The 52,083-nt window shown below is 67.3% G+C and carries 65 protein-coding genes (1 of these 65 only partly in view); 26 read left to right on the top strand and 39 right to left on the bottom strand.

Going from position 1 to position 52,083, the window contains the following annotated elements:
• Positions 1-688: the 3' portion of a tRNA epoxyqueuosine(34) reductase QueG gene (queG, locus tag ACMGDH_RS13220; RefSeq protein ID WP_436828425.1), read on the top strand. 368 nt of this gene lie to the left of the window's left edge; only the last 688 of its 1,056 coding nucleotides appear in the window; its start codon lies beyond the left edge, outside the window; its stop codon occupies positions 686-688.
• Positions 689-844: 156 nt separating this feature from the next.
• On the opposite strand, the gene ACMGDH_RS13215 is transcribed toward queG, so the two are convergent.
• Both ACMGDH_RS13215 and ACMGDH_RS13210 read right to left on the bottom strand, forming a co-directional pair.
• Positions 845-1,216, bottom strand: a complete 372-nt coding sequence (locus ACMGDH_RS13215) for a hypothetical protein (RefSeq protein WP_436828424.1) — start codon at positions 1,214-1,216, stop codon at positions 845-847.
• A complete protein-coding gene (locus ACMGDH_RS13210; protein WP_436828423.1) occupies positions 1,213-1,905 on the bottom strand; it encodes an EI24 domain-containing protein in 693 nt (230 codons plus the stop codon). Before ACMGDH_RS13210 ends, ACMGDH_RS13215 begins: the two co-directional genes overlap by 4 nt.
• Before the next feature lie 57 nt (positions 1,906-1,962).
• On the opposite strand from ACMGDH_RS13210, the gene ACMGDH_RS13205 reads away from it, so the two are divergent.
• A complete protein-coding gene (locus ACMGDH_RS13205; RefSeq protein ID WP_436828635.1) occupies positions 1,963-2,961 on the top strand; it encodes an adenosine kinase in 999 nt (332 codons plus the stop codon).
• Between the two features lie 73 nt (positions 2,962-3,034).
• Here the strand turns inward: ACMGDH_RS13205 and ACMGDH_RS13200 are convergent, their stop codons facing one another.
• The 9 genes from ACMGDH_RS13200 to hisB all read right to left on the bottom strand — a co-directional run bounded on the left by ACMGDH_RS13200 (position 3,035) and on the right by hisB (position 9,723).
• Positions 3,035-4,561, bottom strand: coding sequence for an amino acid permease (locus tag ACMGDH_RS13200; RefSeq protein ID WP_436828422.1), 1,527 nt, complete (start codon positions 4,559-4,561; stop codon positions 3,035-3,037).
• A gap of 280 nt (positions 4,562-4,841) precedes the next feature.
• Complete coding sequence (locus ACMGDH_RS13195; RefSeq protein ID WP_436828421.1) at positions 4,842-5,219, bottom strand: histidine triad nucleotide-binding protein; 378 nt, start codon at positions 5,217-5,219, stop codon at positions 4,842-4,844.
• Positions 5,209-5,529, bottom strand: coding sequence for a phosphoribosyl-ATP diphosphatase (locus ACMGDH_RS13190; RefSeq protein WP_436828420.1), 321 nt, complete (start codon positions 5,527-5,529; stop codon positions 5,209-5,211). The genes ACMGDH_RS13195 and ACMGDH_RS13190 overlap by 11 nt, the downstream gene beginning before the upstream one ends.
• A 62-nt stretch (positions 5,530-5,591) precedes the next feature.
• Positions 5,592-6,563, bottom strand: a complete 972-nt coding sequence (locus ACMGDH_RS13185) for a L,D-transpeptidase (RefSeq protein ID WP_436828634.1) — start codon at positions 6,561-6,563, stop codon at positions 5,592-5,594.
• A gap of 96 nt (positions 6,564-6,659) precedes the next feature.
• Entirely contained in the window at positions 6,660-7,430 is a 771-nt protein-coding gene (hisF, locus tag ACMGDH_RS13180) for an imidazole glycerol phosphate synthase subunit HisF (RefSeq protein ID WP_436828419.1), read from the bottom strand.
• Between the two features lie 118 nt (positions 7,431-7,548).
• Positions 7,549-8,280: a 1-(5-phosphoribosyl)-5-[(5-phosphoribosylamino)methylideneamino]imidazole-4-carboxamide isomerase gene (gene hisA, locus ACMGDH_RS13175; protein ID WP_436828418.1), complete on the bottom strand. Its 732-nt coding sequence runs from the start codon at positions 8,278-8,280 to the stop codon at positions 7,549-7,551.
• Complete coding sequence (gene hisH, locus ACMGDH_RS13170; RefSeq protein WP_436828417.1) at positions 8,268-8,870, bottom strand: imidazole glycerol phosphate synthase subunit HisH; 603 nt, start codon at positions 8,868-8,870, stop codon at positions 8,268-8,270. Before hisH ends, hisA begins: the two co-directional genes overlap by 13 nt.
• Positions 8,867-9,139 carry a YciI family protein gene (locus tag ACMGDH_RS13165; protein WP_436828416.1) on the bottom strand — a complete coding sequence of 91 codons (273 nt, stop codon included), beginning with the start codon at positions 9,137-9,139 and terminating at the stop codon, positions 8,867-8,869. The genes hisH and ACMGDH_RS13165 overlap by 4 nt, the downstream gene beginning before the upstream one ends.
• Positions 9,136-9,723, bottom strand: coding sequence for an imidazoleglycerol-phosphate dehydratase HisB (hisB, locus tag ACMGDH_RS13160; protein WP_436828415.1), 588 nt, complete (start codon positions 9,721-9,723; stop codon positions 9,136-9,138). The genes ACMGDH_RS13165 and hisB overlap by 4 nt, the downstream gene beginning before the upstream one ends.
• A gap of 72 nt (positions 9,724-9,795) precedes the next feature.
• Between hisB and ACMGDH_RS13155 the strand changes: the two genes are divergently transcribed.
• Entirely contained in the window at positions 9,796-10,281 is a 486-nt protein-coding gene (locus ACMGDH_RS13155) for an SspB family protein (protein ID WP_436828414.1), read from the top strand.
• A gap of 21 nt (positions 10,282-10,302) precedes the next feature.
• Here the strand turns inward: ACMGDH_RS13155 and ACMGDH_RS13150 are convergent, their stop codons facing one another.
• From ACMGDH_RS13150 to ACMGDH_RS13140, 3 genes are all read right to left on the bottom strand, one after another.
• On the bottom strand, positions 10,303-10,980 hold the full coding sequence (locus ACMGDH_RS13150) for a PilZ domain-containing protein (protein ID WP_436828413.1): 678 nt from the start codon (positions 10,978-10,980) through the stop codon (positions 10,303-10,305).
• A gap of 82 nt (positions 10,981-11,062) precedes the next feature.
• Complete coding sequence (locus tag ACMGDH_RS13145; protein WP_436828412.1) at positions 11,063-11,794, bottom strand: TorF family putative porin; 732 nt, start codon at positions 11,792-11,794, stop codon at positions 11,063-11,065.
• A gap of 2 nt (positions 11,795-11,796) precedes the next feature.
• On the bottom strand, positions 11,797-12,240 hold the full coding sequence (locus ACMGDH_RS13140) for a hypothetical protein (RefSeq protein ID WP_436828411.1): 444 nt from the start codon (positions 12,238-12,240) through the stop codon (positions 11,797-11,799).
• 191 nt (positions 12,241-12,431) lie between these two features.
• Here ACMGDH_RS13140 and fumC point away from each other — a divergent pair, with 191 nt between their 5' ends.
• From fumC to ACMGDH_RS13120, 4 genes are all read left to right on the top strand, one after another.
• The gene (gene fumC / locus ACMGDH_RS13135; protein ID WP_436828633.1) at positions 12,432-13,826 is read left to right on the top strand and encodes a class II fumarate hydratase; all 1,395 of its coding nucleotides are present in this window, start codon (positions 12,432-12,434) and stop codon (positions 13,824-13,826) included.
• 88 nt (positions 13,827-13,914) lie between these two features.
• Complete coding sequence (locus tag ACMGDH_RS13130) at positions 13,915-14,109, top strand: hypothetical protein (RefSeq protein ID WP_436828410.1); 195 nt, start codon at positions 13,915-13,917, stop codon at positions 14,107-14,109.
• A gap of 63 nt (positions 14,110-14,172) precedes the next feature.
• Positions 14,173-14,823: a guanylate kinase gene (gene gmk, locus ACMGDH_RS13125; protein WP_436828409.1), complete on the top strand. Its 651-nt coding sequence runs from the start codon at positions 14,173-14,175 to the stop codon at positions 14,821-14,823.
• Positions 14,824-14,846: 23 nt separating this feature from the next.
• Positions 14,847-15,407 (top strand): hypothetical protein, encoded by a 561-nt coding sequence (locus tag ACMGDH_RS13120; RefSeq protein ID WP_436828408.1) that lies wholly within the window; start codon positions 14,847-14,849, stop codon positions 15,405-15,407.
• On the opposite strand, the gene ACMGDH_RS13115 is transcribed toward ACMGDH_RS13120, so the two are convergent.
• From ACMGDH_RS13115 to crcB, 5 genes are read right to left on the bottom strand one after another with little or no spacing between them, the layout of a single operon-like run.
• Complete coding sequence (locus ACMGDH_RS13115) at positions 15,404-16,084, bottom strand: ATP12 family chaperone protein (protein WP_436828407.1); 681 nt, start codon at positions 16,082-16,084, stop codon at positions 15,404-15,406. The two genes, ACMGDH_RS13120 and ACMGDH_RS13115, sit on opposite strands and share 4 nt — an antisense overlap.
• Complete coding sequence (locus tag ACMGDH_RS13110) at positions 16,081-16,302, bottom strand: hypothetical protein (protein ID WP_436828406.1); 222 nt, start codon at positions 16,300-16,302, stop codon at positions 16,081-16,083. Before ACMGDH_RS13110 ends, ACMGDH_RS13115 begins: the two co-directional genes overlap by 4 nt.
• A complete protein-coding gene (locus tag ACMGDH_RS13105) occupies positions 16,299-16,961 on the bottom strand; it encodes an HAD-IA family hydrolase (protein ID WP_436828405.1) in 663 nt (220 codons plus the stop codon). The genes ACMGDH_RS13110 and ACMGDH_RS13105 overlap by 4 nt, the downstream gene beginning before the upstream one ends.
• Positions 16,962-16,968: 7 nt before the next feature.
• Positions 16,969-18,216 (bottom strand): RluA family pseudouridine synthase, encoded by a 1,248-nt coding sequence (locus ACMGDH_RS13100; RefSeq protein ID WP_436828404.1) that lies wholly within the window; start codon positions 18,214-18,216, stop codon positions 16,969-16,971.
• On the bottom strand, positions 18,213-18,590 hold the full coding sequence (crcB, locus tag ACMGDH_RS13095) for a fluoride efflux transporter CrcB (protein WP_436828403.1): 378 nt from the start codon (positions 18,588-18,590) through the stop codon (positions 18,213-18,215). The genes ACMGDH_RS13100 and crcB overlap by 4 nt, the downstream gene beginning before the upstream one ends.
• A gap of 385 nt (positions 18,591-18,975) precedes the next feature.
• Between crcB and ACMGDH_RS13090 the strand changes: the two genes are divergently transcribed.
• Positions 18,976-19,203, top strand: a complete 228-nt coding sequence (locus ACMGDH_RS13090; protein ID WP_436828402.1) for a hypothetical protein — start codon at positions 18,976-18,978, stop codon at positions 19,201-19,203.
• 513 nt (positions 19,204-19,716) lie between these two features.
• Here the strand turns inward: ACMGDH_RS13090 and ACMGDH_RS13085 are convergent.
• Together ACMGDH_RS13085 and ACMGDH_RS13080 are read right to left on the bottom strand one after the other, a co-directional pair.
• Positions 19,717-20,187: a glycine zipper 2TM domain-containing protein gene (locus ACMGDH_RS13085; RefSeq protein ID WP_436828401.1), complete on the bottom strand. Its 471-nt coding sequence runs from the start codon at positions 20,185-20,187 to the stop codon at positions 19,717-19,719.
• 142 nt (positions 20,188-20,329) lie between these two features.
• A complete protein-coding gene (locus ACMGDH_RS13080) occupies positions 20,330-21,154 on the bottom strand; it encodes a pirin family protein (protein ID WP_436828400.1) in 825 nt (274 codons plus the stop codon).
• A 122-nt stretch (positions 21,155-21,276) separates the two neighbouring features.
• Here ACMGDH_RS13080 and ACMGDH_RS13075 point away from each other — a divergent pair, with 122 nt between their 5' ends.
• The 3 genes from ACMGDH_RS13075 to ACMGDH_RS13065 all read left to right on the top strand — a co-directional run bounded on the left by ACMGDH_RS13075 (position 21,277) and on the right by ACMGDH_RS13065 (position 24,412).
• The gene (locus ACMGDH_RS13075) at positions 21,277-22,083 is read left to right on the top strand and encodes an outer membrane protein assembly factor BamD (RefSeq protein ID WP_436828399.1); all 807 of its coding nucleotides are present in this window, start codon (positions 21,277-21,279) and stop codon (positions 22,081-22,083) included.
• Between the two features lie 58 nt (positions 22,084-22,141).
• Entirely contained in the window at positions 22,142-23,803 is a 1,662-nt protein-coding gene (gene recN / locus ACMGDH_RS13070) for a DNA repair protein RecN (protein ID WP_436828398.1), read from the top strand.
• Between the two features lie 243 nt (positions 23,804-24,046).
• Positions 24,047-24,412 carry a hypothetical protein gene (locus ACMGDH_RS13065; RefSeq protein ID WP_436828397.1) on the top strand — a complete coding sequence of 122 codons (366 nt, stop codon included), beginning with the start codon at positions 24,047-24,049 and terminating at the stop codon, positions 24,410-24,412.
• A gap of 275 nt (positions 24,413-24,687) precedes the next feature.
• Here ACMGDH_RS13065 and tgt read toward each other — a convergent pair whose 3' ends face one another.
• On the bottom strand, positions 24,688-25,827 hold the full coding sequence (gene tgt, locus ACMGDH_RS13060; RefSeq protein WP_436828396.1) for a tRNA guanosine(34) transglycosylase Tgt: 1,140 nt from the start codon (positions 25,825-25,827) through the stop codon (positions 24,688-24,690).
• A 153-nt stretch (positions 25,828-25,980) separates the two neighbouring features.
• Between tgt and ACMGDH_RS13055 the strand changes: the two genes are divergently transcribed.
• The 6 genes from ACMGDH_RS13055 to ACMGDH_RS13030 all read left to right on the top strand — a co-directional run bounded on the left by ACMGDH_RS13055 (position 25,981) and on the right by ACMGDH_RS13030 (position 28,569).
• On the top strand, positions 25,981-26,607 hold the full coding sequence (locus ACMGDH_RS13055) for a cupin domain-containing protein (protein ID WP_436828395.1): 627 nt from the start codon (positions 25,981-25,983) through the stop codon (positions 26,605-26,607).
• A gap of 76 nt (positions 26,608-26,683) precedes the next feature.
• Positions 26,684-27,007, top strand: coding sequence for an ArsR/SmtB family transcription factor (locus ACMGDH_RS13050; protein WP_436828394.1), 324 nt, complete (start codon positions 26,684-26,686; stop codon positions 27,005-27,007).
• Positions 27,004-27,435 carry an SRPBCC family protein gene (locus ACMGDH_RS13045; RefSeq protein WP_436828393.1) on the top strand — a complete coding sequence of 144 codons (432 nt, stop codon included), beginning with the start codon at positions 27,004-27,006 and terminating at the stop codon, positions 27,433-27,435. The genes ACMGDH_RS13050 and ACMGDH_RS13045 overlap by 4 nt, the downstream gene beginning before the upstream one ends.
• A gap of 30 nt (positions 27,436-27,465) precedes the next feature.
• Positions 27,466-27,873: a DUF1801 domain-containing protein gene (locus ACMGDH_RS13040; RefSeq protein ID WP_436828392.1), complete on the top strand. Its 408-nt coding sequence runs from the start codon at positions 27,466-27,468 to the stop codon at positions 27,871-27,873.
• Positions 27,874-27,898: 25 nt separating this feature from the next.
• The gene (locus tag ACMGDH_RS13035; RefSeq protein ID WP_436828391.1) at positions 27,899-28,120 is read left to right on the top strand and encodes a hypothetical protein; all 222 of its coding nucleotides are present in this window, start codon (positions 27,899-27,901) and stop codon (positions 28,118-28,120) included.
• A 5-nt stretch (positions 28,121-28,125) separates the two neighbouring features.
• Positions 28,126-28,569, top strand: coding sequence for a DUF1801 domain-containing protein (locus ACMGDH_RS13030; RefSeq protein WP_436828390.1), 444 nt, complete (start codon positions 28,126-28,128; stop codon positions 28,567-28,569).
• A 160-nt stretch (positions 28,570-28,729) separates the two neighbouring features.
• Here ACMGDH_RS13030 and ACMGDH_RS13025 read toward each other — a convergent pair whose 3' ends face one another.
• The 9 genes from ACMGDH_RS13025 to ACMGDH_RS12985 form a co-directional block, all read right to left on the bottom strand.
• The gene (locus ACMGDH_RS13025; protein WP_436828389.1) at positions 28,730-29,431 is read right to left on the bottom strand and encodes an HAD hydrolase-like protein; all 702 of its coding nucleotides are present in this window, start codon (positions 29,429-29,431) and stop codon (positions 28,730-28,732) included.
• Positions 29,394-30,338, bottom strand: a complete 945-nt coding sequence (locus ACMGDH_RS13020) for a cation diffusion facilitator family transporter (protein WP_436828388.1) — start codon at positions 30,336-30,338, stop codon at positions 29,394-29,396. The genes ACMGDH_RS13025 and ACMGDH_RS13020 overlap by 38 nt, the downstream gene beginning before the upstream one ends.
• A 246-nt stretch (positions 30,339-30,584) precedes the next feature.
• Positions 30,585-31,088: an EF-hand domain-containing protein gene (locus tag ACMGDH_RS13015; protein WP_436828387.1), complete on the bottom strand. Its 504-nt coding sequence runs from the start codon at positions 31,086-31,088 to the stop codon at positions 30,585-30,587.
• A 13-nt stretch (positions 31,089-31,101) separates the two neighbouring features.
• A complete protein-coding gene (gene queA, locus ACMGDH_RS13010; protein WP_436828386.1) occupies positions 31,102-32,127 on the bottom strand; it encodes a tRNA preQ1(34) S-adenosylmethionine ribosyltransferase-isomerase QueA in 1,026 nt (341 codons plus the stop codon).
• Positions 32,128-32,820 carry a peptidylprolyl isomerase gene (locus tag ACMGDH_RS13005; RefSeq protein WP_436828385.1) on the bottom strand — a complete coding sequence of 231 codons (693 nt, stop codon included), beginning with the start codon at positions 32,818-32,820 and terminating at the stop codon, positions 32,128-32,130. It lies immediately after the preceding gene.
• A 77-nt stretch (positions 32,821-32,897) separates the two neighbouring features.
• Positions 32,898-33,404, bottom strand: a complete 507-nt coding sequence (coaD, locus tag ACMGDH_RS13000; RefSeq protein ID WP_436828384.1) for a pantetheine-phosphate adenylyltransferase — start codon at positions 33,402-33,404, stop codon at positions 32,898-32,900.
• A gap of 128 nt (positions 33,405-33,532) precedes the next feature.
• Positions 33,533-33,820, bottom strand: a complete 288-nt coding sequence (locus ACMGDH_RS12995) for a GIY-YIG nuclease family protein (protein WP_436828383.1) — start codon at positions 33,818-33,820, stop codon at positions 33,533-33,535.
• A 71-nt stretch (positions 33,821-33,891) separates the two neighbouring features.
• A complete protein-coding gene (locus ACMGDH_RS12990) occupies positions 33,892-34,758 on the bottom strand; it encodes a polyprenyl synthetase family protein (protein WP_436828632.1) in 867 nt (288 codons plus the stop codon).
• Positions 34,759-34,801: 43 nt separating this feature from the next.
• Positions 34,802-35,047 carry an exodeoxyribonuclease VII small subunit gene (locus ACMGDH_RS12985; RefSeq protein WP_436828382.1) on the bottom strand — a complete coding sequence of 82 codons (246 nt, stop codon included), beginning with the start codon at positions 35,045-35,047 and terminating at the stop codon, positions 34,802-34,804.
• A gap of 112 nt (positions 35,048-35,159) precedes the next feature.
• On the opposite strand from ACMGDH_RS12985, the gene ACMGDH_RS12980 reads away from it, so the two are divergent.
• Positions 35,160-36,557: an NAD-dependent succinate-semialdehyde dehydrogenase gene (locus ACMGDH_RS12980; protein WP_436828381.1), complete on the top strand. Its 1,398-nt coding sequence runs from the start codon at positions 35,160-35,162 to the stop codon at positions 36,555-36,557.
• 142 nt (positions 36,558-36,699) lie between these two features.
• On the opposite strand, the gene ACMGDH_RS12975 is transcribed toward ACMGDH_RS12980, so the two are convergent.
• The 3 genes from ACMGDH_RS12975 to ACMGDH_RS12965 form a co-directional block, all read right to left on the bottom strand.
• Positions 36,700-37,203, bottom strand: a complete 504-nt coding sequence (locus ACMGDH_RS12975; protein ID WP_436828380.1) for an FKBP-type peptidyl-prolyl cis-trans isomerase — start codon at positions 37,201-37,203, stop codon at positions 36,700-36,702.
• Positions 37,204-37,854: 651 nt separating this feature from the next.
• Positions 37,855-39,555, bottom strand: coding sequence for a long-chain-fatty-acid--CoA ligase (locus tag ACMGDH_RS12970; protein WP_436828379.1), 1,701 nt, complete (start codon positions 39,553-39,555; stop codon positions 37,855-37,857).
• 31 nt (positions 39,556-39,586) lie between these two features.
• Positions 39,587-39,793 carry a hypothetical protein gene (locus tag ACMGDH_RS12965; RefSeq protein WP_436828378.1) on the bottom strand — a complete coding sequence of 69 codons (207 nt, stop codon included), beginning with the start codon at positions 39,791-39,793 and terminating at the stop codon, positions 39,587-39,589.
• 161 nt (positions 39,794-39,954) lie between these two features.
• On the opposite strand from ACMGDH_RS12965, the gene ACMGDH_RS12960 reads away from it, so the two are divergent.
• The gene (locus ACMGDH_RS12960) at positions 39,955-41,172 is read left to right on the top strand and encodes a DUF418 domain-containing protein (protein WP_436828377.1); all 1,218 of its coding nucleotides are present in this window, start codon (positions 39,955-39,957) and stop codon (positions 41,170-41,172) included.
• 91 nt (positions 41,173-41,263) lie between these two features.
• Here ACMGDH_RS12960 and clpA read toward each other — a convergent pair whose 3' ends face one another.
• Positions 41,264-43,588 carry an ATP-dependent Clp protease ATP-binding subunit ClpA gene (clpA, locus tag ACMGDH_RS12955; protein WP_436828376.1) on the bottom strand — a complete coding sequence of 775 codons (2,325 nt, stop codon included), beginning with the start codon at positions 43,586-43,588 and terminating at the stop codon, positions 41,264-41,266.
• 138 nt (positions 43,589-43,726) lie between these two features.
• Positions 43,727-43,924, bottom strand: coding sequence for a DUF1192 domain-containing protein (locus tag ACMGDH_RS12950; RefSeq protein WP_436828375.1), 198 nt, complete (start codon positions 43,922-43,924; stop codon positions 43,727-43,729).
• Positions 43,925-44,001: 77 nt separating this feature from the next.
• On the opposite strand from ACMGDH_RS12950, the gene ACMGDH_RS12945 reads away from it, so the two are divergent.
• Positions 44,002-45,003: an NAD(P)H-quinone oxidoreductase gene (locus tag ACMGDH_RS12945; protein ID WP_436828374.1), complete on the top strand. Its 1,002-nt coding sequence runs from the start codon at positions 44,002-44,004 to the stop codon at positions 45,001-45,003.
• Positions 45,004-45,141: 138 nt separating this feature from the next.
• Here ACMGDH_RS12945 and ACMGDH_RS12940 read toward each other — a convergent pair whose 3' ends face one another.
• Positions 45,142-45,576: a hypothetical protein gene (locus ACMGDH_RS12940; protein WP_436828373.1), complete on the bottom strand. Its 435-nt coding sequence runs from the start codon at positions 45,574-45,576 to the stop codon at positions 45,142-45,144.
• A 146-nt stretch (positions 45,577-45,722) separates the two neighbouring features.
• On the opposite strand from ACMGDH_RS12940, the gene ACMGDH_RS12935 reads away from it, so the two are divergent.
• The 6 genes from ACMGDH_RS12935 (at position 45,723) to ACMGDH_RS12910 (ending at position 51,051) form a co-directional block, all read left to right on the top strand.
• The gene (locus tag ACMGDH_RS12935) at positions 45,723-46,340 is read left to right on the top strand and encodes a glutathione S-transferase family protein (protein WP_436828372.1); all 618 of its coding nucleotides are present in this window, start codon (positions 45,723-45,725) and stop codon (positions 46,338-46,340) included.
• A gap of 263 nt (positions 46,341-46,603) precedes the next feature.
• On the top strand, positions 46,604-47,479 hold the full coding sequence (locus ACMGDH_RS12930; RefSeq protein ID WP_436828371.1) for a UDP-2,3-diacylglucosamine diphosphatase: 876 nt from the start codon (positions 46,604-46,606) through the stop codon (positions 47,477-47,479).
• A gap of 23 nt (positions 47,480-47,502) precedes the next feature.
• Positions 47,503-48,525: a glycosyltransferase family 4 protein gene (locus ACMGDH_RS12925; RefSeq protein ID WP_436828631.1), complete on the top strand. Its 1,023-nt coding sequence runs from the start codon at positions 47,503-47,505 to the stop codon at positions 48,523-48,525.
• Positions 48,526-48,717: 192 nt separating this feature from the next.
• Positions 48,718-49,392, top strand: coding sequence for a DUF1013 domain-containing protein (locus ACMGDH_RS12920; protein ID WP_436828370.1), 675 nt, complete (start codon positions 48,718-48,720; stop codon positions 49,390-49,392).
• A gap of 92 nt (positions 49,393-49,484) precedes the next feature.
• The gene (locus ACMGDH_RS12915) at positions 49,485-50,339 is read left to right on the top strand and encodes a dienelactone hydrolase family protein (protein ID WP_436828369.1); all 855 of its coding nucleotides are present in this window, start codon (positions 49,485-49,487) and stop codon (positions 50,337-50,339) included.
• 85 nt (positions 50,340-50,424) lie between these two features.
• A complete protein-coding gene (locus tag ACMGDH_RS12910; RefSeq protein WP_436828368.1) occupies positions 50,425-51,051 on the top strand; it encodes a glutathione S-transferase family protein in 627 nt (208 codons plus the stop codon).
• 6 nt (positions 51,052-51,057) lie between these two features.
• On the opposite strand, the gene ACMGDH_RS12905 is transcribed toward ACMGDH_RS12910, so the two are convergent.
• Both ACMGDH_RS12905 and ACMGDH_RS12900 read right to left on the bottom strand, forming a co-directional pair.
• Positions 51,058-51,813: an SIMPL domain-containing protein gene (locus ACMGDH_RS12905; RefSeq protein ID WP_436828367.1), complete on the bottom strand. Its 756-nt coding sequence runs from the start codon at positions 51,811-51,813 to the stop codon at positions 51,058-51,060.
• A gap of 68 nt (positions 51,814-51,881) precedes the next feature.
• Positions 51,882-52,073 (bottom strand): DUF1289 domain-containing protein, encoded by a 192-nt coding sequence (locus tag ACMGDH_RS12900; RefSeq protein ID WP_436828366.1) that lies wholly within the window; start codon positions 52,071-52,073, stop codon positions 51,882-51,884.
• Between the last annotated feature and the right edge of the window lie 10 nt (positions 52,074-52,083).

The raw sequence follows: 52,083 nt of genomic DNA, 5'->3' as shown, positions 1-52,083 counted from the left end.
CGAGGCCGCGCCGGACGCTGATGTGAAGGTCTTCGTCGACACTGCGCCGGTGATGGAGAAGCCGCTGTCCGAGGCTGCGGGGCTCGGCTGGCAGGGCAAGCACACCAACCTCGTCAGCCGCACGCACGGGAGCTGGCTGTTCCTGGGCGCGATCTACACCACGCTGGAGCTGTCGCCCGACGTGCCGGGCCGCTCGACCTGCGGAAGCTGCGATGCGTGCCAGACGGCGTGCCCGACCGACGCTTTTCCGGCGCCCTACCGGCTCGATGCGCGGCGCTGCATCTCGTATCTGACGATCGAGCACAAGGGGCCGATCCCCCATGAGTTCCGCGAAGCGATCGGCAACCGCATCTACGGGTGCGACGATTGCCTGGCGGTGTGCCCCTGGAACAAGTTCGCCGCCGCGGCCCAGGCCAACATGGCGTTCGCGCCGCGCGCCGAACTGGCGGCGCCCGAGCTCGCCGATCTGCTCGCGCTCGACGATGCAGGCTTTCGCCAGGTCTTCTCGGGATCGCCGATCAAGCGCATCGGCCGTGACCGGATGGTGCGCAATTGCCTGATCGCTGCCGGCAACAGCGGCAGCGCGGCGCTGGTGAAGCCGGTGCGCGCGCTGCTCGACGATCCCGACGAGACCGTGCGCGAGGCGGCGCAATGGGCACTGGAGCGTCTTCCGGGGCGCGAGTTTTGACTCTTTTTTCGGAAACGCGCGCAATCTCGTAATTTTATTTCGCGCTCTGCGGAGCACGAGCCGGCGATATCAAAGAGCGGGCGGCGCGAGCCCGCCCACGAAGCCAAGCAGGTGAAATCCTATTCTGCAAGCCCTGAGTACGGCGCGACGAACGGTTCAGGGCGCGGGCCGGCGCGCCAGGGCGGCGAGGCAGCTTGCCGGATCGATCGGCGAGCCGTCGCGCTGGCGCGTGTCGATATGGGTGACCACGGGTTCGCCGCGCTCCGGCGGGTAGAGATAGGCGTCGAGAACGCAGATCGGCCCGCCGAACTGGAGCTTGCGCGCGACTCCCTCGGTAACGTCGAACTGGGGCTTGCCGAACTGGCCGATCAGCCGCTGTGCAGTGAGCCCCTTGATCGCAGCGACGGATGCCGGAACGGGCGTTGCCGCCGGCACCGGAACGCGCGCGGCGGGGCGTGCCTCGGGGACCACGCTGCTGGCGCATCCGGCGAGCAACAGCGCCGCCGCGCCTGCAATAGCTGTTCTCATCTCTGTCTCCCGCGGTGGAATGCGTGGGTCGCCATCGCAGCGCCGAGCACCGGTGCGACCAGGTTTACCAGGGGCACCAGGAACAAGCCGGTGCCGATCGCGCCGAGCGCGAAACGATGCATCGCGGTGCGACGGCGCCATGCCGGCAGCTCGGCGGCGGGCATGTGCCGGGCGGCGACCATGTCCCCCAGATCGCGCCCGAGCAGCCAGCTGTTGACCAGGAAGAAGACGAGCGCGGTGCCCACCCCGGTGACGAGCAGCACGAGGTAGAGCGGCACCAGCAGCAGGTTTACGCCCAGCGTGCGCAGGCCCGAGCGGATTCCCATCGCAGCCGACCGTGCGAACGGCACGTCGCGCGCCTGGGCATGCGCTGCGGGATAGTGGCGGGCTTCCACCGCGGCGACCACTTCGTCGGCGAACACGCCCACCACCGCCACTGCGATCGCGCGGAACAGCAGCCACCAGGCGAGCACGAGCAGTACGAGCGTGGCGAGGCTGGCGAAGACGTTTCCTTCGTCGCGGATGCCGAGCCACGACCCCGCGGCTTCGGCGAGGGCGTCCATCGCGAACCACAGCCCTGCGCCCGCCGCGGCGAACAGCAGCACGGTGACGAGCAGCGACTTGAGCAAGACCGTCACGATCGGCCGATCGGTGAGCTGGCCGAGCGAGAGGAGGAATGCCTGGATCATTGCGCTTGTCTCTGCCCCCCACTAGGGCGTCCGCGCAACCCAATTGGAGCCATGACTTTGACCAGCCCGACCTATGACGTGGTCGCGATCGGCAATGCGATCGTCGACATCCTTGCCCAGGCCGAAGACAGCTTCATCGAGGAGATCGGCGTCGCCAAGGGATCGATGCAGCTGATGTTCTCCCCCGAGGAGGCCGATGTGCTCTATGGCCGGATGGGTCCGGGCCGCGAGGTTTCGGGCGGCTCCGCGGCGAACACCGTTGCGGGAATCGCAGCCCTGGGCGGCAAGTGCGCCTTCATCGGCCAGGTCGCCGACGACCAGCTCGGCCAGGTTTTCGGCCACGACATCCGCGCCGCGGGGGTGCATTTCGACACGCCGGTGCGCAGCGGCCAGCCGACCACCGCGCGCTGCCTGATCTTCGTGACGCCGGACGGCCAGCGCACGATGAACACTTTCCTCGGCGCATCGCAGTTCCTTCCGGCCTCGGCCCTCGACGAGAACATCATCGCCAACGGCGCGATCCTCTATCTCGAAGGCTATCTGTGGGATCCCGAGGAGCCGCGCGCCGCGATGCGCAAGGCGATCGAGATCGCCCGCGCCAACGGGCGCAAGGTGGCTTTCACGCTGTCCGACGTGTTCTGCATCTCGCGCCACGGCGACGATTTCCGCAAGCTGATCGACGAGGGGATGATCGACATCCTGTTCGCCAACGAGAACGAGCTGCTGGCGCTGTGCGCGCATGAGAGCTTCGAGCAGGCGGTGGAGCATATCCACGGCAAGGTGCCGCTGCTGGTGGTGACGCGCAGCGAGAAGGGCGCGATGGCGCTGCAGGGCAGCGAGCGCGTCGAAGTCGGCGCCGAGCCGATCGAGAAGCTGGTCGACACCACGGGCGCGGGCGACATGTTCGCCGCGGGCTTCCTCCACGGCCAGGCGCAGGGCAAGGGGCTGGAGGAATCGCTTCGGCTCGGCGCGATCTGCGCGGCGGAGATCATCCAGCATTACGGCGCGCGCGCCGAAGTGGATTTGAAGAAGCTGGCGGCCGAAAGGCTCGGCTGAGCGGCTCGGCCCGGACAAAAGAAAAGGGGCCGGAGGATCGCTCCTCCGGCCCCTTTTTTGTGCCTGGTGGGGCTCAGTGCGTGCCGGGGACCGGCGGATCGAGCTCCTCATACGCTTCATGCTCGGGCACATCGACGATGCCGCGGCCGACGTGGCTGCGCGAGCGGCTGTAGCCGAAGTAGACGGCAAGCCCGATCGCCGCCCAGATCAGGAAGAGCGTGATGCTCTTATGGTCGAGGCTGACGAACAGATAGAGGCAGCCGAGGATCGCGATCGGCGCGGTGATGAACACCGCAGGCGTGCGGAACGGCCGGCGGCGGCTCGGATCGGTCTTACGGATCACCATCACTGCGATCGACACCGCGGCGAAGGCGAAGAGCGTGCCCGAATTCGAGATGTTGGCGAGCTGACCGACCGGGAAGAAGGCCGCGAACAGCGCCACTGCCACGCCGGTGATGATCGTGATCACGTGCGGCGTGTTGAACTTCGGATGGATTTTCGAGAATGCCTGCGGAAGCAGACCGTCGCGGCTCATCACGAAGAAGATGCGGGTCTGGCCGAACATCATCATCAGGATGACCGAGGGCAGGGCCAGGCCGGCGGCGAGGCCGATCAGGTTGCCGATCTGCGGCCAGCCGATCTCGCGCACCGTCCAGGCCAGCGCTTCCTTCGAGCAGACCACGGCGGCGTCGCCGATCGCGCCGCACTGGGCGGCAAGCTCGCGGCTGCCGGGCTCGAGCGCTTCGCCGCCGGTACCGAACACCGGCTGCGCGCCCACCGTGCCGATCACCCCGGAGGCGACGAGCAGGTAGAAGACCGTGCAGATGCCCAGCGAGCCGATCAGGCCGATCGGCATGTTGCGCTGGGGATTCTTGGTTTCCTCCGCCGCAGTCGAAACCGCGTCGAACCCGACATAGGCGAAGAAGATCGAGGCTGCTGCCGCCGAGATGCCCCCGAAGCCGAGCGGCGAGAAGGGCGTGAAGTTTTCCATGCTCATCACCGGAACGGCGAGAATGATGAACAGCGTGAGCGCGGCGACCTTGATCGCGACGAGGATCGCGTTGACGGTCGCGCTCTCCTTGGTGCCGATCACGAGCAGCCAGGTGACCAGGCCGGCGATGAACATCGCGGGAAGGTTGATCATGCCCCCGTCGAGCGGGCCAAGCACCAGCGTGTCGGGAATGTCTATCGAGAAGAAATGCTCGATCATCCCCACGACATAGCCGGACCAGCCGACCGACACCGCGCCCGCGGCGACGGCATATTCGAGGATCAGCGCCCAGCCGACCATCCAGGCGATCAACTCGCCCATCACGGCATAGCTATAAGTATAGGCCGAGCCCGAAACCGGGACCATCGACGCCATTTCGGCATAGCACAGCGCCGCGAAGGCACAGACGGTGCCCGCGATGATGAACGAGATCATCATGCCCGGACCGGCCTTTTGCGCGGCCTCGGCGGTGAGAACGAAGATGCCGGTGCCGATCACCGCGCCGATGCCGAGCATGGTGAGCTGGAAAGCTCCCAGCGAGCGGTGGAGCGATTTCTTTTCGGCAGTGGCGAGGATGGCATCGAGTGGCTTTACGCGCCCGAATATCATTGATTAGTCCCCTATGCGGCGCACGTGGGCGCCGCCCCGATTTGAAAGGCGCGAGCCTAGCCGCAAAAGCTAGCCGTGCAATCCCTTACTGGCGGTTGGGGGCGTCTCCCCACGCATTCGAAGGGCGGCGGAGGCCCTGTGGTACGAATTTACATTGTTTTACACGCGCCCGCGCGGGTTGCCGGGTAAGTTGGCATGCCCGCTCTGCTCCCCTTTGCGGGCAAAATGGGCGGCCGGGGGATCAAACCTTAGGCGGCAAGGTCCTCCGGTCGCTTTCAGCTCAGCGCGCGAGCATCGGCCCCAGCGGCCGCCCGGCGAAGATGTGGACGTGGAGGTGGGGCACTTCCTGATGCGCGTCGATGCCGGTGTTGGCGAGCAGGCGATAGCCTTGGCCGACCAGCCCGGCCTCGCGCGCGATATGGCCGACGGCGCGGACGAAGCCGGCGATTTCCGCCTCGCTCCCCTTCGACGAGAAATCGTCCCAGCTCACATAAGCGCCCTTGGGGATCACCAGCACATGGTGTGGCGCCTGGGGATTGATGTCGTGGAAGGCGAGCGCGAACTCATCCTCATAGACCTTCTTCGAGGGGATCTCGCCGCGCAGGATCTTCGCGAAGATGTTCTGGTCGTCATAGGGCTGGGTGGCGTCAATCGGCATTTCGGCTGGCCCTTTCGTCAATGCCCGACACGCCTTCGCGGCGCGCGAGCTCGGCACGGACATCGTCGAGGCTGAGGCCGGCGTCGGCGAGCAGCACGGCGAGGTGGAAGATCAGATCGGCGGATTCGCTCACGAGCCCCGCCTTGTCGTCGGCGATCGCAGCGATCACGGTCTCCACGGCTTCCTCGCCGACTTTCTGGGCGATCTTGGCGCGGCCTTTGGCGGTCAGCCTGGCGACATAGGAGCTGGCCGGATCGCCGGTGCGGCGTTCGCGGATCACTTGTTCGAGCGCGTCCAGGGAGTCGGTCATGGCGCTTCGGCTGCGGGAGCGCGGGCGCGCTGTCAATCCTCCGGCGCCTTCGGTCGCGAGCGTCAGGGCGCGGGATTCACTGCGTCCAGGATCGTGATCTTCTGCCCGGTGCTCGCGCCGACCGGGGATTGGGTAACCAGCACCGTGGTTCCGGGCGTGAGAACCGTGCGCACCTTCGCGTAGAAATCGCGGGGCATGCGCACGCGGTTGAGCACGGCTTCGTCTACCGGGCGGCCGGCGTCCTCGCTGTGGCCGGGGAGGCCGACATAGACCCAGTGCGGCGCGCCGTCCGCGCCCTTGGCGAGGCTGATGACGTGCGATCCGGGATCGTCGTCGGCGATTTCCGCGGCGCTGCGGCCGATCTCCACACCGTTGCGCAGGACGACGATGCGCTGGTCGCTCTTGGAGACGATGACCGTGACTGGCCCGGTCGGCGATGCCTCGGGGGTCCAGCGATAGGTCTCGTCCCGAAGCGGGCGGGGCGTGCCGGGCTTCCCCGCTGCGTCCAGCGGAGCGAGCAGGCTGGTCTTCGACGTTCGGACGTGATCGGCGGCGTCGCCCTGCACGACCACGGTGACGCCCAGGCTGGTGATGCCGAACAGCGCCTGGGCGAAGCTGTAGGGCAAGTGCACGCAGCCGTGGCTCTCGGGATATCCGGGCAGGCCGCCGGCGTGGAGCGCGATTCCGTCCCAGGTCAGCCGCTGGGTGAAGGGCATGGGCGCATTGTTGTAGGTGCTCGAGCGGTGATGCGCGTCCTTCTGCAGGATCGTGAACACCCCGGTGGGGGTCGCATGGCCGGGCTTGCCCGACGAGACGGTGCTGACCGCGATGCGCACCCCGTTGCGGTAGACGGTGGCGCGCTGGGTCGACAGATCGACATAGACGAGCAGCGGTCCGGCGGGTGCGATCTCGGGCGCCCAGACCCATTCGCCAGGCTTGAGCGCTTCGGCCTTGCGGGCGAGCTCGACGGGAGAGCTGGCCTTGGCGCCCTGCGCGAGCGCGGGGACGTCGAGCAGCGCGACGGCGAGCGTCAGCGCGGCGAGGTTGCTACGGCAGGCAATTCATACGCGTCTCCTCGCCGGCCGCAGAAATGCGGCGCCGGCCGATCCTAACGCAATTCGGTGGCGGGTTTAAGCGGCCGCGGGGCTGCGGACGGGGATGCCGGCTGCGGCGAGCGCGGCATGGGCGTCGGCGATCGTCGCTTCGCCGAAGTGGAAGATCGATGCGGCGAGCACGGCCGAGGCATGGCCGTCGCGGATTCCCTCGACCAGATGGCCGAGGTTTCCGACGCCGCCGCTGGCGACCACCGGCACCGTCACGCGATCGGCGATCGTGCGGATGAGTTCGAGATCGTAGCCGTCGCGCGTGCCGTCGCGGTCCATCGACGTGACCAGCAGCTCGCCTGCGCCGAGATCGGCGAGACGCAGGGCGTGCTCGACGGCGTCGATGCCGGTGGCGCGCCGGCCGCCGTGGGTGAAGACTTCCCAGCGATCGCCGCTGCGCCGTGCGTCTACGGACGCGACGACGCACTGGCTTCCCATCCGGTCGGCGATCTCGGCGACGACTTCGGGGCGCGACACTGCGGCCGAGTTGACCGCGACCTTGTCGGCGCCGGCCAGCAGCAGCGCGCGCGCATCCCCGACGCTGCGCACGCCGCCGCCCACCGTGAGGGGCATGAAGCAGACCTCGGCGGTGCGGCGCACGACATCGAGGATCGTGCCGCGCGCCTCGTGGCTGGCGGTGATGTCGAGGAAGCACAGCTCGTCGGCCCCGGCCGCGTCATAGGCGCGGGCCTGCTCGACCGGATCGCCTGCGTCGCGCAGCTCGACGAAATTGACACCCTTCACCACGCGGCCGTTCGCCACGTCGAGGCAGGGGATGACGCGCGCGCGGACGGTCATAAAAGCCCTCTCCTCTCTGGGGAGAGGGTTGGGAGAGGGGCAGGAGCGGGGAGTGCATCGCACTTCCCCTCTCCCCGGCCCTTTCCCCGGAGGGGAGAGGGAGTTGCGCGCCGACCCCTCATCGCGCGACCTCGATCGCTTCGGCCAGATCGAGCCGACCATCGTAGAGCGCGCGGCCGGTGATCACGCCTTCCACGCCGTCGGCTACACGGCTGCGCAGCGCGTGGATGTCGGTGATGTCGGTAACGCCACCGCTGGCGATCACGGGGATCGAGACCTCACGTGCAAGCGCGACGGTCGCTTCGACGTTGCAGCCCTTGAGCAGGCCGTCGCGGCCGACATCGGTGAAGAGGAGAGCGGCGACGCCGGCATCCTCGAAACGCTTTGCGAGCTCGGCGACGCGCACATCCGACACATCGGCCCAACCGCGCGTCGCGACCATGCCGTCGCGCGCGTCCACCGCGACGACGATCCGGCCGGGATTGTCACGCGCAGCTTCGCGGACGAGCTCGGAGTTCTCGAGCGCGGCGGTGCCGATCACCACGCGCGCTACGCCGAGATCGAGCCAGCGACCGATCGACTCGCGGTTGCGGATGCCGCCGCCGAGCTGGACCTTGCCGGGAAAGGTTTCGAGGATCGAGGCGACCGCGGCGCCGTTGACCGACGCGCCGGCAAAGGCGCCGTCGAGATCGACGACATGGAGCCATTCGGCGCCCGCCTGCGCGAAGATCCCGGCCTGGGCCGCGGGGTTGTCGCCATAGACGGTGGCGCGGTTCATATCGCCTTCGGCAAGGCGCACGACCTGGCCGCCCTTGAGATCGATGGCGGGGAAGACGATCAGGGACGCCATTTCAGGAACCTTTCGAGCAGCGCGATGCCGTAGCGCTGGCTCTTCTCGGGATGGAACTGGACGCCGGCGATGTTGTCGCGGCCGATCGCGGCGGCGACGGGGCCGCCATGATCGGTGGTCGCCAGCACATTCTCGCCTTCGAAGGCGAAGCTGTGGAGGAAATAGGCTTCGCCCGGGCGGATCAGCGGATGCTCGGCCGCCGGGACCACGTCGTTCCAGCCCATGTGAGGCACGCGAACTTCCGACGAAGGGCGCAGGTGGCGCACGGTTCCGGGTACCCAGCCCAGCCCCTGATGCACGCCGAGCTCCTCGCCGCGTTCGGCCATCAATTGCATGCCCACGCAAACGCCGAGGAACGGCGCGCCCTGGCCGAGCACGCGTGCTTCCAAAGCTTCGACCATGCCGTCGATCGCGCGCAGGCCGCGGGCGCAGGCGCCGAATGCGCCGACGCCGGGAAGCACGATCCGCTCGGCGCGCACCACGGCATCGGGATCGGCGGTGATCAGCAGCCCGCTGGCGCCCGCCGCCTTGAGCGCGTTGTGGACCGAATGGAGGTTGCCCGCGCCGTAATCGATCAGCGCGACGCTCACGGCAGCAGCGACTCCAGTCCCGGCGCGGCCATGCTGGGCGTGAACTCGATGAATTCGTTTACCGCCACGCCGGCCAGCAGATACGGATCCTGCGCGGCCCAGGCTTCGACTTCGCCGCGCTCGCCGCGTGCGATCAGCACGCCACCGCTGTCGGGCTGGCGGCCCGCGGTGATCAGCCGGCCCGCGGCCAGCGCCTCACGGAGCCATGCGACATGCGCGTCGCGGTGCGGAGCCACGTCACCGGTGTAGCGGAGCAGGACGATGATCACAGCACGCCCTTGGTCGACGGGATCGCATCGGCCTTGCGCGGGTCGATCTCGACGGCTTCGCGGAGCGCCCGGGCGAGCCCCTTGAACGCAGCCTCGGCGATATGGTGGTTGTTGCTGCCGTAGAGCGTCTCGACGTGGAGCGTCAGCCCTGCGGTCTGCGCGAAGCTGTGGAACCAGTGCTCGAACATCTCGGTATCCATCTCGCCCAGCCGCTTCTGGCTGAACTCGGTCTTCCATACGAGAAAGGGGCGGCCGGAGATGTCGACGGCGACTCGGGTCAGCGTCTCGTCCATCGGCGAGAGCGCGTCGGCGTAGCGGCGGATGCCCTTCTTGTCGCCCAGCGCCTTGGCCACCGCTTCGCCGATCGCCAGCCCGGTGTCTTCCACCGTGTGGTGCTGGTCGATATGGAGATCGCCCACCGTCTTCACGTCGAGATCGATCAGCGAATGGCGCGAGAGCTGCTCGAGCATGTGATCGAAGAATCCGATCCCGGTGGAGATCGAATAGCTGCCGGTTCCGTCGAGGTTGACGGTGACGTCGATCGAGGTCTCGCTCGTCTTGCGGCTGATCGTTGCGGTGCGCATGTCCGCCCCACATAGCGATGGCGGCGCGCCATGCAATCTTGACCAGCCGCTGGGAGCCGCTACCCAAGGATTATGACCGGTACCGTGCCCGACAGCCTGATTCCCTATGACGAGATCGTGCAGGAAGCGCTGCGCGCCGTCGTCGGCCGCGTGCTGGGCACCGTGGCGCAGACGCAGGGGCTCCCCGGCGCGCACCATTTCTACATCACGTTCAAGACGCACGCGCCGGGCGTCGACATCCCGCAGCGGCTGATCGAGCGCTTTCCGGACGAGATGACGATCGTCCTCCAGCATCGATTCTGGGACCTGAAGGTGGACGAGGAGAAATTCTCGGTGGGCCTCAGCTTCAACCAGGTGCCCGCGATGCTGACGATCCCCTTTGCGGCGATCACCGGCTTCCATGATCCCGCGGTCAATTTCGAGCTGCGCTTCCAGGCGACCGAGACCGACGAAGAGGCCGAGCACGAGGAGGCGGAGAACGACGCCGCCTCCACAGTGGTCAAGCCGGCCGAGGACGGATCGAACGTCGTCTCGGTGGATTTCAAGCGGAAGAAGTAAGGGCCGGTTGCCGGCGGCGATTCAGCGATCGGGCCCGCCGAGAAGGCGCGCGCGCAGATCCTGCATCGCGATCGCCTGGGCAGCTGTGAGCCGGTCCTTGGCATTCAGCACGGTGCCGAGATGCCCGAGCACCTGGCTCGCGCGATCGAGGTTCTGCAGCGCTTCCATGTGCTGCGCGAGCACGACGGGATCCTCGACCAGCTCTTCGCCGAGACTGTCGAGCAGCCGGCGGACGTAGAGAAGCTCCTCGACGATCCGGGATTCGAGATCGGCCGGCGAGGGGACGGCGCTCGGCGCCTGGGGCTCAGCCGGCAGCGCCGCGCCGCTCCGCACTGCGCCCTGGATGGCATCGACGCGGGCCTGGCCCCGCTGCGTTTCGAAGGGCGAGGTCGCGACTCGCTTGCCGGATACCCATTCATCCACGGTCACGACGGATTGATCGAAAGCGATGCCGCATCGGCCATCGTTCTGCCAGACGACCTCGGCGGCGACTTCGATCTCGTTCCGGCGCAGCACCAGCCTGGTGCCGGGGCGCGGCAATGCGGCGCCGTCGAGCATCGCGCCGCTCTCGGAAAGGTTGCGGATGCGGACAGGGACCTTCAGCCCCTCGGCCTCGATCGTGCCGGAAAGCAGCAGGTTCTTGCGCGGCGGCCGGGAGTCGGCCGGAAACGCAGTGCCCGGGAACGCGCTCAGCTTCATCCTAGCATTGTATCGCGGTGTGGCCGCGATCGGCGTTCACGCGTGAAAAATATGATGCCTGTGGCGCCGCGACCACAGGCTCTCAGAAGGAAAAGCGCGCGCGGGCGATCACGCGGTCTCCGCTGTGGCCGATGTCCGCATAGGGCGAGGTGCTCGTCTGTTCGCCGATATCGGTGCCGACGTAATCGACTCCGAGGGTGAAGGGGAACCGGTTGAACTCCACGCCGAGCCGCCAGTCGGTATAGTCGCCCGCCGGGCGAAGCCGGGCCGCCCGGAGCGGATCGTCGGTGCTTCCCGTGGTGCGTCCGATCGAAGCGGATGCCGAGAGCGGAGTCATGGGAATGCCCGCGTCCGCGCCAGCATAGAGATAGAGATTGTCGCCGCCGATTGCGTCCTGCTCTGGCGCATAGACTGCGCCCGCGTTCAGCTGGAGCGGCCCCAGGCTGTAGCTGCCGTTTCCGCCGAACTCGACATAGTTCATGTTCTCGCGCGCGTCGGTGAACAAATGGCCGGTCACATGGCCACGCAGGTGGAAGGCGCCCACGTCCGATCCCACGCCCAGCTCCAGGTCGGCGACCGCCTCGGCGCCGGCATGCCGCTCCGATTCGCGCGTCGTCGCGATTCGGACCGATGCGTCCATTGCGCCGAACCCGACGAGCGCGTCGGCCGAAGCCGCCAGCCGGCCTTCGCTCCAGCTGAGGCCGCGGCGGCTTTCATCGGTCGCCGCCTCGACTCCTCCGGACAGGCGCTGCGCCTGCGCCGATCCCGCGACCAAAGTTCCGATCAAAGCTGTCGACACCAGAATTGCGCGCATCATCATCCTTCGCGGCCCGCGTCCATCCGCGCGAGCTCTGCCTTCAACACGGTTTCGTCCTCCTGCGCGACGGCAACGAGATGGGTCCGGATCTCGTCTGCGCGCCGGGCGACGTCCTGTGCGATAGCGTCGCGGTTCGTACCGCACCAGCCCGGTCGGCTGCCTTCCACCACGCCCTGTCGATCGATGCCGCGGGCGAGGCGCACGCCGGCGCCGTAGCGCGCCTGACGTTCGACGCTGATGTCAGCGCGCCAGACGCAACGCAGCGTCGAGGGCGTGCCGCCGTTGGTGACCGAGCCGATCTGCCGGCTGACCAGCGAGACGCGGGTGCGGTAATGCGCCTCGACGACGCCGCCGGCGTGCTCCAGCCGGGCGCGATGCTCGAACGGGGGAAGCGCGGGCTCCGATGCGGAGGCCATGAGGCCTAACGCCAGAACAAAGCTCATCAAAACAATCTCCTTGCGGTGCCCCGGCCCATGCTGGCCGGTGGCACCCCGTCGATTGGAGAAGCGCCCAGGGCCACGCAACCGCTGCGCGCGCGCAGAAACACTTCGTCACAGGGCTGCTGGAAACCTGCGGATGCAGCGGCTAGAGCGCCTGCAAAATCGTCGCCGCAGGGCGATTGGACGGAGGAAAGCTGAGCGTGACCACCCGCACCGAAACCGACTCGATCGGCGCCATCGAAGTTCCCGCCGATTGCTATTGGGGGGCGCAGACGCAGCGCTCGATCGAGAATTTCCCCTTCGGTGCCATGGAGCGGATGCCGCTGGGCATCGTCCACGCTCAGGCGATCGTGAAGCAGGCCGCGGCGCGGGTGAACCGCAAGCACGGGCTCGACTCGAAGATCGTCGATGCGATCGAGTCCGCAGCGCAGGAGATCGTCGCGGGCAAGCTCGACGACCAGTTCCCGCTGGTGATCTGGCAGACCGGCAGCGGCACCCAGACCAACATGAACGTCAACGAAGTGATCGCCGGCCGCGCCAACGAAGTGCTGACCGGCAGCAAGGGCGGCAAGAGCCCGGTCCACCCGAACGATCACGTCAATATGAGCCAGTCGTCGAACGACAGCTTCCCGACCGCGCTGCACGTCGCTACGGCGATCGCGACACGCGACGTGCTGCTTCCCGCGCTCGACCAGCTCACCGCGTCGCTGACCGCCAAGGCCGAGGCCTGGGACCATATCGTCAAGATCGGCCGCACCCACACCCAGGACGCCACGCCGCTGACGCTCGGCCAGGAATTCTCGGGCTATGCGGCGCAGCTGGTGAGCTGCAAGGCGCGGATCGAAGGCGCGCTGAACGGCAATATCCGCAAGCTCGCGATCGGCGGCACTGCGGTCGGCACCGGGCTCAACGCGCCCGAGGGCTGGGCAGAGGACATGAGCGCGGCGATCAGCGACATCGCCGGGACGCAGTTCGAGCCGGCGCCGAACAAGTTCGAGCAACTCGCCGCCAAGGATGGGCTCGTCTTCTTCTCGGGCGCGCTCAACACGCTGGCAGTGGCGCTCAACAAGATCGCCAACGACATCCGCTTCCTCGGCTCGGGCCCGCGCTCGGGCCTCGGCGAGCTGTCGCTGCCGGCCAACGAGCCCGGCAGCTCGATCATGCCGGGCAAGGTTAACCCAACCCAGTGCGAATCGCTGACGATGGTCGCCGCGCAGGTGATCGGCAACCACCAGGCAGTCACCGTCGGCGGCATGCAGGGGCATTTCGAGCTCAACGTGTTCATGCCGCTGATCGGCGCCAATGTGCTGCGCTCGATCCAGCTGCTCGCGGTGGGCATGACCAGCTTCGCCGAGCGCTGCGTCGACGGCACCGAGGCGAACGAGAAGCAGATCGCCGAGCTGGTCGGCCGCTCGCTGATGCTGGTGACCGCGCTGGCGCCGGTGATCGGCTATGACAATGCCGCCAAGATCGCGAAGAACGCGCACGAGAAGGGGCTGACGCTGAAGGAGAGCGGACTCCAGCTCGGGCTGGTCGACGAGGCAACCTTCGACAAGTACGTCCGCCCGGAGACGATGGTCGGGCGTTGACCGACGCTTCCCCTCCTCTGCGGGGGAGGGGAACAAGTCTCGGATTCAGCCGCTTATTCCTCGAAGCACAGGCAGCGAGGGATTTCACATGATCGGCGACGCAATCGCAGGGTGGATCGGCAACCGTATCGACCGGCGGGACGGCGAGGGCGGCACTTTGGGCGCAGTCGCGGGCGTGCTGGTGTGGAAGACCGCGAAGCGCGTCATCCCGGCCGCGATCGTGCTGGGCGCAGTCGCCTATGGCGTGCACAAACTCACCCAGAGCTCGAACCCGCCAGTGTGACTCGGGGGTGTGACTCGGCGGCGATGACTTGACGGGGGCGTTCCCGGCAAGCCAAAGGCGCCCATGCCCCACCGTCTCGAGAACGATCCCCATAGATTCCGCCGCCGTGGCGTCCTGTTCGTCCTGTCCTCGCCTTCGGGGGCCGGCAAATCGACCATCGCGCGCAGGCTGCTCGACGCCGATCCGTTTCTCGAGATGTCGGTTTCCTACACCACGCGCCCCATGCGGCCGGGAGAGCAGGACGGCGTCGACTATCATTTCGTCGACCTCGAGAAGTTCCGCGAGATGGTGTCGAACCACGAGTTCCTCGAATGGGCGCATGTGTTCGACCATCGCTACGGCACCCCCAAGACGGGGGTGGACAAGATTCTCGCCTCGGGCCGGGACGTGTTGTTCGACATCGACTGGCAGGGTGCGCAGCAGCTTTTCCAGCTCGCCGGCGGCGACGTGGTCCGCGTGTTCATCCTGCCGCCCTCGTTCGCCGAGCTGCACGAGCGGCTCAAGCGGCGGGCGACTGATTCGGAAGCGGTGATCGATGCCCGCATGGCCCGGGCCGCGAACGAAGTCAGCCACTGGGACGGCTATGACTATGTGCTGGTCAACGACGATGTCCAGCAGTGCTACGAGGCGGTGCACACGATCCTGGAAGCCGAGCGGCTCAAGCGCTCGCGGCAGACGGGGTTGATCGGATTCATCAGAGGGTTGATGAGATAGCCTCCTCAACAGGGGAGGCAACAATGACGAGACTGATTCTCGGGGGAGTATTGGGTGGGCTCGCCATGTGGCTGGTGGGCTTCCTGTTCTGGGGTACACCACTCAGCCTGATAGCGCTTTCGCAGACCGATCCGGCAACCACCGCAGGGGTGCAGACGGCGCTGGCCCAGTATCTCGGGCCGCTCGGCACTGGCGCCTACCCGATACCTTGGGCCGGTACGTCGGACGGCACGGTGCTCTATGGCCGCGGGCCGGTGGCGATGGTGTTCTTCAACACCAGCGGCTTCGCCAACCCGGACAGCAGCGCGCTGATCTTCGGGCTGGTGCTCGCGATCGTCTGCGCCCTGATCGCCGGGATCGCACTGAAGCGGGTGGCGTCAGGCTTCGACTTCGCCGGGCGGCTCAAGCTGGTGGCGATCACTGCGTTCGCAGTGACTGCCTATTCGAACCTGGGCCAGCCGATCTTCAACCATGCGCCCTGGGGCTATTTCATTTATCTCTGGATCAGCGACCTCGCCTCGTGGGTGGCGGCGGGCGCCGTGCTCGCCTGGGCGCTGCCCAAGCCGGTGACGACGGCGGTCTAGAGCAGCGAGAGGAACCGCACCGCCGCGTCGAATTCGGCGCGGCGTGTGGCACGGGCCTGGGTGCCGAGCTCGTCCTCGCCCCATTGCTCGATCTGCCAATCCTCGTCGACATGTGCGGCGCGCCACACGGTTTCGGCGTCCGCCGCACCTTCGAGCAAGGCCAGCGCGGCGACCAGCGACCCGCTGACGGTCACCACGGGCGAAAGCCCGGCGAGCCGGAACGGATCGAGTGCCGCGGCTGCGTCATGCAGCCGCTGCGTCGTCACGGGAGGCTGGGGGTGGTGCATCACGCCGACCGCAGGCTCGAAATGCACGTCATAGCGCTCGCGCGCCCAATCGAGCAGCGGGTCCCACGCCGCTTCCTGCCGCCGGACCAGCTCGTCGGGGGCTTCAGCACGGTAATAGAGCAGGTCGGTCTCACCGTAGGCGCCGAGTCCGCAGGCGAAGGCGCCCGGATCGGCGGCGACGCGGTCGATCGCGGCGTTAGCAAGGCCGGTGAGCGGCATCGACCGCGGATCGATCGTCTCGCCCGCCGCGCGCCATTCCCCGGCGATCGCTTCGGCAAGCGCGGGCGTCGGCACTTCGAGCGGCGCGCGGCCGGGCGTGCGCACCGGCTTGCCGTCGAGCGCGATCCCGTTGCCGGGAGTTACCGTCACTTCTTTCCAAAATCGCTTCACGGCTGCTTCGGGGTCCTCCAGCGGCGGGCGAGCGCGCGCGGCACCACGGCCATCGCATAGAGCGAAGCGAGGATCAGCGCGCCGCCCAATATAGTGTGCTCCGTTGCCTGTGCACGCCCCGCGATCAGCAGCCCCAGCACCGCGCCGGCGACCGTCAGCATGTTGACGCCCACGATCGTGAAGTAGCGCGTGCGCGCCAAACGTTCGGCATCGTTCATAACGCGGCCTCCAGATGCCCGGGAAGCGCGTGCGCATCATTGGCGACATGCACGGCCCCGCCCTGAACCAGTTCATGGCTGGTGTGGTAGCCCCATGCAACACCAATGGGACGCACTCCCGCCGCCACGGCCATCAGCATGTCGAAGCTGGTGTCGCCGATCATCGCCGTGGTCTCCGGCGCCGCGCCGGCCTCGGCGATCGCGGCCTCGATCATCGAGGGATGCGGTTTGGAAGGGTGGCGGTCGGCGGTCTGGAGCGTCACGAACCGGTGGCGCATGCCGTGATGATCGAGGATGAGCGCCAGCCCGCGATCGGACTTGCCTGTCGCGACGCCGAGCAGCCAGCCCGCTTCGTCAAGCGCCTCGACCGCTTCGGCGACGCCGTCGAACAGCGGCTCGGGATCGAGCGTGCCGCTGCCGCGCATCGCGTGGAAGGCGCGCTTATATTCCTCGGCCAGCGCCAGGTGCAGATCGGCTTCGGCCTCGGGCAGCAGCTCGGCGATCGCGGGGACGAGGCTGAGCCCGACGATGCGGCGGATCGCGTCGCGGCCGGGCGGATCGAGCCGGTGGGCGGTGAAGCACGCTTCCATCGCCCGGCAGATGTTCGCCTGCGAATCGACCAGCGTGCCGTCGCAATCGAAGATGGCGAGTCGGTTCATGGGCGCTTCAGCGGCTCCGTCCGCCGCCGCCCCGCGGCTTGTCGCCGGTCCGCGGGCCTGCCGCACCCGGGCGTCCGCCGCCGCTCGTGCCCGGCTTGCCGCCGCTGCGCGTGCTGGGCTTGCCGCCGCTGCGCGCAGGACTCTTGGAGCCGCCGGCGCCTGCGCTCTCCCCGCGACCGCGCCGTTCGCCGCGGCGCTCCTTGCGCACGGTCTTGGCATGGGCGCGGGCCTTGGCCTTCTGCTGCTCGCGGCTGGGGGGAGGGGGGCCGTCGTCGGCCGCCAGTGCATCGCCGAGCGCCAGATCGAAGCCCATGGTGTGCATCGATTCGGCGAAATGGCGTGGGAGCTCGGCCTGCACGTCGATCTTGCCGCCATCGGGATGATCGATGCGGATGCGCCGCGCGTGGAGGTGCATCTTGCGCGAGATCGATCCCGGGAGAAACGCTTCCGGCCCGCCATATTTGCCGTCGCCGACGATCGGATGGCCGATCGCCGCCATATGGACGCGCAGTTGATGGGTGCGGCCGGTGAAGGGCTGGAGCTCGACCCAGGCAGCGCGGTTGCCCGCGCGTTCGATCACGCGGTAGCGCGAGCGGCTCGGCTGGCCCTCCTCCTCGTCGACGTGCATCTTCTCGCCGCCGGTGCCCGGCTGCTTGCCGATCGGCAGATCGATCACGCCGTCCTCGATATCGGGCACGCCGACGACGAGCGCCCAATAGACTTTCCTGGCGGTGCGCCCCGAAAACGCCTTGGAGAAGAAGGCGGCGGCGCGCGCGGTGCGGGCGAGCAGCAGCGCGCCCGAGGTATCCTTGTCGAGTCGATGGACGAGCTTGGGGCGCCCCTCGGCTTCGAACTGGAGCGCATCGAGCAGCCCGTCGACATGCTCGGTGGTCTTGGTGCCGCCCTGCGTGGCGAGGCCCGGCGGCTTGTTGAGCACGATCGCCTGGGCGTCCTTGTGGATCACCATTCCCTGCGCGAGCGCAGTCTGCTCGTCGCTGAGCGGTGGACGATCGCGCTTGGGGCGCGGCGCCTTGGGCGGCTCGGGGGGAGGCACGCGCAGCACCTGGCCCGCGGAGAGCCGGTCGCCTGGAGTCGCCCGTGCACCGTCGACGCGGAGCTGACCGGTGCGTGCCCAGCGCGAGACGATGTTGAAGCTGGTGTCGGGCAGATGGCGCTTGAACCAGCGATCGAGCCGGATGCCGTCATCGTCGGCACCGACCGTGAACTGGCGGACGTCGGTTTCCTTGCTGCTCATGCGACAGCCCTCGCGATTCCGAGCCCCAGCGCGAGCGCCACGATCGATCCGATCACCGACGCCAGCACATAGACGAGTGCTCCCGACCATTCGCCGCGCTGAAGCATCAGCATCGCATCGAGCGAGAAGGCCGAGAAGGTGGTGAAGCCGCCGAGCACGCCGACGCCGAGAAGCAGGCGCATCTGCTCGTCGCTCTGCCCCCAGCGGATCAGGCCACCGGCCAGGAGGCCCATGGCGAATCCGCCGATGAGGTTCACTGTGAGCGTGCCCCAGGGATAGCCGGGGCCGAAGAGGGCGAGCGTAAAGCGCCCGACGAGGTGTCGTGCCCCGGCGCCGAAGGCACCGCCGAGCATGACGAGAAGCAAAGAAGGCATGGAAGTGCCGGTAGCGCGTTATGGCGGCAAGGGGAACCGAATCGATCCGTGCGGCGCAAAGGCGCGGGCTTGTTTGGAAATGCGCGGAAGAGCGCATTCCTAGGCGGCACCGGCCCGCTCCCCCACCCGGCCACCCAACGGCAGTATCATAGGGGTGGCCGGGTGGGGGAGCGGGCTGGCGCCGCAACGCGCCGAAAGGCGCGTCCCAAACGGCTCTCAGGCGAACGCGAGCGGCGCGAATACCAGAAGGAGGAAGCCGATGCTGCGGATCATGGCTCCGGGTATCGGCAGCAAAGGTTAAGAAAGGGTTGCCGCCGGCCGGAACCGCACGGCGCCCTTGCTGTTTTATGTTGCCAATACACGTACATGGAGCCAAGCTCGGCAGATGCTCAATCTCGTCTCGATCCTGATCGGCCTTGTCGCGCTGCTGGTGGCGCTGGTGGGGATCATCCCGTTTCCATTGGTGCCGATGCTCAACTGGATCGCCTTTCCGATCGCGCTGGTCGGCGCGGCGGTGGGCATGTTCTCTCGGAGCACATCGGGGCGCAATCTCAACCTGCTGGTGCTGCTGATCAGCGGGCTGCGGCTGTTCCTGACCGGCGGGCTGATCTGAGCCACGCACGCCGCCGATTGCCGAGGCAACCGGATGGTTGGTCAAGCGGGCGGCCGGGGCGATATCCAACCTCTTGGTTGAACAGGGAAAGCGCGGATTTCTGCGGGTTCGGGGCAGTTCGGGCGATGCGGCGGTTGACTCGTGCTTGACTCGATTCGCGTATTTGCGGGGCAATTGACTCGCGCGGGGCTGGTGCGGGGAGTCCGGTTCGCTCATTTTCGAACGAAAGCAGAACAAATCCTATTTTGCTAGAGGATTCCACTCCCTCTCCCTTTGAAGAGGGCGGAGTGGAGTGCGCAGTGGAGCGCTAAATCCTCCCCGCCAGGGGGAGGTGGCATGCGAAGCATGACGGAGGGGGAGGTAAGCGACCAATCAACGGCGTGCTTCCGCCCCCTCCGACGCCTTCGGCGCCACCTCCCCCTGGCGGGGGAGGATTGGATTGCTGCCGTTCGCCCGCAGCAAAAGGGCCCGGCGATTGCCCGCCGGGCCCTCCTCGCCTGCGCGACGAGTGCGTCAGCGGCAGCGGATCTCGCCGCGGTCGATCGAGGCGCCCAGGGCCGCGCCGGCGGCGGCGCCGAGCAGCGTGCCGAGCGTTGCCGAGCGGCCGTTGGCCAGCGTATTGCCGAGCAGCCCGCCCACCGCGCCGCCGATCAGCAGGCCGGTCGTGCCGTCCGACCGGCGGCAATAATAGCGGCCGTTGCTTCCGCGATAGATGCGGTCGTTCCGGCTCAGCCGGCGCTCGCGATAATAGCGGCCGTCGCGATAATATTCGTCGGCGTAATAATAGCGGTGACCGGGCGGCACGCGGTTCCAGTCATAGTCGCGGCCCTTCTTCCAACCATTCTTATTGCCCTTGCCGCGGCCGTTCTGCGGCGCATCCACCGCATGAGTCGCAGCCGAAGCGAACGGCGCGGCGGCGGGCATGGCGGCAGGGAATGCAGGCGCCGCCATCATCGCGGCGGCGGCGGCCAACAACATAGACATCGACCTAACTCCTGTTGTTTCGGTTGCGATACCAACGTGCCGCCCGGCCGGCGGTTGCATGAACTGCAAACTACCTCGCGTTCATTCGGCGGCCATATCCTCCCCCTGGCGGGGGAGGATTGGATTGCGGGGAAACGCCCGGTCAGATCCGCTGCGCCCCGGGATAGGCGAAGAGCAGGTCGCTGCCCGCCTCGGCGTGAAGCTCGGCTTCGCCGGAAAGTGTTAGGCAGTCGCCCGCGCGGAATGCGACGCCGTCCACCACGCCTTCGCCCGCGACCGGGACCAGCCAGCCGGTCACGCCCTCGGGAAGCGAGAGCTTGCGGTGGCCGCCCTCCCAGCGCTCGAGCACGAACTTGGGGCCCTCGACCAGGATCGTGCGGTCCTCCGCGACCTTGCCCGGCATCGGATGGGGGACGAAGGGGACGGGGTCCGAAACTGCGATGCCGTCGTCGAGGTGCAGCTCGCGCGGGCGGCCGTAATCGTAGAGGCGGTAGGTGGTCTCGCTGTTCTGCTGGACTTCGATCAGCGTGATGCCGGCGCCGATCGCATGGATCACGCCGGAAGCCGAATAGAAAAAGTCGCCGGCCTTGGCCGGCTTCCAGTCGAGCAGCTGCTCGATAGAGCCGTCGAGCGCGGCGGCGCGCAGCGTCTCGCGATCGACCGGCGCCTTGGTGCCCAGCGCGATCGTCGAATCAGGCTCGGCGTCGAGAATCACCCAGCATTCGTCCTTGCCGCGCGGCAGCCCGCGGGCGTGCGCCTGCTCGTCGTCCGGGTGGACCTGGACCGAGAGCTTCTCGGAAGTGAACAGATATTTGATCAGCAGATCGGGCTCGGCGTTGCCGGGAGTCTGGAACCAGATCTCGCCCACCGGTTCGCCATCGGCTGCCGGATCGGCGAAGCCGGGCCACAGCTTGTGGCGGCCCCAGGGCTTTTCGACACGATGGGTGGCAAGCAGGGTCGCGGTCACTCGTTCCTCCGGGGGATTTGGATTATCGAAACGCCAACGAGCTAGGCGCCGGGATGCTCCGCCGCAATGGTGCCGCGAAAAGGATTGTTTGCCGCCACCGGGCTCGGCTAAGACCTAAGCCCATGCGTATCCCCACCACTCGCGCGCTCGCCTTTGCGCTGCTCCCCGTGCTCGCCCTGTCCATCGCCGGTTGTGCCGGCCGCGGCGGAAGCAACGACCTGCCCTATGTCGCGCGCGACGTGGGCACGCTCTATTCGGCGGCGAAGGACCGGCTCGACCGGCACCAGTACAAGCTGGCGGCTGCGCTGTTCGACGAAGTCGAGCGCCAGCACCCCTATTCGGTGTGGGCGCGCCGGGCGCAGCTGATGAGCGCATTCAGCTATTATCTGAACCAGGATTATTCGCAGGCGATCGCCTCGGCCCAGCGCTTCCTGGCCGTCCACCCTGGCAACCGCGACGCGCCCTATGCCTATTATCTGATCGGCCTGAGCTATTACGAGCAGATCGCCGACGTGACGCGCGACCAGAAGATCACTCAGCAGGCGCTCGATTCGCTGGGCGAGCTGACGCGGCGCTATCCGAACACCAAATATGCCGCCGATGCGCGGCTGAAGATGGACCTGGTCCGCGATCACCTGGCGGGCAAGGAAATGGAGATCGGCCGTTTCTATCAGACGCGCGGGCAGTGGCTGGCGGCGTCGGGCCGGTTCCGCTCGGTGGTGGAGCAATATCAGACGACCACCCATACGCCCGAGGCGCTGATGCGGCTGACCGAGACCTATCTCGCGCTCGGCCTGCCGGGCGAGGCGAACAAGTCCGCGGCGGTGCTGGGGGCGAACTACCCGCATACCGACTGGTACAAGCGCGCCTACGAACTGATGCAGGACAACCGCGACAAGCTCGCCAAGGCGCAGGTCCCGGCGAGCTGACGGGGAGCCGATGCGCACGGCTTCCGTTCTTCCTTCGTTCCTGCGATAAGGGCAGCGCATGCTGACTGCGCTTTCCATCCGCGACGTGGTGCTGATCGAGGCGCTGGACCTCGAGTTCGGCGCGGGGCTGGGCGTGCTCACCGGGGAAACCGGGGCGGGCAAGTCGATCCTGCTCGATGCGCTGGGGCTCGCGCTGGGCGCGCGGGCGGATAGCGGGCTGGTGCGGCAGGGGGCGAGCCAGGCGGTGGTTACCGCGAGCTTCGAGGCGCCTGCGCGCGACAGCGGCGTCGCCAATCTGATGGCGCAGAACGAACTCGAGATCGAGCCGGGCGAGCCGCTGCTGATCCGCCGCATCGTCAAGTCGGACGGCGGGAGCCGGGCCTTCGTCAACGATCAGCCGGCGTCGGCAGGGCTGCTGCGCGAACTGGCGCCGCATCTGGTGGAGATCCACGGCCAGCACGACGACCGCGGGCTGCTCAATCCCCGCGGGCATCGCGCATTGCTCGATGCGTTCGGGCGATTGGATTCGGGTCCGGTGGCGGTGGCGCATCGCGCGTGGCGCGAAGCGGAGGATGCGCTGGCGGTGGCGCGCGCCGAGCAGGACGCGGCCGAGCGTGATCGCGAATGGCTGGAGCACGCCGTCGCCGAATTGCGCGCGCTGGCGCCGGAGGAAGGCGAGGAGGAGCGGCTGGCGGAGCGCCGCGCGACGATGCAGCGCGGCGAGAAGATCGCGGGCGAGCTTCAGGCAATCGCCGAGCTGCTCGAAGGGTCCGAAGGCGGGCTGAGCCGTCTCCGCCAGGCCGCACGGATATTGGAGCGGATCGCGGAGGATCACGAGGCGCTGGCCGAGGCGCTCGCCGCGATCGACCGCGCAATCACCGAAGGCAACGAGGCGCAGGACCGTGTCGATGCGGCGGGCGAGGCGCTTGCCTTCGATCCCGCGGCGCTGGAGGCGGACGAGGCGCGGCTGTTCGAGCTGCGCGGGATTGCGCGGAAACACCGCATTCAGCCCGACGACCTACCGGCGCTGCTCGACGAGCTGGGCGCCCGGCTGGAGCGGGTCGAGAGCGGCGGAGCCGGGATCGCAGCGCTCGCGCAGGCGGTGGAGGAGGCGCACCGCGTGTACCGCGAGGCTGCGCATGCGCTTTCGGACGCGCGCAGCGCTGCGGCGGCGCGGCTCGATGCGGCGGTGGAGGCCGAGCTCAAGCCGCTCAAGCTGGATGCGGCGCGCTTCCGCACCACGGTCGAGCCGCTCGACGAGGGGCAATGGTCGCCGCAGGGCATGGACCGGGTGGAGTTCGAAGTCTCGACCAACCCGGGCGCGCCCTTCGCACCGCTGATCAAGATCGCCTCGGGCGGCGAGCTCTCGCGCTTCATCCTCGCGCTCAAAGTGGCGCTGGCGGAGGAAGGCGGCGCGCGCACCCTGATCTTCGACGAGATTGACCGCGGGGTGGGCGGCGCAGTGGCGAGCGCGATCGGCGAGCGGCTGGCGCGGCTCGCGGGCGACGCGCAGGTGCTGGTGGTGACGCACAGCCCGCAGGTGGCGGCGCGGGGGAGCCGGCATCTGCTGATCGCCAAGCGCCACGACGGGATCGTGACGCGCACCGGCGTGACTCCGCTGGATGCGGAGCAGCGGCGCGAGGAGATCGCGCGGATGCTCTCGGGCGCCGAGATCACGCCCGAGGCGAGGGCGCAGGCCGAGCGGCTGCTGGCGGCCTAAAGCCTCCGTTCGCCCTGAGCTTGTCGAAGGGCGCGTGCGGCGGGTGACGCGCTTGTGGCGGGGCGCCCTTCGACAAGCTCAGGGCGAACGGGGTTTGCGGCGGCGGCGCGAATCTGAACGAAGCTTTCGGACTTGCGACAATCCGCGACACAAAAGCGCATGGCCTGGGACAGGTTCGCGACAGGCGGCTCCCATAACGATGTTCGACCGCAGCCGCGGTTCAGTATCGAATGGGAGTTCGCCATGAAGAAGTTTGCTCTGCTCGTCGCCGGCCTCGGCATCGCTGCCGCGGCGCTTCCTGCCACCGCTGCCAGCGCGGCGCCTGCTCCGGCGCACGGCTATTACCAGTCGGGCTGGCAGAACATCAACGCGCGCCAGGCGCGGCTCGATGCGAAGATCGATCAGGGCATCCGCTCGGGTGCGCTGAGCCGCCGCGAGGCGAGCCGCCTGCGCAACGATTTCCGTGGTCTTGCCCGGCTGGAAGCGCAGTATCGCCACTCCGGCCGTGGCCTGAGCCTTGCCGAGCGCCGCGATCTCGATCGTCGCTTCGATCGGCTGGCGGCGCAGATCCGGGTCGAGAAGCGCGATTGGAACGGTCGCCGCGGGTAACCGCGAGGCTCGCTGACAAGCAGGGGCTCCGCTTTCGTGCGGGGCCCCTTTTGCTTGGGTGCCGATATTGCCGAGAGCGGGAGATGCTAGCTGACGCAGTACTCAGCTTTAATCCTCCCCCGCCAGGGGGAGGTGGCGCCGAAGGCGTCGGAGGGGGCGGATGCCAGAACGAGCGGGGTGCTTCCTCCCCCTCCGTCAGGCTTCGCCTGCCACCTCCCCCTGGCGGGGGAGGATTTAATGCTCGGCTTCGCTCCGGCGCCGAATTTCGATACTGCCTAGTCCTTGCTCGCGTAGCGCGCGCGGAAATCGTTTGCGAAGGCGGTCAGACGGCCCTCGCCGATCGCTGCGCGCAAATCCTGCATCAGCCGCTGGTAGAACCAGAGATTATGCTCGGTCATCAGCATCGCGCCGAGGATTTCGCCCGCGCGGACGAGGTGGTGGAGATAGGCGCGGCTGTACCCGGTGCAGGTGGGGCAGGGGCATTCGGGATCGAGCGGCCCCTGATCCTCGGCATGTTTGGCGTTGCGGATGTTGACCGGGCCGGTGCGGGTGAACGCCTGGCCGGTGCGTCCCGAGCGGGTGGGGAGGACGCAATCGAACATGTCGACGCCGCGCTCGACCGCGCCGACGATGTCGTCGGGCTTGCCTACGCCCATCAGGTAGCGCGGCCTGGCGGCGTCGAGTTGGCCGGGCGCATAGTCGAGCACGCCGAACATCGCTTCCTGGCCCTCGCCGACTGCGAGCCCGCCGATCGCATAGCCGTCGAAGCCGATGTCGAGCAGCGCGTCGGCCGATGCCTTACGGAGTCCTTCATCGAGCGCCCCCTGCTGGATGCCGAAGATCGCGTTGCTCGTGGCATGCTCGCCGCCCGCGTCGAAGCCGGCGCGGCTGCGCCTTGCCCAGCGCATCGAGCGCTCCATCGCCGCGGCCTGGACGTCGCGGGTCGAAGTGGTGGGGACGAGCTCGTCGAACGCCATGACGATATTCGACCCCAGCAGCCGCTGGATCTCCATCGAGCGTTCGGGGCTGAGCATGTGGCGCGTCCCGTCGAGGTGCGACTTGAAGACGATGCCCTCCTCGCTGCGCTTGGTCAGCTCGGACAGGCTCATCACCTGATAGCCGCCCGAATCAGTGAGGATCGGCCGGTCCCAGCCCATGAACTTGTGGAGCCCGCCCAGCCGGTGGACGCGCTCGGCGCCGGGGCGGAGCATCAGATGATAAGTGTTGCCTAGGATGATGTCGGCACCCGCGGCGCGCACGTCCTGCGGCTTGACTGCCTTGACGGTGGCGGCGGTGCCCACCGGCATGAAGGCGGGCGTGCGGATCTCGCCGCGCTGCATCGCGATCGTGCCGAGCCGCGCCTTGCCGTCGGTGGCATGGATGGTGAACTGGAAACGAGGTGCTGGCGTTGACATGGGGCATTGCCCTTTGCTGTTTCGCACGCCGGGCGCAAGCCTATCCTCCCGCCGGGTGGAGGCGGCGCGCGTAGCGCGACGGAGGGGGAGGACGCCATGACAGGCCGGCGTGCTTCCTCCCCCTCCCCCTGGCGGGGAGGATTAAGGAGAAAGATGGCGAACGAGACGACCGAGCAGCTGCGCGAGATGGCCGTGCACCGCGGGCTGCGGCTCGTCTCGTCGCGGCGCCGCAAGCCCGGCGGCGACTTCGGCAAATACGGGCTGCGCGAGCCCGGCGGCGATCCGGTGTTCGGGATGGAAGGCAAGACGCTCACCGCCAGTGCCGAGGAAGTCGAGGCGTATCTGCGGGATGCGATTCGCGCCACCTGGAGCAAGTCGGCAGGGTCGGTGAAAGCGCGGCCCAAGCCGAAGCCGAAGTCCGCGCCCAAGCCGAAACCCAAGCCCCGGCCCAAGCTGGAGATCGACAATCTGCTCGAGCGCCTGCCTGCTGCCAAACGCGACGAGGTCTTCACCGAGCTGCTCGCGCGGCCGGGGATACGGATCGAACGGATCTTGTCGCGCGGCCAGTCGACGCCCGAGGATGCACCGATGGTGCAGGACAGCGACGAATGGGTGCTGCTGCTCCAGGGCGCGGCGGGGATCCGAGTCGAGGATTCGCAGGAAGCGACGCTCGGCCCCGGCGACCATCTGTGGATCGGCCGCGGCCAGAAGCATTGGGTGACCTGGACCGCAAAGGATCGCCCGACCGTTTGGCTGGCAGTGCACCTGGAGCGCGGCTGAGCCGCGCATTGGCATTTGACTCATTCATATCCGAATGGTTATGGATCGATTCATAGCCACGGAGTTATTTGAGGCAATGGTCCAGGCCCATGACACGCTGTTCCGGACGCTCGCCGACCCCACGCGGCGGGCGATCTTCGAGCGGCTGTGCCGCGAGGGCGAGCAGACCGTCGCCGCGCTCACTGCCAAGGCAGGCGTGTCGCAGCCCGCGGTCTCGAAGCATCTGCTGGCGCTCAAACAGGCGGGGCTCGTGCGCGATCGGCCCGAGGGCCGCCAGACCCACTACAGCGCCCAGCGCAACGCGCTGGCGCCGCTGATCGACTGGACGAGCCGGATGACCGGCTTTTGGGAGGCGCGTTTCGACGACCTCGAGGACTTGTTGAAGAGGATGGACCAGTGAACCAGGCAGAGACCGAAACGCGCACCGCGATCGTCGAGCGCGAATTCCCGCACCCGCCCGAACGACTCTGGCGCGCGCTCACCCAGCCGCACCTGATCGAGGAGTGGCTGATGAAGAATGATTTCGTCCCCGCGGTGGGACATCGCTTCAAGCTCTCGGGCGAATGGGGCGGAGTGCTCGACTGCGAAGTGCTGGAGATCGAACCCAACCGGACGCTCTCCTACAGCTGGAATTTCGATCACGAGGATCCGGCGTACAATCTGGAGAGCGTGGTGACCTTCACGCTCGAGTCCACCGGCACGGGCACGCATCTGCGGGTGGAGCAGGCCGGGTTCCGGCCCGAGCAGAAGCAGGCGTTCGGCGGCGCGCAGGCCGGGTGGAAGGCGTTCCTGGGCAAGCTGGACGATTTGCTGGCGCGGATCGACTGACGCCTGTGGGCGGCTGAATGGGAGAGCGACATGGCAACCAACGAAGGCAAATCCCCGTCCGAGCTGATCGACGGACGGATCGCGGAACTGGGCGACTGGCGCGGCGAGACGCTGGCGCGGATTCGCGCGCTGATGAAGGAAGCCGTTCCCGACGTGGTGGAGGAATGGAAGTGGCGCGGGGTTCCGACCTGGTATCACAACGGCATCATCTCCACCGGCGAGACCTACAAGAAGGCAGTCAAGATGACCTTCGCCAAGGGCGCCGCGCTCGACGATCCGGCGGGATTGTTCAATTCGAGCCTGGAGGGCAATGTACGCCGCGCGATCGACTTCCACGAAGGTGACGCAATCGACGAGCCCGCGCTGAAGGCGCTGATCCGCGCCGCCGCCGCGCTCAACGAGGCTCCTGCCGGCGCGAAGCGCGCCCGCGCCAAGTGACGCTTGCTTGAAAAGGGGAACGCGCATGCACTGGAATGCCTGGATCCGTCAGGGTCATCGCTGGCTGGCGATCGCCTTCACGCTCGGCTTCGTCGCCAATCTCTTCGCGCTGGGGCAGCAGCCGGCGCCCGGCTGGGTCTATGCGCTCGTGCTGGTCCCGCTCTTCCTGCTGTTCGGGAGCGGGCTGTACCTGTTCGTGCTGCCCTATCTGGCACGCGGCGGCCGCGGTGCCGGCGCGAGGGAGTGATCGAGATGGCGAAGGCCAAGGACGCGCCCGAGTGGAAGGCGCCCGCCGAGGTGAAGCTGCTGTCGGGCGGCAATCCGCAGATCCCGAAGGGCGACGGCGATGCGCCGGTGCAGGCCTATATCGCCGCGATGCCGGGATGGAAGCGCGAGGCGGGGCGCCGGCTGGATACGCTCATCGAACGCGTCGTGCCGGATGTGCGCAAGGCGGTCCGGTGGAACTCGCCTTTCTATGGCACGGAAGGGAAGGGTTGGTTCCTCAGCTATCACTGCTTCGACAAGTACGTGAAGGTCACCTTCTTCCGCGGCACCGCGCTCGATCCGCTCCCGCCGGTGGAGTCCAAGGACCCGAACACGCGCTATTTCCACGTCTACGAGGACGAGCCGTTCGACGAGGCGCAGGTGACGAGCTGGATCCGGCAGGCGTCGGAACTGCCGGGGTGGGTTTTTTGAGGTGGGATCGGCGTCGATCAATCCTCCCCCGCTAGGGGGAGGTGGCGCCGAAGGCGTCGGAGGGGGCGGATGCCAGAACATTCCGGCGTGCTTCCTCCCCCTCCGTCATGCTCCGCATGACACCTCCCCCTGGCGGGGGAGGATTGATGGATGCGCAGCCTCAGGGCCTGTGCGCCCCCACATAGTCGAGGATGTCCTGCGGAGCGCGGAACAGCGCGTCGGGGCCGGCGGCGGCTAGCGCGGTCTCGCTCGCATAGCCCCAGAGAACCGATCCGGCGCGCATGCCCACTTCGCGCGCGGCGTCCACGTCGCGGGTCTCGTCGCCGATGGCCAGCGATTCGGCAGCAGGAATTGCCATGCGCTTCAACACCCGGCGGAACTTGGGCGCCTTGCCGAACAGCGACGAGCCGCACGCATAGAAGTCGATCCGCGCGGCGTGCTGCGGGCCCAGGATCGCGCGCGCATTGGCTTCGGAATTGGACGTCACCAGCGCGATCTTCACGCCCATCGCCGCGATCCGCTCGAGCAGGTCGGGCGTGCCGGGGAAGAGCTCGATCTGGTGCGCGTTGCGCCCGATCAGCTTGCGCAGATGGCGCGCGATCAGCGGCATCTTCCAGCGCGCGATGCCGAGATAGTTGATCACCTCGCGCGAGCTGCGGTGGCGCAGCATCTCCACTTCCTGCTGCGCAACGGTGCGGAAGCGGAAGCGGCGCGCGAGATCGTCCACCACCGACAGGAACCAGTCGCCGCTGTCCGAAAGCGTGCCGTCGAAGTCGAAGATCACGAGCCGGATCGGAACGGCGGCGCTCGCCGGCGCGATCGGCTCAGCCATGCGCGTGGCCGTGATCATGCCCATGGCCATGCCCGTTTCCGTGCATCCGGCATTCCGCGCCGTCGGCGACTTCGATCTGGACGGTGGTGTGGTCGATTCCGAAATCATGCGCCAACTGGTGCTGCAGGTCGAGCAGGAACGAATCGCCTGGATGGCCGCCGGGCATCACCAGATGCGCGGTGAGCGCGGCTTCGGTGGTGCTCATCGGCCAGATGTGGAGATCGTGGACGCGGGCGACTCCCGGCAGGTTCGCGAGCGTGTGCTCGACGGCATCGGCGTCGATCCCTTCGGGCACCGCCTGGAGCACCATGACGAGCGCCTCGCGCAGCAGCCCCCAGGTGCTCCACAGGATCACCGCGACGACGGCGAGGCTGATCGCCGGGTCGATCCAGAGCGCGCCCGTGAGCAGGATCGCTGCGCCGCCGATCACGACTGCCGCCGACACCGCCGCGTCGGCGGCCATGTGGAGGAAGGCGCCGCGGATGTTGACGTCGCCCTTGCGCCCGCGCGCGAAGAGCAAGGCGGTCGAGAGGTTCACGACGATGCCCATAGCCGCGACGATCATCACCGGCACGCCGGGGACGGCGGGCGGATCGGCGAGGCGACCGATCGCCTCCCAGCTGATCGCGCCAACCGCCATCAGCAGCAGCAGCCCGTTGATGAGCGCGGCCAGGATCGACGAGCCCCGCCAGCCATAAGTGAATCGCTTGGACGCGGGCCGCTTGGCGAGCTCCGCTCCCGCCCAGGCGACGAGCAGCCCGAGCACGTCCGACAGATTGTGGCCGGCATCGGCGAGCAGCGCGACCGAATCGGTGAGGAATCCGGCCGTGCCCTCGATCAGCACGAAGCCCAGATTGAGCGCGGTGCCGATCGCAAAAGCGCGGCCGAAATCGGCAGGGCCGTGGAGATGCTGGTGGTGGTCGTGACTCGCGGCCATCGGCGCGGTTTAAACGGCGAACGGCATGAGATGCTAGGCGTATCGGCATTCGATCTCATCGAGCGCGCAGGCAAACAAATATCTACTCGACTGCGGCGCAACGCCCAATCCTCCCCCGCCAGGGGGAGGTGTCATGCGCAGCATGACGGAGGGGGAGGTAGGCGACCCAATATCGACGTGCGTCCTCCCCCTCCGTCGCCTTCGGCGCCACCTCCCCCTGGCGGGGGAGGATTTGGGCTTGCGCGATCAGCGCCGGCGCAGGCGCGGCATGATCACCGGCGGGCGGACGGTGAGCAGTTCGCGGCGCACGAGCACGCCGTCCTTGTCGGTATCGAAGCGCGTGAAGAGCAGGGCGAAGCGATAGGCGAGCTCGTCGAAGCTCACCAGATTGTCGCCGTCGCGGTCGGTCTCGAAGGGGCTCGGCAGCGTGTTGCGATCGCCCATCCAGCGTTCGGACCAGTCGGAGAAGCTGATATAGCCGATCGCGCCCTTGCGCGCGGTGTCGATGCTGTCGAAGCTGCGACGCAGCCCGGCATCGAACTCGGCGCGGGTGACGCGGGCGTCGCCGTCCGCATCGAACGCGGCGATCATCACCGCCGCGGGCTCGGCCATCACCGTCACGGCAGGCTGGGCGACGGTGCTTTGCCCGATCGGATTGTTGCCGCCACCGCTGCCGGTGGGAATGGCCACGCGGTCCTGGGCGAAAGCGGGCGTTGCGATGGAGATTGCGAGCAACAGGAACAGGCGCATCGACGTCCTTTCGTCAGGGCAGCAGCAGGCTCGCGTCGCCATAGGAATAGAAGCGATAGTGTGTGGCAATCGCATGGCGGTACGCCGCCTGCATGCGATCGAGCCCCATCAGCGCCGAAACCAGCATGAACAGCGTCGAGCGCGGCAGGTGGAAGTTAGTGACCAGCCCGTCGATGCCCCTGAAGCGGTAGCCGGGGGTGATGAAGATCGCAGTGTCGCCTTCGAACGGGCGGATCACGCCGTCCTCGCCCGCGGCGCTCTCGATCAGGCGCAGGCTGGTGGTGCCGACTGCGATCACCCGGCCGCCCGCGACGCGCGCGGCGTTGAGCCGGTCGGCAGTCGCGGCATCGATGCGGCCCCATTCGGCGTGCATCTTGTGCTCGTCGGTGTCCTCGGCCTTGACCGGCAGGAAGGTGCCGGCGCCGACGTGGAGCGTCAGCGTCGCATGGCCGATGCCGGCGGCTTCGAGCGCGACGATAAGCCCAGGCGTGAAGTGGAGCGCGGCGGTGGGGGCGGCCACCGCGCCGGGCTCGGCCGCGAACATCGTCTGGTAATCGTCGGCATCGCGCGCATCGGTGGGGCGCTTGGAGGCGATATAAGGCGGCAGCGGCATCCGCCCGCAGCGCGCCAGCAGCAGCTCGACCGGTTCATCGCCGGCGAATTCGAGCGCGAAGCTGCCGTCCTCGGCACGGTCCGAGGCGATGGCAGTCACGCCTTCGCCGAAATCGATCGCGTCGCCGTCGCGCAGCCTCTTGGCGTTGCGGACGAAGGCGCGCCAGCGGCGCGGCCCTTCGCGCTTGTGGAGCGTGGCGCCGATCTTCGCCTCTCCCCGTGTCCCTTCGAGCTGGGCGGGGATCACGCGCGTGTCGTTGAAGACGAGCAGGTCTCCGGGGCGGAGATACTCCGGCAGGTCGCGCACAATGGCGTCGCGCGTCTCCGCTCCGTCAAGCACGAGCAGCCGGGCGGAATCGCGGGGTGCCGCCGGCCTGAGCGCGATTCGCTCGGCCGGCAGCTCGAAGTCGAAAAGATCGACGTCCACTTACTGGGGCAACGTGACCTTGGTCTCGCCCTCCGGCAGCGCGGGCGCGGCGGCCGGCGCCGGCTGATAGGGGGGCGGATTGTCGGCCGCGATATAGGCGTGGAGAATGCGAGTAGGATTGGCCGGCGGCTCGCCGCGCTCGATCTTGTCGACCCACTGCATGCCTTCGATCACGCGGCCGAACACCGTATAGTCGCGGTCGAAGCCGAGGCGCGGGCCGAACATGATGAAGAACTGGCTGTTGGCGCTGTTCGGGTCCTGGGTGCGCGCGGCCGAGACGGCGCCGCGCACGTGCGGCAGGTTGTTGAACTCGGCGGGCACGTCGGGAAGGTCCGACTCGCCGCGGCCGGTGCCGGTGGGATCACCGCCCTGCGCCATGTTCTCGCCGCCTTCGATCACGCGGTGGAAGACGGTGCCGTCGTAGAACTTCTTGCGGGTGAGCGTCTTCACCTGCTCGACCATCTTGGGCGCGACATCGGGGCGAAGCCGGATCGCGACGCGGCCGCCGGTGGAGAGATCGAGAATCCAGGTGTTCTCCGGGTCCGCGGCCGGGGTGACGGTGCTCGCGCGCTCGACCGCCTCGACGTTCTTGAACGGCTCGATCTCGGGCTTGGCCGCGGGTGCGCCCTGCGCCAGCGCGGGAACGGCAATCAGCATGGCGGCGACGGCAGCCACGGCAGAAACGAAACGCATCAACTTCCCCACTGGAAAACCCGGATTTGCCGCAGGTTTAGAGCATTCGAACTTGGCCGAAAAGGGGCGGCGGCGTTTCAGCTGCCCTTGCGGCCGATCTCACTCACGCGGCGCACCACATCGGCCTCGACCGCAGGCGTCACGAACTTGCGGATCGCCCCGCCGTAAAGCGCGATTTCCTTGACGAGACGGCTGGCGATCGGCTGGAGCGAGACGTCGGCCATCAGGAAGACCGTCTCGATCCGATCGTTGATCTGCTGGTTCATTCCCGCCATCTGATACTCATATTCGAAATCGGCGACCGCGCGCAGGCCGCGCACGATCATGTTCGCGCCCTCGCGCTCGGCAAAATCCATGAGGAGCGAATCGAAGCTGACGACGTGGATCTCCCCCGCCATGCCGGCGACCTCGCGCTTCACCATCTCCATCCGCTCCTCGACCGAGAACATCGGCGACTTGGAAGGATTGGTAGTGACGCCGATCACCAGCCGGTCGACGAGCTTGGCTCCTCGGCGGATGATATCCATGTGCCCCAGGGTGATGGGATCGAAGGTGCCGGGATAGACGCCGGTGCGGATGGTCATGTCAGCTGCAGCCCCACTCTTTGTCACCCCCGCGAAAGCGGGGGATGGGCAGAGCGCCATGCGCCCCGCGCATGGCTGAGATTGCCGGGGGCAATCTCACCTGCCCATCTCCCGCGCTTTCAGCACAATCAATGATTGATGTCGAAGAACAAGTCCCGCCAATCGGAATTCACGCTCTCGATCAGCTCGACCTTCCAGGCGCGGCGCCATTTCTTGATCGCCTTCTCGCGCGCGATCGCGGAGGTGATCTCGTCGTGCGGCTCGACATAGACCAGCTTCCAGATGTCGTGCTTGCGAGCGAAGCGGCTGCCGGTCTTGTCGCGGTGCTCGACGATACGGCGAGCGATGTCGTTGGTGACGCCGGTGTAGAGAGCTCCCAGCTTTCGATTGGCGATGATGTAGACATAGCCTCCCATCTCACTGCGGTATTTGCGGCGAGATCGGGAGATGGGCCCCCGCTTTCGCGGGGGTGACGAGGGGGATTGCTTCACCGGTCGCGCTCTAATGTGAAGCGGGCGATGTCGCGCAGCAGGTCGGCCTCGGCGCCATAGGCGTGGAGGTGGGCGATCGCCTGGTCGACGAGCAGCCCGGCCTGCTCGCGTGCGCGGTCGAGCCCGAGCAGGGTGAGAAAGGTTTGCTTGCCGCGGGCTTCGTCCTTGCGGAGCTTCTTGCCTGCGGTCGCCTCGTCCCCCTCGGCATCGAGGATGTCGTCGGCGATCTGGAAGGCGAGGCCGAGATCGCGGGCATAGCCGCGCAGCCCCTTGCGGCCTTCGGGCCCGACCCGGCCCAATATTGCGCCGCATTCGACTGCGCAGCCGATCAGCGCGCCGGTCTTCAACGCCTGGAGCCGAGTGACGGTGGGAAGGTCGAAGCTCGCCGCCTCCGCGGCCAGATCCATCATCTGCCCGCCCACCATGCCCGCGGCGCCGGCGGCATGGGCGAGCGCGCTCACCAGCTCGACGCGCACGAAGGGATCGGGGTGCGTCGCCTCGGCTGCGAGCAGCTCGAAGGCGAAGGTCTGCAGGCCGTCGCCGGCAAGGATCGCAGTCGCTTCGTCGAAGGCGCGGTGCACCGTGGGCTTGCCGCGCCGCATGTCGTCGTCGTCCATCGACGGCAGATCGTCGTGAATGAGCGAATAGACGTGGATGCACTCGATCGCGGTCGCCACCCGCGCGGCGCAGTTCCGGTCGACGCCGAACAGTCGTGCGGTGGCGAACACGAGCAGCGGCCGAAGCCGCTTGCCACCGCCGATCGCAGCGTGGCGCATCGCGCGATAGAGCTTCTCGCGCGGATCCTCGGGGACCGCCAGCAGCCGATCGAACTGCCGGTCGATCTCTCCCGCCACATCGCGCATCGCCGCCTCGAGCGGGAGAGAGGCGTCGGCCACGAGCCTCACCTCAACCGGCGTTGAAGGGCACGCTGCCCGTGGGACGGCCTTCGGCATCGGTGCGGATCGCCTCGATGCGCGCCTGGGCGGCATCGAGCCGCGCGGCGCATTGGCGGCGCAGCCGGTCGCCGCGCTCGTAGAGGTCGATCGCTTCCTGGAGCTGTGCCTCGCCACTCTCGAGCCGGCCGACGATTCGCTCGAGCTCCTTGAGCGCTTCTTCGAACGAGAGCTCCGAAATATCCGCTTCTTCTGCCATGCCGCCGCTATGCGGCAGGCGGGGGGCTCAAGGCAACCTGCTCCGATGGAATTGCGCGCGGGGCACCGGCACCCTAGCTCCCGCGTTGCCACGGCATCGAGGAGACCTCCGCATGTTCACCAGCATCAATCCTGCGACCGGCGAAACCCTGGAGCGGTACAAGGAGCTCGATGCGGATGGCGTCGAGATGGCGCTTTCGCGCGCGCAGGCGGCGTTCCAGTCGTGGCGCAACTCGCCGCTCGAGCAACGTACCGCGTTGCTGGCAGCGATCGCCGACCGGTGGGAGGCCGACAAGCGCCACCTCGCCGAGACGGCGGTCAGGGAAATGGGCAAGACGATCGCGGGCGCGATCGCCGAGGTGGAGAAGTGCATTACTGGCTTCCGCCACTATGCCGAGCACGGACCCCGCTATCTGGAGCCGACCCGTGTCGAGACCGCGAGCGGGCATGTCGAGGCGCGCTGGCTGCCGATGGGACCGGTGCTTGCGGTGATGCCGTGGAATTTTCCCTACTGGCAGGTGGTGCGTTTCCTGGCGCCCACGATCATGGCGGGCAATGTCGCGCTGCTGAAGCATGCGTCCAACGTACAGGGCTGCGCGGCGCTGATGCAGCAGCTGGCGAGCGCGGCGGGGGCGCCCGACGGGCTGTTCCAGAACCTCGCGGTCAAATCGGACAAGGTGGCCGACATCATCGCCGACAAGCGCGTGGTGGCAGTGACGCTCACCGGCAGCGAAGGGGCGGGATCGAAGGTCGCGCAGGCGGCGGGCCGCGCGCTCAAGAAGGTAGTGCTCGAACTCGGCGGATCGGACCCGCTGATCGTGATGCCCTCGGCCGATCTCGACAAGGCGGTGAAGACCGCGGTCACGGCACGCGTCCAGAATGCGGGGCAGAGCTGCATCTGCGCCAAGCGGATGATCGTGCACGCGGAGGTGTACGACGCATTCCTCGAGAAGTTCGAGGCCGGAATGAAAGCCCTGAAGATCGGCGATCCGATGGAGGACGGCGTGCAGATGGGCCCGCTCTCCAGCGTGGCGCAGCGCGACACGGTGCTGGAGCAGGTCGAGCGGGCCAAGGCGGCCGGTGCGCGGCTGCTTTCGGGTGCCGAGAAGATCGAGCGCGAAGGCGCGTGGATGACGGGGGGCGTGCTGGTCGATCTCGACCCGGAGAGCGATGTCGCCAAGGAAGAGATCTTCGGCCCGGTGGCGCTGGTCTACAAAGCCGCCGACATCGATGCGGCGATCGCGCTGGCCAACGACGTGCCCTATGGCCTGGGCTCGGCCGTGTGGACCGAGGACGAAGCCGAGATCGAGCGGTTCGCGCGCGACATCGAGTCGGGCATGACCGCAGTCAATTCGCTGCTCGCCTCCTCGCCCGAGGCGCCGTTCGGCGGCGTCAAGCTATCGGGCCACGGCCGCGAGCTGGGGCCGTGGGGAATGCACGAGTTCATGAACCTAAAGGCGGTGATGTTCGCGGGGAAGGGCGAGCGGACCGGGCCGGTGGCGGGGGATTGAGGCCCGCCTTATCCTCCCCCGCCAGGGGGAGGTGGCGCGCGAAGCGTGACGGAGGAGGCGGACGGCGATCCGCCATCGTCGTGCTTCCTCCCCCTCCGTCGCCTCCGGCGCCACCTCCCCCTGGCGGGGGAGGATAGGGGGCCTACTTCCCTTCGATCCCCAGCAGCTCGATCTTGAAGAGCAAAGTGGCGCCGCCGGGGATTGGGCCCTTGCCCTCGGGGCCATAGGCAAGGTCGGCGGGGCTCGCGATCTCGATCGTGTCGCCCACGCCCATCACCGGCACCGCGAGCTGCCAGGCGGGGATCAGCGCGCCGAGCGGGAAGGTTGCGGGCTCGCCGCGGCTATAGGAGCTGTCGAACTCGGTGCCATCGATCAGCGTGCCGGCATAATGAAGCGTGACGACGTCCTCGACCGTCGGGTGCGCCCCCTTGCCATCGCCCTTTACGCGGCGCCAGCGCAGCCCGCCCGGGAGCGGCTGCCAGCCATCGGCCGGCTTGAGCTGCGCCAGCGCGAGCATCTGCCGGTTGTGCCAGGCGGCGTCCTGGGAGGGTTGCGCAGGGCTGGTCTGGCTGCCGCGGGCGATCGCCACGCCGGCGCCGCAGGCCAGTGCCACACCGGCCAGTAGAATGAGCTTGTTCCGTTGCACGCGATCCCTCCCGCAATTTGCTGGGTAGCCCAATCTCTGCAAAGCGGAGGGAGCGCAAGGGAGAACGGCAGAATGCGTCACTTTGGGTTTCTCATCGGCTCTCGTGTGCCCAACTAACGATGCTCGGCAATATTAAATCGATACCGAATTTTGGAAACGAACTGGAAATATTTGAAATCCTACCCCCATGCGCGAAGTGTTCGTGCATGATTGACTGGAATTCTGTGAGGCGTATTTCTTTCCATGCCGCAATTTTCGCGGAAGGAAAGGTGAAAGCAATGAGAAAGCTTGTTTTGCCTCTGCTAGCATCAACCGTGATCTTGAGTTCTCCTGTGACGGCATCGACTTCGTTGTCGATGAGTTCGGCTGCCTATGAGGAGGATCATCCCGCTCCGCCGTGGATAACCTATCCTGAATGCGAGGAGGCAGCGCGGCGCTTCGCGCGAAATCACTCCGGTACCACCTACGTCTGGGATCCCATGTACGTGTATTATTACTACACTTACTATACCGGCGACGAATCCGTCTTCGGGGCTCCGGGCTGCCCGCTCGTCGAATAACGCTGCGGCCCGGACGACGCCGGGCGGCGCCGCCGGCTACCAGGGTAGCCGGCGGATAGCAGATGTCACGGACCCGCGGCGGCTGGCGTTATCAGCGCGACTGTATTTCCGCGAGCAGGTCCTTGCGGCTGAGCTTGCCGATCATCGTCTTGGGCAGGCTCTCGCGTACCACCACTTCGGATACGCGCTCGTGCTTGCCGAGCTTGCCGTTGAGCCAGGTGCATATTTCCGGCCCGTTCGTATCGGCGCCTTCGTTGAGGGTCACATAGGCGTGGGGAAGCTCGCCGTGATAGGCATCGGGCAGCCCTATCACGAGCGCTTCCTTCACTGCCGGGTGCTGATAGAGCACGGCTTCGATCTGGCTCGGGAAGACCTTGAACCCGCCGACCGCGATCATGTCCTTGAGCCGGTCGACGATGCGGATATAGCCGTCCTCGTCGATCGTGCCGACATCGCCGGTGCGCAGCCAGTGCCTGCCCTGAGCGTCGCCGAAGGGGTCATCGACGAAGACAGCTTCGTCGGCGTCGGGGCGGTTCCAATAGCCCTTCATGATCTGCGGACCGGAGACGACGATCTCGCCGGGCTCGCCCTGCGGCGGCGGGCGCGTCGGGTCTTCTTTGTCGACCAGCCGCACGCGCGTGCCGACGATCGGCTGGCCGATCGTGCCCGATTTGTTGAGCCCCTCATAGGGATTGGTCGAGACCACGCCCGAGCTTTCGGACAGGCCGTATCCTTCGATAACCCGCGCGCCGGTGATCGACTCCCAATTCTCCTTGAGCGCGGCGGGAAGCGGCGCTCCGCCCGAGATGCAGAAGCGCAGCGAGCTGAAATCGTCCGGCTTCATCCCCGGCGCGTCGAGCAGCGCCTGGTACATGGTCGGCACGCCCGGCATTGCGCGCGGGCGGGTGCGGCGCAGCTCGGCGATGGCCTGCTTGGCGTTGAACCGCGGCAGCATCACGATCTCGCCGCCGGTGATCACGGTGCGGTTGAGCACGCAGGTGTTGGCGAAGACGTGGAAGAAGGGGAGCACGCCCAGGATCCGATCCGTGACCTGGCCCATTTCGGGATCAAGCATCGCGACCTGGCGGGCATTGGCGGACAGATTCTGGTGGGTGAGCATCGCGCCCTTGGGCGTGCCGGTGGTGCCGCCGGTATATTGAATCAGCGCGAGATCCTGCTCGGGATCGAGCGCGATATCCTCGCACGCGCCGTCATTGGCGATCAGCTGCGAGAAGGCGGAGACGCGTGGGTCGTGCGGGCGCGGAGTAACTTCGCTGCCGCGGAACAGGCGGTAGAAGAGCGACTTGGCGGGCGGCAGTGCTCCCGCGACCGATCCCACGACCAGCCGCTCGAGCGCGCTCTGCTCGAGCACCTTGAGCGCCGTGGGGAGCAGCGCAGTGGCGGAGAGAGTGAAGAGCAGCCGCGTGCCCGAATCCTCTACCTGTGCGGCAAGCTCGTCGACCGTGTAGAGCGGCGAGAAATTGACGACCGTCGCGCCCAGCTTGAGGATGCCGTAATAGGCCGCGACATAGTGCGGCACGTTGGGCAGGAAGAGCCCGATCCGGTCGCCGCGGCTATAGCCGAGCGCCTTGAGCCCGCAGGCGACGCGATGCGCGCCGTTCAGCGTCTCGCCATAGCTGTATCTGCGACCCATGAAATCGAGCAGCGGTGCCTGCGGATGCGCGCGGGCGCTCTCCTCGAACAGCTGGACCATGGTGGCCGGCGGGAAACTCTGGTCCCAGGGTCCCGGGTGCCGATAGGCAGTGCGCCAGACGTGTTCGGGGTCACTCATTGACACGAGTGTAAGCGGCCTGTCTCCACCGTCAACGGGCCAGGCGCTTGCTCCAGGTCACCAGCACCGAGACAGCGAAGATCCCGACGTCGACGGCCGCCTGCATCCGCTGCGGCGCGCGATCGCCGCTCTGGTGCGCGAGGATGCGGATGTCGGCGCGCGGCGGGGAGGAGGAGAGGGCTGTCAGCGCGAGGAGCGCCGTGGCGCCGATCAGCATCGCCTGTCTGGATCTACGCATCGAACTCCCTCCAGGCCTGATCCTACGCCCTGGGGCGGCTGCCAGCAAGCGGATCGCGCGGGTCTCGGCCGCGCAATGGAAAACAATCGGAAACGGGATCGTCCTTTCCCGGACGCGACTGCGCGGCTAGGAGCCGTCACCATCGGACGGGAAGGGATCGAATGCAGGAACGCGCCGCGGTGGCGGGGACGGGTAGCGGCACGGAAGCGCGGCTGGAAGTGGTCGACGTGGTGCGCGGCTTCGCGCTGATGGCGCTGTTCCTGGTCCATATGATCGAAAGCTACGAGCTCTACTGGTTCAAGCCGCTGCCGGGCCCGATCGCCGACACGGTCTATCTGCTGTTCATGGGCAAGAGCTTCTCGCTGCTCGCGCTGTGCTTCGGCTTCAGCTTCTTCATCCTGATGGATCGCGCCGCGCAGCGCGGGACCGATTTCTCGCGACGGTTTGCGTGGCGGCTGCTGATCCTGGAGGCGATCGGCCTCGTGCATTCGATCATCTACCGCGGCGACATCATCCAGCTGCTGGCAGGTGTGGGATTCCTGCTGCTCCTCGCGCACCGGGTGCGCAGCAATCGCATGCTGGTGGCGGCGGCGGCCTTCTGCTTCGCCAGCCCGGTGCTTCTCGCGCAGCTCTTCGCCGCGATGACCGGGAACGGATGGGCGACGCAGCCGCCGAACCATTGGAACGATCCGGCGATGCAGGTCTATCTGCACGGCACGCTGGGCGAATATCTGCGCGTCAATCTGTGGCAGGGGCAGATCCCCAAATGGTGGTTCATGCTCGAATCGGGGCGCATGCTGCAGATCCTGGGCCTCTATCTGATCGGAATGGTGTTCGGGCGGATCGGCTTCTTCGCGCGGCTGGGCGATTTCGCGCGCGAGCGGTGGATTGCGTTCGGCGTCGCGGGCGCGGTGGCGCTGCTCCTCTATTTCTATCGCGACGGCCTGTCCGCATGGTTCGCCGCACAGGAGCATGGCGCAGCCGCCGACCGGCTGTTCGGCATGCTGATCGGAAGCTGGTTCGAGCTTTCGGGCACCTGCTTGTGGCTGCTGGTGCTGTGCGCGCTCTGGCAGACCGGCGCCCGGGCGCTGCTCCGGCCGCTCGCGGGCGCGGGCCGGCTGACGCTCACCTTCTACATTCTCCAATCAATCGTCTTCGTGCCGATCTTCTACGGATTCGGGCTCGGATTGTGGGACGACTGGAGCCAGGCGACGCGCCTGTGGGTGGGGCTGGGAGCGATCGCCGCGCAATTGGCGGCCGCCCATCTGTGGCTGCGCCATTTCCGCTACGGCCCGATCGAATGGGCATGGCGCGTGCTGACCTATTGGGGACGCGACATACCGTTCCGGAGGGAAGCGCCCGGGCGCGCGACCGGCTGAGCAGCGCCTGTGCGTTTGCAATCGATAGGGGCGCAAAAAAGAAACGGGCCCGGAGTTACCGGGCCCGTCGCTTTACCACTCGGCATTGCGCCTATTTGGCGTCGATCTTCTCGGGCCGCTTGCCGCCGCCCTTCTTGGGCTTCTTCGGTGCAGCCGGGGTGATCTCAAAGACGAGCGCGCCGTCCTTGAGCTTCACATTGACCTCGCCGCCGTGGAGGAGCTTGCCGAACAACAGCTCCTCGGCGAGCGGCTGCTTGATCTTCTCCTGGATCAGGCGGCCCATCGGGCGCGCGCCATAGAGCTTGTCGTAGCCGCGCTCGGTGAGCCACGCCTTGGACTCGTCGTCCAGCTGGATGTGGACGCCGCGGTCCGCCAGCTGCAATTCGAGCTGGAGGATGAACTTGTCCACCACGCGCGCGACGACTGCCGGCGGGAGATAGTCGAACGGCACGATCGCATCGAGGCGATTTCGGAATTCAGGGGTGAAGAGCTTCTTCACCGCTTCTTCCTGGACGTCCTCGCGGCTGCTCTCGCCGAAGCCGATCGACTCCTTGGCCATGTCCGACGCGCCGGCATTGGTGGTCATGATCAGGATCGTGTTCCTGAAATCGACCGTCTTGCCGTGGTGATCGGTGAGCTTGCCGTTGTCCATCACCTGCAACAGGATGTTGAACAGGTCCGGATGCGCCTTCTCGATCTCGTCGAGCAGCAGCACCGAATGCGGCTGCTGGTCGACTGCGTCGGTGAGCAGCCCGCCCTGATCATAGCCGACATAGCCCGGAGGTGCGCCGATCAGCCGCGAGACGCTGTGCCGCTCCATATACTCCGACATGTCGAAGCGCTGGAGCGGGATGCCCAGGATCTCGGCGAGCTGGCGCGCGACTTCGGTCTTGCCGACGCCGGTGGGGCCGCTGAACAGATAGTTGCCGATCGGCTTGTCGGGATCGCGCAGCCCCGCACGGCTGAGCTTGATCGCCGAGGCGAGCACTTCGATCGCCTTGTCCTGGCCGAACACGACGCGCTTGAGATCGGTCTCGAGATTGGCGAGCACGCGCGTGTCGTCGGTCGAGACCGACTTGGCCGGGATGCGCGCCATCGTGGCGATCACGGCCTCGATCTCCTTGGGCGTGATCGTCTTCTTGCGCTTGGACGGGGCGACCAGCATCTGCATCGCGCCGACTTCGTCGATCACGTCGATCGCCTTGTCGGGCAGCTTGCGGTCGTTGATGTAGCGCGCGCTGAGCTCCACCGCCGACTTGATCGCGTCGGGCGTGTATTTGACGTTGTGGTGCCCCTCGAACGCCGAGCGCAGGCCGGCGATGATCTTGATCGTATCCTCGATCGTCGGCTCGTTGACGTCGATCTTCTGGAAGCGCCGGAGCAGCGCCCGGTCCTTCTCGAAGTGGTTGCGGAACTCCTTGTAGGTAGTCGACCCGATGCAGCGGATCGTGCCGCCCGACAGCGCCGGCTTGAGCAGGTTCGACGCGTCCATCGCGCCGCCGCTGGTCGCGCCCGCGCCGATCACGGTGTGGATCTCGTCGATGAAGAGCACCGCATGGGGCAGCTTCTCGAGCTCGTTGACGACCTGCTTCAGCCGCTCCTCGAAATCGCCGCGATAGCGCGTCCCGGCGAGCAGCGCGCCCATGTCGAGCGAATAGATCACCGCTTCTTTGAGCACGTCGGGCACGTCGCCTTCGACGATCTTGCGCGCGAGGCCCTCGGCGATGGCGGTCTTGCCGACGCCGGGATCACCCACATAGAGCGGGTTGTTCTTCGAGCGGCGGCAGAGAATCTGGACGGTGCGGTCGACCTCGGGCCCGCGGCCGATCAGCGGATCGACCTTGCCGGCCCTGGCCTTCTCGTTGAGGTCGACGGTGAACTGCTTGAGCGCGGACTCGCCCTTGCCGGGCTTGGCCTCGCCCTTGGCGGACTTGTCCTCGTCGGCACCCTTGGGCGGGGCAGCCTCGGTCGCAGCGGCGCCCTTGCCGACGCCGTGGCTGATGTAGCTCACGGCATCGAGCCGGCTCATGTCCTGCTGCTGGAGGAAATAGACGGCATAGCTCTCGCGCTCGCTGAACAGCGCGACGAGCACGTTGGCGCCGGTCACTTCGTCGCGGCCCGAAGACTGGACGTGCAGGATCGCGCGCTGGACGACGCGCTGGAAGCCGCTGGTGGGCGAGGGATCGGTGGCCTGCTCGACCTTCAGCGCTTCGAGCTCGGTATCGAGATAATGGCCGACGGTGTTCTTGAGCTCGCCGAGATCGACGCCGCACGCGCTCATCACTTTCGACGCATGCTCGTCGTCGACGAGCGCGAGCAGCAGATGCTCGAGCGTCGCATATTCGTGGCGGCGCGAGGATGCGGCTTCGAGCGCCTTGTGCAGAGTGGTTTCGAGGGCGGAGGCGAAACTAGGCATTCGGATACAACTCCACTCGGGCCGACAGGATACACGGCCCGTTTCCCATTATGTCGGGATGGCTGAGCCTCGCATCAAGCGCACTGGCTCCGCACCGGAGTTGATTGGCGTGTTTGCCCGGCTCCGGTGCCGTCACGCTCATCTCTTGAATAGAGCGTCTGCGCTTGCGCGGTGATTAATGGCGCGGTTTATTTTTGCCCGACTTCGCTCGATCTCGGCTTCCAGCGCGGCAACGCGCTCCTGCAGTTCCTCCACCGAAAACGGATCGAGATCCTGCCGCGCGAGCTGGAGAAGCAAGTCGTCCTTGCGACGCGGAAGATTTTCGTCGGCGTCCATCACCTGCAGAACGTTGACCCTGCCACAGGCGATGTCAATAACGCCGGGCCGATGCCGTTCCCGAAAGCGACGACCCGATGCGCGTGCCCGAAATGATGACCGCAATCGATCCGGAGACTTCGGGAGGGCCGGAGGTGCTCGTGCCCGTCGAGCGCCCGGTGCCGCAGCCCGCGCCGGACGAGGTGCTGATCCGTGTCGCCGCGGCAGGGGTGAATCGCCCCGACGTGATGCAGCGGCTGGGCCTCTATCCGCCGCCGCCCGGCGCGCCGAAGATCCCGGGACTCGAAGTCGCGGGGACGATCGTGGCGGTGGGCGAGGAGCTTCCCGACGCGCTGATCGGGCAGCCGGTATGCGCGCTGGTCGCAGGCGGCGGCTATGCCGAATATGCCGTCGCGCCTTATGGCACCTGCCTGCCGGTGCCCGAGTCGCTCTCGATGATCGAAGCGGCCGCCATCCCCGAGACGTTGTTCACCGTGTGGACCAACGTGTTCGAGCGCGCCTATGCGGCAGAAGGCGACTGGCTGCTCGTCCACGGCGGCACCAGCGGGATCGGGATGACCGCGATCACGCTCGGGCGGCTGTTCAAGCTCAACGTGGTGGTGACCGCGGGCTCGGCCGCGAAATGCGCGGCAGCGCGCGAAGCTGGTGCCGCCGAAGCGATCGATTATCGCGCCGAGGATTTCGTCGCGCGGGTGAAGGAGATCACCGGCGGCCACGGCGTGGACATCGTGCTCGACATGGTGGGCGGCGACTATGTGCCGCGCAACCTGGAGTGCCTGGCCGAGGAAGGGCGCCATGTATCGATCGCGGTGCAGCGCGGCGCGCAGGCGGAGGTGCCGATCTGGCAGGTGATGCGCAAGCGGCTGGTGCTGACCGGATCGACGCTCCGCCCGCGCGACACGGCGTTCAAGAGCCTTGTCGCCGACGAGCTTCACCGCTCGGTCTGGCCGCATGTGAACGAAGGCCGGTTCCGGCCGGTGATCGATTCGACCTATCCGCTCGCCCGCGCCGCCGATGCGCACCGCCGGATGGAATCGGGCGAGCATATCGGCAAGATCGTGCTGACGCTGGAGGGCTAGGGTCTATCTCGCCGAGAGGGAAACACCGTTCGCCCTGAGCCTGTCGAAGGGCGCTTTCCAACCGCCTTCGCTCGTGGATGGCCGCCCTTCGACAAGCTCAGGGCGAACGGTGATGGCCCAGTTTGACGAGGGCAGATCTTAGCCTGCCTTGCGGAGCGCAGGGCGCGCGAGGCGATGTGCGGCGGCGGGCAGAAATTCGGCTTCCTCCCAGTCGCCGCGCGTCTTCATGCGCTCCAGCAGCCGCCGGGTGCCCGCGAGATAACCGGCCGGATCGGCCTCGATCGCGTTCGTCGTCCAGCGCCCGATATGGCCGCTACTTTCCTGCCGCATCGCGAGCAGATCGCTGGTGTAGCGCCGGGCGATCGCCTGGTCGGCGGGGTCTGGGCTTGCCGTGAGCGGGGCGAGCGCGATCCGCGCCTCGTGCGCCATGTGGCGCAGCACTGCCTGCGACAGTCGGCGGCGCGCCGCGACGATCGCGCAGACCTGCAGCGGCTCCGCGGCCACGGCTTCGACCAGCTCGTCCCCGAGGCGATAGAGTTCGCGATGTTCGTCGTAGAGCTGCTGCAGTTCCACCGGCTTTCCCTTCACGATCATTATAGAGTGCGGGGGCGAGAGGTCGGGCATAAGCCGGCCTTATGCGTCGGCGCGCGCGATTGATTTGACGGCGGGCGCAGCTGGCGGAAAGGGAGCCGCGATCACGAGAAAGGGGAGTGCCGCAAATGGAACCGCTGATCCTTCACGAATATGCGCCGTCGGGGAACTGCTACAAGATCCGGCTGACCGCGGCGCATGTCGGGGTGCCGCTCGAACGGCGGCAATACGACATATTGAAAGGCGAGACGCGCACCCCCGAGTTCCTGTCGCAAGTGAACGCCAACGGCCGCATTCCCGTGCTCCAGCTGGGCGAGCGCTTCCTGCCCGAGAGCAATGCCGCGGCCTTCTATCTCGCGGACGGCAGCCCGCTGGTGCCCGAAGACCGGTTTGCGCGGGCCGACATGCTGCACTGGCTGTTCTGGGAACAATATAATCACGAGCCCAACATCGCGACCGTGCGATTCTGGCGGACGCTGGTGGGCGAGGACCGGCTGAACGACCTCCAGCGCGCGCAGCTTCCCGCCAAGATCGCCGGCGGCGAAGCGGCGCTGGCGCTGATGGACGCGCACTTCGCGCGGCAGCCGTATCTGGTGGCGGGCGGGTTCACGCTCGCCGACATCCTGCTCTATGCCTATACGCATGTGGCCGAAGAGGGCGGGTTCGCCCTCGCGCCCTACCGCCACGTGCGGGAGTGGATCGACCGCGTCGCTGCCCAGCCCGGGCATATCGCCATCACCGATTAGCACCGACTTCGCCAATCCTCCCCCGCCAGGGGGAGGGTGGCGCCGAAGGCGATGGAGGGGGAGGAAGCACGTCGGCTGGCAGGTTCTGGAATCCACCCCCTCCGTCAGCCTGCGGCTGACACCTCCCCCTAGCGGAGGATTGGGAGGATTCGGAGGATCGGCCCGCGATCCGTTGATTTCCGTAGTGATACGGAAGCTGCCGCGATTCCAGTTGTAACATTCCCCCGCCATAGGGCGCTCAGTCTCCACGCGGGGGAATGATCATGGCAACGATCACCAGGCTTCCGTTCGACGCTGCGCATCTCGCCGATTTCCACGCCACCCAGCCGGCAATTCCGGAGCGGGTGGTGGGCGGTCGGCGCCAATATCGTACGATCTGGATCTCGGACGTCCACCTAGGCACCCGCGGCTGCAACGCCGAGATGCTCATCGACTTCCTCGACCATGTCGACAGCGAGAAGATGTATCTCGTCGGCGACATCATCGATGGCTGGGCGCTCAAGAAGCGCTTCTACTGGCCGGCGGCGCACAACGACATCGTCTGGCGCGTGCTCAAGCGTGCCAAGCGCGGCACCGACGTCGTCTATGTCCCCGGCAACCACGACGAGATGTTCCGCCAGTTCACCGGGCTGGATTTCGGCGGGGTTCGGATCAAGCGCCAGGATATCCACGAGACCGCCGACGGGCGCCGCCTGCTGGTGCTCCACGGCGACGAGTTCGACGCGATCACGCTCTCGCATCGCTGGCTCGCGCACCTGGGCGACGCCGCCTACGAAGGGATGATGGCGCTCAACCGCTGGCTGAACCGGGTGCGGCGGATATTCAACCTGCCCTATTGGTCGCTCAGCAAATACGCCAAGCAGAAGGTGAAGAACGCAGTCTCGTTCATCTCGAAGTTCGAGGAAGTGGTCGCGCACGAGGCTGCGCACCGCAATATCGACGGCGTCGTCGCCGGCCATATCCACAAGGCGGAGATGCGCGAGATCGAGGGTGTGCAATATTACAACGACGGCGATTGGGTTGAGGGTTGCACCGCGCTCGTCGAGCATTACGACGGTACCATGGAAATTCTCCATTGGGCCGACGAGATAGCGGCGCGCGATGCGCCCGAATCCGGGGCCAGACTAGAGGCGGCGTGACGGCGGCACCGGAGGCCGGCGAAGTGCGCATCGCAATCGTGACCGATGCCTGGGAGCCCCAGGTCAACGGCGTCGTCCGCACGCTCCAGTCCGTCCGCCGCGTGCTGGAAGCCCAGGGGCACGTCGTGAAGGTGATCTCGCCCGATCTCTTCTATTCGCTGCCGTGCCCCACCTATCCCGAGATCCGGCTGGCGCTCGCGCGCGTCGCGCAGGTGGGCGCGATGCTCGAGGAGTTCCGCCCCAATGCGATCCATCTGGCGACCGAAGGGCCGCTGTGCGTCGCCGCGCGGCGCTGGTGCATCCGCCACGACCGGCCCTTCACCACCGCCTATCACACCCAGTTCCCGGACTATGTCTCGGCGCGCTCGGGCGTGCCGGCGGAGTGGATCTGGCGCTACATCCGCTGGTTCCATGCGCCGAGCCAGGCGATCCTCGCCTCCACCCCCTCGATCCGCCAGTCGCTGATCGCGCATGGCCTCACCAAGGTGAAGCACTGGGGTAGGGGCGTGGACCTGAGCAATTTCCGTCCCGGTCTCGCCCCGCATCCGGTGATGGCCGAACTGGCGGGTCCGGTGCAGCTCTATGTCGGCCGCGTTGCGGTCGAGAAGAATATCGAGGCGTTCCTCAAGACCACGCACCCGGGCACCAAGGTGGTGGTGGGCGACGGCCCCGCGCGGGGAGCTCTGGAGGCGCGCTTTCCCGAGGCGAAGTTCCTGGGGCCGATGTTCGGCGCCGATCTGGCCGCGGCCTACAACGCCGCCGACGTGTTCGCCTTTCCCAGCAAGACCGACACCTTCGGGCTGGTGATGATCGAGGCGCTGGCGTGCGGCGTGCCGGTGGCGGGCTATCCGGTGACCGGACCGATTGACGTGCTGACGCCCGAGGTGGGGGCGACCGACGAGGATCTGACGGCGGCGATCGGCCGGGCGCTGACCAAGGACCCCAGGGCCTGCGCCGCCTATGGCCGCAGCTTCACCTGGGAAGCCAGCGCGCGCCAGTTCCTCAACGCGCTATGGCCGATGGAAGACCAGGATCAGGCCGCCTGAGTCTGACGGAGTCCTCTGATCGTCACCCCCCGCTTTCGCGGGGTGACCGAGTGGATTCGGCGGTCGTCGAATTGCCGATTGGCAGCGCCGGCGGGAATTGCGACCTTGCCCTTCGGGGCATCCCGCACTAAGTCGGGACCGTGACCGGCCGCCCGTGATGGGCGGCCCTTATTGTTTCTGGAGACTTCGACCGTGGCCCAGCCGCTGATGCCGCATGCGACCGCTTCCTGGCTGGTCGACAACACTTCGCTCTCGTTCGAGCAGATCGCCGACTTCTGCGGGCTGCACATCCTGGAAGTGCAGGCGATTGCCGACGACACTGCCACGACCAAGCTGACGGGGCGCGATCCGGTGCGCGCGCATGAACTCACCATGGAGGAGATCGAGAAGGGCCAGAAGGACCCGGACTATCGCCTCAAGATCCTCAAGGGCCCCGACCAGGTCCGCCGCACCAAGGGGCCGCGCTACACGCCGGTCTCCAAGCGCCAGGACAAGCCGGACGGTATCGCCTGGATCCTGCGCAACCATCCGGAAATCTCGGACGGCGCGATCGGCAAGCTGATCGGCACCACCCGCACCACCATCGCCGCGATCCGCGATCGCAGCCACTGGAACATCGCCAACATCACGCCCAAGGACCCGGTGACTCTGGGCCTGTGCTCGCAGCGCGAGCTCGACGCGCTGGTCGCCAAGGCTGCCAAGGCGGCGGGTGTCGAGGCACCGACGGACACGCGGCTGGAGGGCGACCGCGAGGCGCTGATCGAGCAGCTCCGCGCCGAGCGCGACGCGCACAGCCGAGAGGCGGAAGAGGGCGAAGAGGAAGCCGCGCCCGTCGAGCACACCGCCGAGACTTTGTTCAAGCATTGATCCGCGAGCCCCGCGCATGACGCGGGGCCGCGACCTGTGTAGCTTCGCGCCTTACGACTCGGCACGTGCCGGGCGACGAGGGAGGAGCGCGCATGTGTGACGAACTTACCGACGCCGACAACGAACGGTTCCTCGGCGAAGCGCTGTCGCGCCGGGCCTTCGGAGCCGCAACCGCGGCTGCCGGCATCGGGCTGATGCTGCCGATTCCCGCCAACGCGCTGCCGGTAAAGGGGCAGGACGTCACGATCCGTACGCCGGACGGCGTTGCCGACGCCTATTTCGTGGCGCCTGGCGAGGGCAAGCACCCCGCAGTGCTCGTCTGGCCCGACATCATGGGACTGCGCCCCGCGTTCCGCCAGATGGCCGATCGGCTCGCACAGTCGGGCTATGCGGTGCTCACCGTCAATCCCTTCTACCGCTCCGCCAAGCCGCCCTACACCGGGCCGGGAGAGGACCCGGCGAAGGTGCGCGACCGCGCCTTCGAGTACCGCAAGCTGCTGACTTCGGAAGCGACACTTCGCGATGCCGGGGCATTTATCGCCTTCCTCGACGAACAGAAGGAAGTGGACCAGAAGCGCGGGATCGGCACCACCGGCTATTGCATGGGCGGGCCGATGGTGATGCTCACCGCCGCGGGCTCTCCGGCGCGGGTGCGCGCGGGCGCGACCTTCCACGGCGGCGGGATGGCGACCGAGGAGATGCTGGCGCGTATCCCGCAGATGAAGGCGAGCTACCTGGTCGCGATCGCAGCGAACGACGATGCACGCGCTCCCGCCGACAAGGACAAGCTGCGCGAAGCATTCGCCGCTGCGAAGCTGCCCGCGGAGATCGAAGTCTATCCGGACACGCTCCACGGCTGGTGCCCGCCGGACAGCCCGGTCTACAACCAGCCCCAGGCGGAGCGCGCGTGGGCGCGGCTGCTCCATCTGTTCGAAACGGCGCTTTAACGAAACCCCGTGGCACTTGACCACGGGGCTGGGGCGTGTTCACATAATGTTCTAGCCGGCGCGAGTCGCTGAGGGGAGTGACGTCATGACGGACGAGCTGGTTTTCTACACCAATCCCATGTCACGCGGCCGCATCGCGCGGTGGATGCTCGAGGAGACGGGCGCCGACTATCGGATCGAAGTGCTCGACTATGCCTCGACGATGAAGGGCGATGCCTATCTTGCGATCAATCCGATGGGGAAGGTGCCGGCGATCGTCCACAAGGGGCATGTTGTCACCGAATGCGCGGCGATCTGCGCCTATCTGGCCGATGCCTTTCCCGAGGCCGAACTGGCGCCGCGGCCGGAGGAGCGGGCCGACTATTATCGCTGGATGTTCTTCGCGGCGGGGCCGCTCGAACATGCGATCACCAATAATTTCGCCAAATTCGTTCCTTCGGCCGAGCAGGGGCGGATGTTCGGCTATGGCTGCTATGACCAGGCGGTGGACGTGATTGAGCAGGCAGTGCGCGCGCATCCCTATATCGCCGGCGACCGCTTCACCGCGGCGGACGTCTATGTCGGATCGCAGGTCGGCTGGGGCGTGCAGTTCGGCACGCTGCCCAAGCGCGACGCCTTCGTCGATTATTTCGCTCGGCTGAGCAGCCGCGATGCGGCCAGGCGCGCCGACGAGAAGGACAATGCGCTGATGCCGGCGCAGGAGCCGGCCTGATCCGCGTCAGGGCGCTATCGCGTACCGGGCATGGACGCGCGCGCGCGTCTCGATCGGGCGCGGCGAAACATTGATCGCGACCGGCGGTGGCGGCGCGGCGGCGGCGAGCGATACGCCCGGTATCGATTCGATATCGGCGTTGACCACCATATCGGGACCGGCGGCCTGATCGTTGAGCGTGAGCAGCGGCCCGAGCTTCACATTGGCGCCCGCTGCCATCGCCTGTGCTTTCGCTTGCGCATCGGCGATCGCGGCCGTGGTCGCGCGGCGCTGGGCCTCCTCCGGATCGCTGAGGAAGAAATTCTGCAGCCGCGCGTCGCGCGCACCCAATCGTGCCGCCAAGCCCGCCGCAGTGCCAGCCTTGTCGACGGCCGCCGTTTGCACCGTCCCCTGAAGCGTGGCGACATAGCCGGTCACGGCGCAGGCGCCGGTGCTCAGGCGCGGGCGGTTGTTGTAGTTGCCCGGCCCGTCGCACGCGGGCTCGCGCGTCTCGATCACGCTCACTTCGCCCGAGGTCAATTGAGTGTCGCGCCCAAGCAGGCCGGCAAGCCCTCCCGCGATTGCTTTCTGCTTGGCGGCTAGCGCCTCGCTCGCCTCGTCGGCGGTCTTGCCCTCGCCGGTCACCCAGTAGACGAGGTTGGCCTTGTCCGGTTTGGTGGAGACTGTCGCGGTTCCCACCACCTGGATAAAGGGGATGGGATTGGGTCGCTCCTGCGCCAGTGCGGATGCCGGCAGCAGCGTGACGATCATCGCGGCGATCATGCGCATAATTCCCCCCAATATCTGGAGGTCAGGCTATGCGGTCATCATGACGACGTAAAGGCTGCCGATCAGGCTGAGCGGGGCAGGCGCTTCATCCGCTCGGGCAGCTCGGCCATCACACGCCGGCGATCTTCGGGATCGGTGGCGCCCCAGCGGACGATCTCGTCGATCGTGCGGCCGCAGCCGATGCACCAGCCGGTGCCGGGATCGATGCGGCAGACGTCGATGCACGGAGAGGGAATGCGGCCGGCGTCGTCCATGGCCGCGGCT

It is taken from the genome of Sphingomonas radicis (assembly GCF_051400635.1).
Classification (GTDB): domain Bacteria; phylum Pseudomonadota; class Alphaproteobacteria; order Sphingomonadales; family Sphingomonadaceae; genus Sphingomonas.
Note: the sequence above shows the minus strand (reverse complement) of the source record. Positions and strands in the feature narration are given on the sequence as shown.

Coding starts and splice junctions, on each gene's coding strand:
- ACMGDH_RS13215 (WP_436828424.1), bottom strand. CDS start 1,216: ATGAGAACAGCTATTGCAGGCGCGGCGGCGCTGTTGCTCGCCGGATGC.
- ACMGDH_RS13210 (WP_436828423.1), bottom strand. CDS start 1,905: ATGATCCAGGCATTCCTCCTCTCGCTCGGCCAGCTCACCGATCGGCCG.
- ACMGDH_RS13200 (WP_436828422.1), bottom strand. CDS start 4,561: ATGATATTCGGGCGCGTAAAGCCACTCGATGCCATCCTCGCCACTGCC.
- ACMGDH_RS13195 (WP_436828421.1), bottom strand. CDS start 5,219: ATGCCGATTGACGCCACCCAGCCCTATGACGACCAGAACATCTTCGCG.
- ACMGDH_RS13190 (WP_436828420.1), bottom strand. CDS start 5,529: ATGACCGACTCCCTGGACGCGCTCGAACAAGTGATCCGCGAACGCCGC.
- hisF (WP_436828419.1), bottom strand. CDS start 7,430: ATGACCGTCCGCGCGCGCGTCATCCCCTGCCTCGACGTGGCGAACGGC.
- hisA (WP_436828418.1), bottom strand. CDS start 8,280: ATGGCGTCCCTGATCGTCTTCCCCGCCATCGATCTCAAGGGCGGCCAG.
- hisB (WP_436828415.1), bottom strand. CDS start 9,723: ATGCGCACCGCAACGATCAGCCGCAAGACGAGCGAGACCTCGATCGAC.
- ACMGDH_RS13155 (WP_436828414.1), top strand. CDS start 9,796: ATGACCGGTACCGTGCCCGACAGCCTGATTCCCTATGACGAGATCGTG.
- ACMGDH_RS13150 (WP_436828413.1), bottom strand. CDS start 10,980: ATGAAGCTGAGCGCGTTCCCGGGCACTGCGTTTCCGGCCGACTCCCGG.
- ACMGDH_RS13145 (WP_436828412.1), bottom strand. CDS start 11,794: ATGCGCGCAATTCTGGTGTCGACAGCTTTGATCGGAACTTTGGTCGCG.
- ACMGDH_RS13140 (WP_436828411.1), bottom strand. CDS start 12,240: ATGAGCTTTGTTCTGGCGTTAGGCCTCATGGCCTCCGCATCGGAGCCC.
- ACMGDH_RS13130 (WP_436828410.1), top strand. CDS start 13,915: ATGATCGGCGACGCAATCGCAGGGTGGATCGGCAACCGTATCGACCGG.
- gmk (WP_436828409.1), top strand. CDS start 14,173: ATGCCCCACCGTCTCGAGAACGATCCCCATAGATTCCGCCGCCGTGGC.
- ACMGDH_RS13120 (WP_436828408.1), top strand. CDS start 14,847: ATGACGAGACTGATTCTCGGGGGAGTATTGGGTGGGCTCGCCATGTGG.
- ACMGDH_RS13110 (WP_436828406.1), bottom strand. CDS start 16,302: ATGAACGATGCCGAACGTTTGGCGCGCACGCGCTACTTCACGATCGTG.
- ACMGDH_RS13105 (WP_436828405.1), bottom strand. CDS start 16,961: ATGAACCGACTCGCCATCTTCGATTGCGACGGCACGCTGGTCGATTCG.
- ACMGDH_RS13100 (WP_436828404.1), bottom strand. CDS start 18,216: ATGAGCAGCAAGGAAACCGACGTCCGCCAGTTCACGGTCGGTGCCGAC.
- crcB (WP_436828403.1), bottom strand. CDS start 18,590: ATGCCTTCTTTGCTTCTCGTCATGCTCGGCGGTGCCTTCGGCGCCGGG.
- ACMGDH_RS13090 (WP_436828402.1), top strand. CDS start 18,976: ATGCTCAATCTCGTCTCGATCCTGATCGGCCTTGTCGCGCTGCTGGTG.
- ACMGDH_RS13085 (WP_436828401.1), bottom strand. CDS start 20,187: ATGTCTATGTTGTTGGCCGCCGCCGCCGCGATGATGGCGGCGCCTGCA.
- ACMGDH_RS13075 (WP_436828399.1), top strand. CDS start 21,277: ATGCGTATCCCCACCACTCGCGCGCTCGCCTTTGCGCTGCTCCCCGTG.
- recN (WP_436828398.1), top strand. CDS start 22,142: ATGCTGACTGCGCTTTCCATCCGCGACGTGGTGCTGATCGAGGCGCTG.
- ACMGDH_RS13065 (WP_436828397.1), top strand. CDS start 24,047: ATGAAGAAGTTTGCTCTGCTCGTCGCCGGCCTCGGCATCGCTGCCGCG.
- tgt (WP_436828396.1), bottom strand. CDS start 25,827: ATGTCAACGCCAGCACCTCGTTTCCAGTTCACCATCCATGCCACCGAC.
- ACMGDH_RS13055 (WP_436828395.1), top strand. CDS start 25,981: ATGGCGAACGAGACGACCGAGCAGCTGCGCGAGATGGCCGTGCACCGC.
- ACMGDH_RS13050 (WP_436828394.1), top strand. CDS start 26,684: ATGGTCCAGGCCCATGACACGCTGTTCCGGACGCTCGCCGACCCCACG.
- ACMGDH_RS13040 (WP_436828392.1), top strand. CDS start 27,466: ATGGCAACCAACGAAGGCAAATCCCCGTCCGAGCTGATCGACGGACGG.
- ACMGDH_RS13035 (WP_436828391.1), top strand. CDS start 27,899: ATGCACTGGAATGCCTGGATCCGTCAGGGTCATCGCTGGCTGGCGATC.
- ACMGDH_RS13030 (WP_436828390.1), top strand. CDS start 28,126: ATGGCGAAGGCCAAGGACGCGCCCGAGTGGAAGGCGCCCGCCGAGGTG.
- ACMGDH_RS13025 (WP_436828389.1), bottom strand. CDS start 29,431: ATGGCCATGGGCATGATCACGGCCACGCGCATGGCTGAGCCGATCGCG.
- ACMGDH_RS13020 (WP_436828388.1), bottom strand. CDS start 30,338: ATGGCCGCGAGTCACGACCACCACCAGCATCTCCACGGCCCTGCCGAT.
- ACMGDH_RS13015 (WP_436828387.1), bottom strand. CDS start 31,088: ATGCGCCTGTTCCTGTTGCTCGCAATCTCCATCGCAACGCCCGCTTTC.
- ACMGDH_RS13005 (WP_436828385.1), bottom strand. CDS start 32,820: ATGCGTTTCGTTTCTGCCGTGGCTGCCGTCGCCGCCATGCTGATTGCC.
- coaD (WP_436828384.1), bottom strand. CDS start 33,404: ATGACCATCCGCACCGGCGTCTATCCCGGCACCTTCGATCCCATCACC.
- ACMGDH_RS12995 (WP_436828383.1), bottom strand. CDS start 33,820: ATGGGAGGCTATGTCTACATCATCGCCAATCGAAAGCTGGGAGCTCTC.
- ACMGDH_RS12990 (WP_436828632.1), bottom strand. CDS start 34,758: ATGCGCGATGTGGCGGGAGAGATCGACCGGCAGTTCGATCGGCTGCTG.
- ACMGDH_RS12985 (WP_436828382.1), bottom strand. CDS start 35,047: ATGGCAGAAGAAGCGGATATTTCGGAGCTCTCGTTCGAAGAAGCGCTC.
- ACMGDH_RS12980 (WP_436828381.1), top strand. CDS start 35,160: ATGTTCACCAGCATCAATCCTGCGACCGGCGAAACCCTGGAGCGGTAC.
- ACMGDH_RS12970 (WP_436828379.1), bottom strand. CDS start 39,555: ATGAGTGACCCCGAACACGTCTGGCGCACTGCCTATCGGCACCCGGGA.
- ACMGDH_RS12965 (WP_436828378.1), bottom strand. CDS start 39,793: ATGCGTAGATCCAGACAGGCGATGCTGATCGGCGCCACGGCGCTCCTC.
- ACMGDH_RS12960 (WP_436828377.1), top strand. CDS start 39,955: ATGCAGGAACGCGCCGCGGTGGCGGGGACGGGTAGCGGCACGGAAGCG.
- clpA (WP_436828376.1), bottom strand. CDS start 43,588: ATGCCTAGTTTCGCCTCCGCCCTCGAAACCACTCTGCACAAGGCGCTC.
- ACMGDH_RS12950 (WP_436828375.1), bottom strand. CDS start 43,924: ATGGACGCCGACGAAAATCTTCCGCGTCGCAAGGACGACTTGCTTCTC.
- ACMGDH_RS12945 (WP_436828374.1), top strand. CDS start 44,002: ATGCGCGTGCCCGAAATGATGACCGCAATCGATCCGGAGACTTCGGGA.
- ACMGDH_RS12935 (WP_436828372.1), top strand. CDS start 45,723: ATGGAACCGCTGATCCTTCACGAATATGCGCCGTCGGGGAACTGCTAC.
- ACMGDH_RS12930 (WP_436828371.1), top strand. CDS start 46,604: ATGGCAACGATCACCAGGCTTCCGTTCGACGCTGCGCATCTCGCCGAT.
- ACMGDH_RS12915 (WP_436828369.1), top strand. CDS start 49,485: ATGTGTGACGAACTTACCGACGCCGACAACGAACGGTTCCTCGGCGAA.
- ACMGDH_RS12910 (WP_436828368.1), top strand. CDS start 50,425: ATGACGGACGAGCTGGTTTTCTACACCAATCCCATGTCACGCGGCCGC.
- ACMGDH_RS12905 (WP_436828367.1), bottom strand. CDS start 51,813: ATGATCGCCGCGATGATCGTCACGCTGCTGCCGGCATCCGCACTGGCG.
- ACMGDH_RS12900 (WP_436828366.1), bottom strand. CDS start 52,073: ATGGACGACGCCGGCCGCATTCCCTCTCCGTGCATCGACGTCTGCCGC.